Source organism: Candidatus Thermoplasmatota archaeon (assembly GCA_035540375.1).
In the GTDB taxonomy this organism is placed as follows: Archaea; Thermoplasmatota; SW-10-69-26; order JACQPN01; family JAJPHT01; genus DATLGO01.
Map to the genome: position 1 here is coordinate 1 of DATLGO010000049.1, position 56,451 is coordinate 56,451.

A 56,451-nucleotide genomic window follows, 5' to 3' on the forward strand; every position below is an offset into this window, starting at 1 on the left:
GGCGCATACGAGGTCGCGGGCGCGAAGCCCGCGGCCATCGCGTTCGAGGCGCCCGGGAGCACGGTCTCGAGCGCGTCCTTCACGGCCGTCGCGATGCGCCGCACCTCGTCGCCCTCCGTGTAGTGGCCGAGCGCGCGGACGACGCCGTCCGCGAGGTCGGGGGCGTACCCGAGGTCCTCGAGCGTCTTCGCGGAGGGCGCGCCGCCCGCGCGCTTCGCCTCGCGCACGGCGCCGATGCGGTGGAGCGTGTGCTTCGCCGTCTCGACGATCCACCGGTCGCGCTCGCCGACGTCCACCACCCGGATCGACTCGGGCCGGATGCTCGTGTAGACCACCCCTCCCTCGGGGCTGTACGTGCGGCTCTTGCCGACGACGGCGACGACCGCCGGGGGCTTGATCTCCGCGAGCGCGGCCGCGGCTTCGGGCTGGTACTGCCCCGCGTACACGTTGAACGTGCCCGTGGGGTCGTGGATCTGCGCCCGCCACATGTCGCCGCCCTGGCCCACGTTCTCCTTCGAGGTGAGGACGCCGACGACGAGGAGCCGGTTCACGCGCGCGCCGAGGGGGGTCACGACGTACGAGGGCGAGCGTTCGCCGCCCTCCTTGAATTCGAGCGTGCTCGGGCCGAACTCGGCCGCGAAGACGCGCTGCGCCACCTCGCGCGCGAGGCGGCGGTCGCCGTCCGCGCCGGCGGGGTCGTTCACGTCGGTCTCGACGCTCACGAGAGCACCTCCAGGACCTCGCCGAGGAGGCGTTCGGCGTCGGCCTTCACGTCGCCCGTTTCGGCGAATGCGCCCGCGGTCGCGATGAGGCTGAGGCCGAAGTCGTCGCTCAGGGCGTTGCCCGACACGACGAGGCGGCGGCCCGTGAGGCGCTGGACGAGCTCGTCGAGGACGACGTCCGTCGTCATCGCCTCGGAGGCGACCTTCTGCCACTCGGCGAGCGTGCGGCCCGAGAGCTTCTCGGTGCCTTCGCGGCCGAGGAAGAACGTGACCGCGCCCCAGCCGTCGTCGAGAACGGCCTTCACGCGCAGGTCCCAGGCGCCGTCGACCTTGCCGTGCACGCGGCATTCGCGCTTCTGGAGGACGCGGTTGCACTGGGTGCACCGCTGGATGAGGCCCGAGCCCTTCTTGACCTCGAGGACGACGCCCTCGAGGACGACGCCCTGGGCGCCGCCCGCGCGCTCGACCTCGCCGATCGTGAGCCTGCGGTCGCGCGCGAGCGCGTCGGCGGGCGCGAGCGCCGCGTCGTCGAGGAACTCGAGGGTCGCCGACTCGCCGAAGTTCAGGTTCGGGACGCCGCGCCACGACTTCACGTAGGCGTTGCGGATCTTCGCGACCGCGCCCGCGCGGATGGGCTCGGGCGACCAGGCCGTGAAGGGGACCTTCCCCGTCGCGTCCGCGACGATGCCTTCGATGACCTTGCGCTCGCCCTGCGCGCCGACGAGGATCTTCTCGCGGGCTTCGAGGAATCGCACCGTCACGGTCACGTTGTTCATGCCGTCGCGCAGCTCCCCGACGTGGCGGTCGGGCGCGACGCGCTCGGGGCCCGCCGCGTAGCCGTCCTTCACGGCGAGGTCGACCGCGGAGCGGGCGACCGTCGTGTAGTCGCCGAGGTTGACCTCGACGCCTTCGCGGAAGCCCTTCTTCACGTACACGTTCTTGATGTCGTAGACCGCGCCTCGCTCGAGGCCGAGGTCCTTCCACGCCGTGTAGGGGACCTTCGACGTCTCGTCCGCGAGGAAGCCGTAGAAGATGGTCTTCGCCTCGCCCTTCACGGTGATCTCCTTCGGGTTCACCGTGAGGACCTTCGCGAGGAGGTCGACGCCGCGGTCGCCCTCCGCGAGGTCCGCGAGGCGCTTCGCCCCGGCCTTGAGCGTGCCGCCGTGGTTGCGCACGATGTCGCGCTTGGCCTGCGCGAGGGGCACGCCGTATTCGAGATAACGCCGGAGTTCGTCCTCGACTTCGGCGCTCTCCACGCGGTTGTCGAGCGCCCGGGTGATTTCCTGGACATGGGGCGCGAGGTCCGTCTGCTGCATGGATGCGGTCTCCTTCGGACCGCCGCGGTGGACGGGCTCGCCCGGCAATGCCTGTCAGGGAGCCCGGGTTCCAGCGTGGGCTCGGTCCGGAACCCATGAACGCGCGCCTCGCCCATAAGCGCGCTCCAGGGTTCACCGAAAATGCGTCTGCGACCCCTGGGACCGGTGGATCCGGTCAATCCTCGTCGTCGTCCTTCCTCGCCTTGCGCGCGGCCCGGCGCCGGAGCGTGGGCCGGACCGAGAACCACGCCGCGCCGGCGACGACGGCCCCGAGGAGCGCGATGACCCACCAGAGGAGCCCGCCCCCGCCGGCGTCGACGGCGGCGAGCGCGCCGTAGCCGTGCACGAGGCCGGCGCCGGCCCGGCCCCCCTCCGTGTTCTCGACGTTCGGGACCTTGGTCGCGGTCGCCTTCAGGACCTCGGTGAGGCGCGTCGATTTCCAGCCGCGGTCCGGCTGCGCGCTCATCTCGGCGAGCTTCGGGTTCGCCTCCACCATGAGGGCGACGAGGCCGCCCACGACGGCCGCGGCGACGGAGGTGCCCGCGAGCGACTGGTAGCCGCCTCCGAGGGCCTCGGGCCACGCGGAGACGACGACGCTCGGAGCCACGACGTCGACGCTGCGCCCGTAGCTCGAGTAGTGCGCCATGTAGCCTTCGCGGTCCGTCGCGCCGACGCAGACCACGACGTCCAGGTGGCAGGGCGCCTGCACGAGGCCGCGCGCGCCGTTGCCGGAGGGGGCGACCACGATCGCGCCGCGCTTCGTGATCTCGTGGATGGTCGCCTCGGTCGCGGCCCCGACGACGCGCGACGGCAGCTCCGCGGGATCGCCGGGGACCTCGCGGCCGAGCGAGAACACGACGACGTGCGCCCCGTCGCGGGGATCCCCGTCGCCGTCCGGGTCCGCGGCCCATCGGAACGCGTCCGCGAGCGTCGCGTCGTCCGGAAGGAGATGCTGGCTCGCGACGCGCGCCACGATGAGCTTGGCCGCGGGCGCGAGCCCCACCTCGCCCGTGATCCAGTACTGCTTCAGCGGATTCCCCTGGAAGTGGCCGCGGCCCGCGATGATGCCCGCGATGTGCGTGCCGTGACCCACGTCGTCGTAGGGGTCCGTGTGGAAGCGTCCCTGGCGGTCGCCCGCGAAGTCCCGGAAGGCCGCGACCGTCCCCTGGAGGTCCGGATGCGTCGCGTCGATGCCCGTGTCGAGGATGGCGACGCGCACGTCGCGGCCCTCGACTTTCTCGTTCCAGAGGGGACGGCCGAAAAGCCAGGCCTTGTCGAGCGCGACGAGGCCCTTCACGCCCCAGGTCGTCTGCGCGACGTAGCCCGCCGCCCCCGCCTGGGCGAGGGGCGCCGTCGCAATGAGGAGGGCGACGGCTATCGCAGGCAGCGGGCGCATCAAGGGAGGTCGCACGGCCAAGCTATAAGGGGCTTTCGACCGGGCCCGGGGTCCTCGGTCCCGAGGGGTTCAAGCCCCGCGGCCCCGTCACCCCGGCCGTGGAGGTCCACCTCAACGCGGCCGTGAGCCTCGACGGGAAGCTCGCCCTCGCGGGGGGCCGCCCGCACCGCTTCTCGGGACCCGAGGACCTCGCGCGCGTTCACCGGCTGCGCGCCGACGCGGACGCCGTGCTCGTCGGCGTCGGCACCGTCGTCGCGGACGATCCGTCGCTCCTCGCGAAGGCCGAGCACCTCGGATCCGTTCCGGAGCGCCAGCCCGCGCGGGTGGTCCTCGACCCGCGCCTCCGGACGCCGCCCGCGGCGCGCGTGCTCGACGGGCGGACGAAGACCTATCTGTACGCCACGCGCGCAGGCGACGCTCCGAAGGGCGCCGAGATCGTCGCGGTGCCGGCCGGCCCGGGCGGGGTCGCGCTCGACGCCGTCGTCGCGGACCTCGCGAAGCGCGGGGTCCGGCGCCTCATGGTCGAGGGCGGCGGGCGGGTCCTGCGCGCCTTCCTCGACGCGGGCCTCGCGGACCGCTTCACGCTCTACGTCGCCCCCGTCGTGGTCGGCGAGGCGGGCGCCCCGGGGCTCGCCGCGGGCGCGGCCGCGGCGGACGCCTCCGGCGTCCTCGGGCTGCGCCTCGTCGCGGCCGAGCGGCTCGGGGCCGGCGTGCTCCTCGACCTCGCCCCGCGGCGGTGAGCCCCTGCGCTTCCTCGCGGACGAGATGCTCGGCACGCTCGCGCGGCGTCTGCGCCTCCTCGGCTACGACACCGCCTATGCCCGCGACGTCGAGGACCATTCGCTCCTCGTCCGCGCCCGCGCCGAGGGGCGCCGCCTCCTCACGCGCGACCGCGCCCTCGCCGCCCGCGCGGGCCCCGCGGCGACGCTCGTCGTCGCGACGGACCTCGACCGGCAGGTCGACGACCTCGTCCGGGCGCTCGGCCTCGCGCCCGATCCCGCGCGGTTCCTCTCGCGCTGCGCCGCGTGCAACGCGCCCGTGCGGCCCGCCCCCCGCGAGGAGGCCGCCGGCCGCGTCCCGCCCGCCGTTCTCGCCCGCCACGACGCGTTCTGGGCCTGCGACGCCTGCGGACGCCTGTATTGGCGAGGCACGCACGTCGAGCGGCTCGAGGCCTGGGCCCGCCGCGTCCTCGGCGCGTGATCCCGTCTGGTTTATCAAGGACGGCCACTTTCCCGGGCCTGATCATGGTTGATGTAGAGATCATCCCCGTCGGGGGATACAGCGACTTCGGTCGCAACATGACGGCCGTCCGCGTCGGTCGCGAAGCCGTCATCTTCGACATGGGCATCAAGCTCGACCGCGTGATGCTCGACGAGGACGCGGTCTTCGACGAGATGCAGCCCGCCGACCTGCAGAAGCTCGGCGCCATCCCGGACGACACCGTCCTCAAGAACCTGAACGCGAAGGTCGTCGCGATCGTCATCGGGCACGGCCACCTCGACCACGTCGGGGCGGTCGCGAAGCTCGCGCCGAAGTACCGCGACGCCCCCATCTACGCGGCGCCGTACACGATGCGGCTCATCGAGGACATGAGCCGCGGCTTCCGCGGCAAGGAGCGCCTCATCCCGAACAAGCTCGTCACGATCCGCGCGGGCGAGAAGCGCGACATCACGCAGCACCTCGGCCTCGAGTTCGTCCACATGACGCACTCGATCCCGCACACGGCCTTCCCGGTCCTCCACACGAACCGCGGCGCGATCGTCTACGGTCTCGACTTCAAGTTCGACAACATGCCCGTGATCGGGCCGAAGCCGGACTACAACCGGCTGAAGGAGCTCGCGATGGAGGGCGTCCTCGCCCTCGTCACGGAGTCGACGAACGCGGGCGACGAGACGAAGACGCCGAGCGAGACCATCGCGCGCGACATGCTGCGCGACTTCCTCTTCGGCATCGAGAACGAGCGCGACGGGCTCGTCGTCTCCACGTTCTCGTCCCACATCGCGCGCATCAAGTCCATCGCCGAGTTCGGCCACGAGCTGGGCCGCGAGGTCCTCCTCCTCGGCCGCAGCATGGAGAAGTATTCCTCCCACGCCGCGGAGCTCGACCTCGTCGACCTGCCCGCGACGACGCGCATGCACGGCTACGGCAAGAGCGTGCAGCAGGCGCTCAAGAAGGTGATGAAGAACAAGAGCAAGTACCTCGTCGTCGCGACCGGCCACCAGGGCGAGCCCGGCTCGCTCCTCGTGCGCATCGCGAACAAGGAGCTGCCGTACCGCGTCGAGAAGAACGACCAGGTGATCTTCAGCGCGAACGTCATCCCGACGCCGACGAACCGCGCCAACCGGCACCTCCTCGAGACGAAGCTCAACATGCAGGGCGCCCGCATCATCAAGGGCGCGCACGTGTCGGGCCACGGATCGCGCGAGGACCACCGCGAGCTCCTCACGATGCTCGAGCCGCGCCACATCTTCCCCGCGCACGGCGGAATCGACCTCCAGAGCCAGTACGTCGAGCTCGCCGAGCGCCTCGGCTACCGGATGAACGAGACGGTCCACGTGATGCGCAACGGCCAGCGCTACACGATCCCGCGGGAGCGAGGTCATTGAGCGTCCTCAAGGCGATCAAGGTCTACGCCGAGCACACGGACCGCGCGCTCCTCACCTGCCTCGACGACGTCACGCCCGAAACGCTCCGCGCCGCGTGTCTCCACTACCCGGCCGCGGGGGGCAAGCGCCTGCGCCCCGTCATGGCGCTTCTCGCCTGCGAGGCCGCGGGCGGCGAGCGCGCCCGGGCGACGCCGCTTGCCGTGGCGCTCGAGCTCATCCACAACTTCAGCCTCATCCACGACGACATCATGGACCGCGACGACCTGCGTCGCGGGATCCCCACGGTCCACAGGAAGTGGGACGAGGCGACCGCGATCCTCGCGGGCGACACCCTCTTCGCGAAGGCCTTCGAGCTCCTCGCCGCGGGCGGCGCGGACCCCGAGGTCACGCGGCGCGTCGTCCTCGACGTCGCCGTCATGGGCCGCGTCCTCTGCGAGGGCCAGGTCCTCGACATGGCCGGCGAGCGCGAGGACGTGACGAAGGACCGCTACCTCGACATGATCGACCGCAAGACCGCGCGCATCTTCGAGGTCGCGGCCCGTTCAGGCGGCCTTCTCGGCGGCGCGACGGCGTCGCAGGCCGACGCCCTCGGAACCTACGGGCGCGACTTCGGCCTCGCTTTCCAGATCCACGACGACGTGCTCGACCTCGTTTCGACCACGGAGGTCCTCGGCAAGCCCGCGGGTTCCGACATCCGCGCGGGCAAGAAGACCCTCGTCGCCGTCCTCGCGCACGCGCGCGCGGACGCGAAGCAGCGCGCGACCCTCGCGCAGGGGTTCGGGAAGATCGACGCGACGGAGGCCGAGGTCGCGGCCGTCCTCGACGTCTTCCGCGCGACGCGCGCGCTTGCGGACGCCGAGGCGGAGGTCGCGCGCCACACCGAGCGCGCGATCCGGGCGCTCGAGGCGCTGCCCCCGGGATCGAGCCGCGACCTGCTCGCGGACCTCGCCCGATGGGGCGCGACGCGCACGAGCTGATCACGCGGGCCGGCGCGAGGCCGCGAGGATCATGAGTCCCGCGATCGACGCGAGCCCGAAGAGCGCGGCCGCGACGCGGTTCCCGGCGTTGTAGGCGGTCGCCGCGAAGAAGGCCTGCCACACGACGACGGCCGCGACGACGAGCGCGAAGACCAAGCGCGCGAAGGACACCCGCCCGGGAGCGCGTCCGCGCCGCATAAGGGCCGCGCCCGAGGCAAGGGTCAAGAACGGGAACCCCCGTTGACGCCGCGTGAGCGACTGGAAGCCCCGGGCCGAGGCCCTCGCGCGCAAATACGCCCTCGAGAACGCCGTGAAGCACGGCGGCAAGGCCACCCCCGGCGCGGTCATCGGTAAGGTCCTCGCCGAGGACCCGGCGCTCCGCGCCCATGCGAAGGAGGTCCCCGCCGTCGCGGCGGCCGTCGTCGCGGACGTGAACGCGATGGACGCCGCAGCGCAGAAGGCCGCCTTCGACGCGACCGCGCACGAACGCGTGGACCTCGCGCGCAAGAAGGAGGACACGGGCCCCCTCCCCGCGCTTCCCGACGCCGCGGCCGGGAAGGTCGTCCTGCGCTTCGCGCCCAACCCGAGCGGGCCGCTCACGCTCGGCCACGCGCGCGGCGTCATCGTCTCCTTCGCCTACGGCGAGAAGTACGACGGCACGGTCATCCTGCGCTTCGACGACACGGACGCGACCGTGAAGCGTCCGATGCCGGAGGCGTACGCGTGGATCCCCGAGGACATCGCGTGGCTCGCGGGCCGCGCGGCCGACCGCACGTTCCGGGCCTCCGCGCGCATCCCCCTCTATTACGAATGGGCCGCCAAGCTCGTCGACGTCGGCGGCGCCTACGTGTGCGAATGCACGGGCGACGACTTCCGCGTTCTCAAGGAGCGCGGCGAGCCGTGCCCGCACCGCGGCCAGGACGTCGCGACGAACGCCGCGAAATGGAAGCGCATGACGGACGGCGGCTACAAGCCCGGCGAAGCCGTGCTCCGCGTGAAGACCGACATCCGGCACCGCGACCCCGCGCTGCGCGACTGGGTCGCCTTCCGCCTCGCGCGCGACCCGCACCCGCTCGAGGGCGACACGTACCCGGTCTGGCCGCTCCTCGACTTCCAGAGCGCGATCGACGACCACGTCGAGGGCGTCACGCACATCATCCGCGGGAAGGACCTGCGCGACTCCACCGAGAAGCAGGCCTTCCTCTACCGCCACCTCGGCTGGACGTACCCGCACACGCTCTACTGGGGCCGCGCGAGCGTCCACGAGTTCGGCAAGTTCTCGAAGTCGATCCTGAGCGAAGGCATCAAGTCCGGCGAGTACTCCGGATGGGACGACCCCCGTCTCCCCACGCTTCGCGCGCTGCGCCGCCGCGGCTTCGCCGCCGAGGCGATCCGCGCGTTCTGGCTCGCGTTCGGCCTCAGCGAGAAGGACGTCGCCGCGAGCATGAAGACCCTCGAGAGCGAGAACCGCAAGGTCGTCGAGCCCACGGCGCACCGGTTCTTCTTTGTCGACGATCCGCGCGAGATCCGGGTCACGGGCGCGCCCGCGCTCGCGGGCGAGGCGCCCCGCCACCCGGACCGTCCGCAGGACGGCATGCGACGCTTCTCGATCGCCGCGGCGCCGGACGGCGCGCGCGTGCTCCTCGCCGGGACCGATCACGACGAGGTCGCGAAGCCGGGCCGGAAGGTCCGCCTCAAGGACCTCGCGAACCTGCGCTTCGTCGCCGACGGCGTCGCGGAGCACGCGGGGAACGACCTCGCGTTCCTCAAGGAGGCCGACCGCATCGTCCACTGGGCGCCCGTCGACGGCGTTCCCGTCGAGGTCCTCATGGACGACGGCTCGACGAAGCGCGGCCTCGCGGAGCGCGGCCTCGCCGACGAGAAGGCGGGCGCGATCGTCCAGTTCGAGCGCTTCGGGTTCGTGCGCCTCGAGGCCGTCTCGAGCGCGGGCGTGAAAGCGGTCTTCACCCACAAGTAGCCCACAACGTCTTTGAGGCGGGCGGGCGCTCGCGCCGCGTGCGCATCGTCTCCCTCGTGCCGAGCCTCACGGAGACCCTGTTCCACCTGGGCCTCGACCGGGAGGTCGTGGGCGTCACGAATTTCTGCGTGCATCCCAAGGGCGCGGTCGCGCGCAAGCGGCGCGTGGGCGGCACGAAGAATCCGGACGTGAAGGCCATCCTCGCGCTCGAGCCGACGCTCGTCGTCGTGAACACGGAGGAGAACCGGCGCGAGGACGTCGACGCCATCGCGAAGGGCGGCGCGCCGGTGCACGTCACGGACATCCGCACCGTCGCGCGGGCGGTCGACGCCGTGCGCGGGCTCGGCGAGGCGACCGGCGCCATCGGCCCCGCGAAGGCGCTCGCGAAGCGGCTCGAGGAGGCGGCCCGCGAGGCCGCCGCGCGACGCGGGCCCCCGGTCAAGGTCTACTGCCCGATCTGGCGGGACCCCTGGATGACGATGAACGGCGACACGTACGCCCACGACGCGCTCGCGCACGCGGGCGCCGCGAACGTGTTCGCGGACGCCTCCGCGCGATGGTGCGACGGAACGCCCGCCGAGGCCCTCGCGCGCGGCGCCGAGGCCGCCCTCCTCCCGTCCGAGCCGTACCCCTTCTCCGGCAAGCACGTCGACGACCTCGTCGCGGCCGGGTTCCCGCGCGCCCGCGTGGGCCTCGTGGACGGCGAGGCGCTCACGTGGTACGGGGTCCGGACCGCGCGGGGGCTCCACGCGCTCGTCGACGCCGTCGACCGCGTGCGCCTCCCCGGGCCCCGCGGCCTATAAATACCCCCTCGACCTTGTCCGCCGTACCTCACAGCCCATGACGCCCTTTGCGGCGGAGGCGCGGCGCGTGACGCTCCCGTGAGCGTCCGGCGAAGACGTCCCCGGACGTCGTCGCGTCTCCTTCTCTCGGCGTCCTCGGGCCCAGGAGGGTCCACCATGGCGATGTACGTCCGTTTCGAAGTTCCCAAGGAGATCCAGGACAAGACCTACGAGGCCATCGAGGGCGCGCGCGACTCCGGCGCCGTCAAGAAGGGCACGAACGAGGTCACGAAGCTCATCGAGCGCGGCCAGGCCAAGCTCGTCGTCATGGCCGGCGACATCACGCCCGAGGAGGTCCTCGCGCACATCCCGCTCCTCTGCGAGGAGAAGGGCGTCCCGTACACGTACGTCTCCTCGAAGCAGGAGCTCGGCACGTCGGCGGGCCTCGAGGTCGCGACCGCGAGCGTCGCGATCACGGACGCCGGCCGCGCGAAGCCCCTCGTCGACGAGATCGCCGCGCAGGTCGCCGCGCTCAAGCGCTGAACGAGGTGACGTGAATGGCCGAAGAGGAAGACGTTGGTATCCCCGCCGAGGTCGTCGAGATCATCGGCCGGACCGGCATGACCGGCGAAGCGACGCAGGTCAAGGTCCGCGTCCTCGACGGACGCGACAAGGGCCGCATCATCACCCGCAACGCCTTCGGGCCCGTGCAGATGGGCGACATCCTGCTCCTGCGCGAGACCGCCCGCGAGGCGAAGAAGCTCAACATGAGGTAATGTCATGGTCGACAAGCGCGACTGCTCGTTCTGCGGCAAGCCCATCGAGCCGGGCACGGGCAAGCTCTACATCAAGAAGGACGGCACGAAGTACTGGTTCGACTCCAGCAAGTGCCAGGCCAACCTCGTGGAACTCAAGCGCGTCTCGCGCAAGGTCAAGTGGACCACGCACTACGTGAAGGGCGTTGCCGGCGCGTCCGGCGCGGCCGCCACGTCGAGCGCGGAAAACGCGCCGAAGAAGGCCAAGAAGCAGGCCGCCGAGACGCCCGCCGCCCCCGCCCCGAGCGAGAGCTGAGCCCATGGCCGAGCGCGTCTTCGCCATGGTCAAGCCCGACGGGGTCCAGCGCGGCCTCGTGGGCGAGGTCGTCCGCCGATACGAGGCCCGCGGCCTCAAGGTCGTCGGCCTCAAGCTCATGCAGGTGCCGAAGAGCCTCGCCGAGGCGCACTACGCGGAGCACCAGGGCAAGAAGTTCTACGACGGCCTCGTGAAGTACATCACGAGCGGCCCCGTCGTGGCCCTCGTCGTCGAGGGGAAGGACGCGATCAAGGTCGTCCGCACCGTGAACGGCGCGACGAACCCCGTGGACGCGGTCCCGGGCACGATCCGCGGCGACTACGCGCTCGACATCGGGCGCAACGTCGTGCACGGGTCGGACTCCCCCGAGTCGGCGGCCCGCGAGATCGGCCTCTACTTCACGAAGGACGAGCTCGTCCAGTACGAACTCGCCACGAAGTCCTGGGTCCAGGAATAGTCCCGCCGCGGGCTCGCCCGCGGCCTCCTTTTCTTTCCATATCAACTCCGGCGAGCGGAGCGGCCACCCCGCAGGGGGCAAACCTTCATGTCCCGGACCCGACAGAATGCCCGGCTCCAGGCTGATTCCCGTGAAGGCCCTCCCCACCCTTCTTGCCGTCTTCGCTCTCCTGGGCGCCGCCGTTTCGGTGGCGGCCGCGGAAGGCGAGCACGAATCCCGCGCCGACCGCGCGGGCCGGATCCTCGAAGGCGACTCCGCGCGCCTTGCGGCGAAGCTCGACGCTTGCGCCGCGCACGCGCGCGAGACGCGCTCGCGCGATGCCGCCCTCGACTGCTTCGCGTCCGCGCGCGCCGAGGCGCGCGCCGTCGCCGACCGTCTCGCGGCCGCCCGCGAGCGTCTCGCGGCCGCGAAGGCCGACCACGAGACCCGCGCGGCCGCCCTGCGCGCGCTCGACGCCGCCGCCGCCGAGGCCGCGGGTTCCGAACGCTTCATGCGCGCCTGCGCGGAGCGCCTCGGCGGCCTCGACCGCCGCGCGACCGACGGCGCCTCGGAGGCCGTCAAGGAATGTCTCGCGAAGGCCCGCGCGCACGCGGCGAACCTCGCGCGCGCCGCGGGACGGAACGCGACCGCGTCTGCCGACCACGAAGCGCGCATCGCCGCCGCGCAGTCCTTCCGCGCGGCCGCGGAGCGGTTCCACGCGGAGCAGCGCGCCGAGATGGAACGCCTGCGCGAGGCCTTCGAGGCGAAGCACGCGGGTCTGCGGGAGCGCCATCAGGCGGCAATTGAGGCCGAGCGCGCGAACTGGACCGCGGCGAAGGCCGCGGCGCGCGAGGCGTGCGCGGCCGAGAACGGCACCGCCCGCGCGGCGTGCATGCGCGCCGCGCTCGCGGACGACCTCAAGGCGATCAACGAGCGCCTGAAGGCCCTGCGCGCGGAGCTTCGCCTCGAGCACCAGGAGGCGGTCCGGGAAGCGAAGGCCCTCGTGAAGAAGTTCCACCAGGAATCCATGGCCAAGTTCCGCGCCGCGATGCGGGCCCACGGCGCCGACGTTCCGGAGACGCCGTTCGCGGAGGTGAGCGAGAAGCGTCACGACGAAGCGCCGGAGGACGCCGCCCTGGAGCTCCTCGCCGCGGCCCTCGAGGGCGGCCCGGAAGCCCCGAACGAGGAAGCAGCCGAGGCCCACGCCTCGAACGCGACCCATGCCGACACGGGGGCGAGCGCCTGAAGTCCGCGCTTCCCGCCCTCGCCGCCGCGCTTCTCGCCCTCGCCGTCGTCCCCTCCGCGCTCGCGAACGACCCCGGGGGCGACGAGGCCCACCACGGAAGCTCGAACGAGTCGGACCTCGACGAGCCCGACTTCGCGGAGGATCCCTTCGCGAACGAGACGGGCTTCGACGACGCGATGGCCGACGCGGAGGCCGAGGCGAACGCGACCTCGAAGGGGGACCCGGGCGACCCGGCGGCGGGCGCGAACGACACGCGCCGCGACCTCGACCGGGCCCCGCCCGCCGGGGGTTCGAAGCCCGCCGCGACGCCGCTTCCGGCCGTCGCCGCGCTCGCCGGCTTCGCGCTTGCGGCCCTCGCGCGGCGGCGCTGAGCAAACGTGAAGCCGCGCCGCGCGCTTTGCGGCGCATGACCTCCACGGTCGTGCGCCGCGCGACGCGGTCGGACGCCGACGCCTTCCTCCGGCTCGTGGACGCGCTCGCGCGCTACGAGAAGCTCGACCCGCCCGGCCCCGAGGCCCGCGCGCGGCTCGTCGAGGACGCCTTCGGGCCGCGCCCGCGCTTCGCGCTCCTTGTCGCCGAGCGCGCAGGCGCGATCATCGGCTACGCGATCCTGGTCGAAACGTACTCGAGCTTCCTTGCGCGCCCCACCCTCTATCTCGAGGACGTGTTCGTCGCCCCGGAGGCCCGCAACAAGGGCGCGGGCCGCGCGCTCGTCGCCGCGTGCGCGAAGGAGGCGCTCGCGCGCGGCTGTCACCGCCTCGAAGGCGTCGTGCTCGACTGGAACGAGCCTGCGCGCGGCTTCTACGCGGCGACGGGCGGGGCCGTGCTCGACGACTGGCGGCTCCTCCGCTACGATCGCGCGGCGCTCGAGCGTCTTGCGGGTTGACCCGCCTTTCGCGAGCCGGGTCTTTTTTATACCTCCATGGGATAGTCGGCCACCTCAGGGGGATCCCATGGTCACGCGCCAACCCATCGTCTCCGTCCTCGGCCACGTCGACCACGGCAAGACGAGCCTCCTCGACCGGATCCGCGGGTCCTCCGTCGCGAAGCGCGAGGCGGGCGCGATCACGCAGCACATCGGCGCCTCCGAGATGCCGCTCGACGCGATCCGCGAGGTGTGCGGCCCGCTCATGAAGGGTCGCGACTTCCGCGTGCCCGGCCTCCTCTTCATCGACACGCCCGGTCACCACGCGTTCTCCACGCTCCGCGCCCGCGGCGGCGCCCTCGCCGACCTCGCGATCCTCGTGGTCGACATCACGGAGGGCTTCAAGCCGCAGACGAAGGAGGCGCTCTCGATCCTCCGGAAGAACCGGACGCCCTTCGTCGTCGCGGCGAACAAGATCGACAAGATCCACGGATGGGATTCGAAGCCGGGCCAACCCTTCATGCTGAGCGTCAAGGAGCAGTCCGAGAGCGTCCAGGGCCGTCTCGACGAGCGCGTCTGGGAGGTCATCGGCGCGCTCACCTCCAACGGCGTCCCGAGCGCGGACCGCATCGACCGCATCACGGACTTCACGAAGGCGATCGCGGTCGTGCCGCTCTCCGCCCACACCGGCGAAGGCATTCCCGACCTTCTCCTCACGCTCGTCGGTCTCGCGCAGCGCTTCCTCGAGGAGCAGCTCGCGACGAGCCTCGAAGGACCCGGCCGGGGCACCGTTCTCGAGGTGAAGGAGGAGCGCGGCCTCGGTCTCACGCTGGACGTCATCCTCTACGACGGGCACATCCGCGCGGGCGACACGATCGTCCTCGGCGCGCTGGGGTCTCCGAAGGTCACGAAGGTGAAGGGGCTCCTGAAGCCGAAGCCCAAGGACGAGATGCGCGACCACCGCGAGCCGTTCTCCTCCCTCAAGGAGGTGTACGCGGCAAGCGGCCTCAAGATCAGCGCGCAGGACCTCGAGGGCGTCCTTGCGGGCGCGCCGCTCGTGGTCGCGCGCGGCGACGACCTCGCCGCCATCCGCGAGGAGGTCTCGAAGGAGGTCGCGATCGACATCGAGACGGCCGACACGGGCGTCTTCGTGAAGGCCGACACGCTCGGTTCGCTCGAGGCCCTCGCAAGCGAGTGCCGCGACCGCAAGATCCCGATCAAGCGCGCGGAGGTCGGCGACATCTCGCGCCGCGACCTCATCGACGCGGAGAGCATCCAGGACCCCCTTCGCAAGGCCATCCTCGCCTTCAACGTGAAGCTCCTGCCGGACGCGAAGGACTTCCTCGCGCACCCCGACAACAAGGTCGCCTCGTTCCAGAGCGACATCATCTACCACCTCCTCGACGAATACGAGGCGTGGATCAAGACCAAGACCGCGGACCTCGAGCGCGACCGCCGCGCCACGATGACCTTCCCGGGCAAGGTCTCGATCATGCCGGACCACATCTTCCGCATCTCGAAGCCCGCGATCGTGGGCGTGCGCATCCTCTCCGGTCGCCTGCGCGTGGACCAGAAGTTCCTGCGCGACGACGGCCGCACCGTCGGCGTCGTGAAGAGCATCCGCCGCGGCGAGGAGTCCGTGAAGGAGGCGCTCCCGGGCGAGGAGGTCGCGGTCGCGATCGACGACGTGACGATCGGGCGCCAGATCAGCGCCGGCGACGTCCTTTACGTCGACGTTCCCGAAGGCGACGCGAAAACGCTCCTCAAGTCGACGAACCTTCTGAACTTCGACGAGATGGAGATCATGAAGGAGGTCGCGTCGATCCGCCGCAAGGAAGACAAGTTCTGGGGCATGTGAGGAGGGCCGGTCGCGCCCCTCGGGGGGCGCGACGGGTTCGGGGCCTTACAGCGGCACTCCGTGGCACGAGCCTGCGGGCTCGTGCCACTTCGTGCCAGAGAAGGGGGCTATCCGCCCCCTCCTCTGGACTTCTCCCGTGGACCCGGGGGCTGCCGCCCCCTGGACCCCCGACCCAAACCCGCGTTCCTTGTCGTACGGGGCTCGGGTTTCACGGCTCCCTTTCGCGTGCGCGTGCGAGGGCGCGCGTGAGGCGCCTCTTGCGACGGTCAACCTTCTGAACCCGGGCGCGAACACCGGCTGCGGTCCCGGTCCCAGTCCCGGTCCCGGACCCGGTCCCGGCGCCCGGACCCGGTCCCGAAGTCCGGTCCCGAAGCCCGAGCCCCGACACCGAGACGCGACGCCCGGTCCCGCGGCGCGTGCCCGCGCGCAACGCCGCGCGCGGGTTCTCGAGGACACGGGTCGTGCGAGACCCTTATGGAATCCTCCGTCGATGGGCGTGTGGAACCATGCTCGCGCGATGGCTGAAGAAGTCGAAGCTGAAGCGCATCGAACGCAAGCTCAAGCGTCTGCACACGGAGCAGAAGGACGTGCGGCACGCGCTTCACGACCTCGACGAGGCGCGGCGCAAGGGTAAGGTCACGGGACCCGATCACGCCGCGAAGCACGCGAAGCTCGAGGCGCGCAAGAAGGCGCTCACGGACGAGGTCAACACGCTCATGACCGAGGAGCACGCGCTCAAGGCGGAACTGGCGAAGCCCGCGGGCTGACCTCGCGCTCCGTCGCGACCCATGCGGCGCCCGCGGCGGCCGCCACGAGGAGGACGGCGAGGGCGGGGGGCGCGAGCCCGTAGAGCGCGCCCGCGACGACGCCGCCCGCGAACGTGCCGAGGCTCATCGCGGTCGAGAGCGCGCCCTGAGGCGCGGCGCGGCCGGGTCCCGCGCGGCGCGCGAGGAGGCTCGGCAGGAGCGCGGAGAGCGTGCTCTGGCCCGCGAAGAAGACGAAGGCGCCGAGGGCGACCGCGGGGAGGCCGCCCACCGGCGAGGCGACGAGCGCCGCCCCGAGGCCGAGCGCGGCCGTCGCGGCCGCGAGGACGACGCCCGCGCGGCCGCGGTCCGCAAGCCGCGCGCCCGCGAACATCGCGAAGCCGCCCGCGACGACGGCGACGGCGAGGAGGCGGCTCGCCTCGGCTGGTGGGAGGTGACGCGCCGCTTCGAGGGGGAAGACGAGGAGGACGGCGGCGAGCGACGCGTTCACGACGAACCCCGCGCCGTAGAGGCCGCGCGACCCGACCGCCGGGTCCTCCGCCGATTCCATCGGCGCGGGCGCGGGAACGGCGGAGACGGCGACGGCCGCGAGGGCGAAAATCGCGAGGGCCCCCTGCGCGAGGAAGAGGCCGGGAACGCCCACGGCGGGGGCAAGGAGCGGGCCGAGGACGAGGCCGAGCGTGAACGTCCCGCCGATCGCGGCCCCCATGAGGGCCATGCGGCGCGTGCGGCGCGTCGGCTCGCCCGACTCCGCGGCAAGCGCCATCGCGATGCCGTTCACGGCGCCCGCGCCCGAGACGAAGCGCGCGATCGCGAGGACGACGACGTGGTCCGCGTAGGCCGCGACGACGCTTCCCGCGGCCGTGAGCCCGAGCCCGAGAAGAATGGCGCCCTTGCGGTTCCAGCGGTCCGCGAGGAGGCCGAACGGGACCTGGAGGAGCGCGGCCGCAAGGGCGTACGCGCCGAAGGCCACCCCGACGAGGAGGAGCCGACCGTTCGCGTCCGCCGCGAAGGGCGCCGCGTCGAGCGCGAGCGCGTACGGCGTGAAGACGGAGAGGACGAGCGAGAGCGCGAGGATGCGCAGGCTCACGACCGCGAGGGCGAGGGGGAGGCCGCTTCGTCGCTCCACGTCCGCGCGAGGGGCGCGATACTATACAAGCGCGTCGGAGGCGTCATCCGATGACCATGGCGTCGGGCTCGATCGGGATGGGCTTCGAGAAGCGGTCGAGCAGGTAGGGTTCGAGGTCGTAGGCGGGCTTGCGGCCGAGGACGAGGTCGGCCGTGATGCGCGTCGTGACGGGCGAAATCATGAATCCGTGGCCCGAGGCGCCGTTCAGCTGGAGGAAGTTGTCGAGACCGGGCGAGGGTCCGAGGACGGGCTTGTTGTCGGGGGTGACGTCGTACGTGCCGGCCCATTGCCGGAAGGCCTTGACGTCGGCGAGCGTCGGCACGAGGTCGACGATCGCGCGCGCGATGTCGCGCATGAACCGGAAGCTCGACCCGAAGTTGATGCCCGGCCGCTCGCCCTTGTGGCCGATCCCCGCGATGACCTCGCCGCGCATGTCCTGGTTGAGGTAGAGACCGTTCCTCAGATCCACGACCATGGGGTCGAGGAACGGCTTCAGCGCCTCCATGACCACGATCTCGTGCCGGACCGGGACGTTCGGCAGCGCGACGCCGGCCATCGCGGCGACGTCGCGCGACCACGACCCGGCCGCGTTGATGACCCAGTCGGCGCGGATGGGTCCGCGCGAGGTCTCCACCTCGACCACGCGGCCGCCCTTCGCGACGAGGCCCGTGACCTCCGTGAACGTCTCGACGTCCACGCCCATCTTCCGACACGCCTTCCAGTAGCCCTGGACGACGCTCCAGGGGAAGATGATGCCGTCGCTCGGGGAGAACGTGCCGCCGACGACGCCATCGAGGTTCACGACGGGGGCGAGGACGTGCGCATCCTCGGGCGTCACGAGCCGGCTCCTGACGCCGTGCGCGTTCTGCACGGCGACGTTGCGCTTGAGCGTCTCGACCGTGCGCTCGTCGTACGCGAGAAACAGGTAGCCGCCCTGGCGGAACCAGACGTTGAAGCCTAGCTCGGGCGCGAGGGCCTTGAACGCGCGGATGCTGTCGCGCGCGAGGACGAGATTGTCCGGCGTCCCCCATTGGGCGCGCACGCCGCCGCCGTTGCGGCCGCTTGCGCCGTAGAGGACGTACTTCCGCTCGAGGACGACGACGTCCGTGACGCCCGCCTTCGCGAGATGGTACGCGACGCCGAGCCCGTTCACGCCGCCGCCGATGACGACGACGCTCGCCCCGCGCTTCACGCGTCGTCCTCCTCGGCCGCAAGGAAGCGGAGCGGGATCGGCCGCGTGGGTGGACGGTACGTGATCGCGCCGAGCGCGGCCTCGTCCTCGCCCGTCATCTCGGCGAGGATGCGGCGCGCGAGCACGACGCAGCTTTTTCCCTGGCAGGGGCCCGTCGCGAAGCCCGTGTAGCGCTTGAGCGACTCGAGGTCCGCGAAGCCGTCGAGGACGGCGTCGCGCAGCTCGTCCTCGGTGACGTCCTCGCAGGCGCACACGATGCGCTTCGGGGTCGTCATCGCGTGGCCTCCATCGCGCGCCGCGCGGCCGCGGCGCCCGCCCGCGCGCCCTCGGCAAGCGACGTCTCGACGTTGCGGGACCCGGCCGCGGCGCCCGCGGCGTGGAAGGCGCCGACCCCCGTCCAGCCGGTCCCGTCCACAACCGCGTGAAAGCCGCCTTTCGCGGCGTCGAACGCGACGGGCGCGCCCGTCTGCTGCAATAGCTCGGGCCTGGGCGTCGCATCGTGGGCCGCGAGGAGGGCGTCCGCGTCGAGGCGCTCGACAACGCCCGCGCGCTCGACCTCGACGGCCTCCACCTGCGTCGCGCCGAGGACCGCCGCGACGCGCCGGCCTTCGAGGCGGACGACGCGGGCCGGCGGATCCCACGCAGGCTTCACGCCTTCGTCGACGAGCGTCACGTCCGCGCCCGCGGCAACGAGCGCTTCGCAGGCGACGAGCCCGTCGGGCGTCGCGCCCGCGACGACGACGCGCTTGCCGGGGAGAACGCCGTGGTCGGCGAGGAGCGCGATGGCGCCGCGCGCGCCGAAGACGCCGGGGAGGTCGTTCGAGGGAACGAGGGGCGGATTCTCGTAGGAGCCGGTGGCGAGGACGATCGCGCCCGCGCGCCAGGCCGCGAGGCCCTCCGCGTCCATCGAGACGAGCCGGGACTCCTCCGCGTACCAGGCGACGGCCTCGGTCGAGGTCCTGATCTCGACACGGTGGCGACCGGCGCGGTCAAGGAGGTCCGCGAGCGCGGCGGGGCCGTCGGGCGCGCCCGCGACGGCGCGGGTCCAGGTCCGGAGCCGGCCGCCCGCGCGGGGCGAGGATTCGAGGAGGACCGTCCGAGCGCCCGCGGCCGCGGCGGCGACGGCGGCCGCGAGGCCCGCCGGTCCGGCGCCGACGACGAGGACGTCGGCCGTCCCCTCGCGGACGGGCACGGCCGGCGTCGCCTCGGCGGGGATCGAGGGCAGCTCGCCGCGGCCGGCCATGCGCCGGACGACGATCTTCTGCACGTCGCGCGCGACGGGAAACCGGGCGAACTGCGTGTGGTAGTCGAGGTAACGGGGATAGGCGCGGTCGAGGAGGCCGAAGACGTCGGTTGCGGCCGAAGGCCAGGCGTTCTGGGATTCGACGACGGCGCCCGCGCGGGCGGGCTCCAGGCATGCGCGCACGCTCGGCCGGCCGTCGACGCGAACGACGCAGTTTGCGCACGCGCCCGCGTTGCAGAAGAGGCCGCGCGGACGGTGGTATCGGAGGCTTCGCGAAAGGACCTTCACGCGCGCGGCGTGCAGGGCGGCCGCGAGGGTCTCGCCCTCGTGCGCCTCGATCGCCCGTCCGTCGAACGTGAAGCGGATGGGCTTTCCGCGGGTGCGCTCGATGCGCTCGACCACGGCCTCACGCCCCCCGGGCGCGGGCGGCGCGTTCGGTCACGGTCAAGGTCGCTCGCTCCACGCTCGCAAACCGGCTTCGCGCCAAGAATGTTTGCCCGCCCCGAACGTTTCATGCGTCGTCGCCGCCCATGGCGGGTCGTGACGGCCGCCTTCCGAGAGGCCTGGATCGTGTCGAACGGGTCGGGGACCATCACCCTCGCGGGGGGCGCGACGCAGGCGCTCGTCGGGTGGGAGAGCGCCGCGCTCGTCGGCCGCCCGCTCCACGAGACGCTCCACCCCGGGCCCGCGGAGGATTGCCCGGTGTGCGAGGCCCGGCCGGGGTCCGCCGTCTTCCGCACGGCCGACGGCGGCGAGGTCACGCTCCCGGCGACGCGGGTCTACCTCGAGGGGGACGCCGGGGCGACCCTCACGGTCCTGGGAAGCGCCGCCGGGGAGAACCAGGCCCTCCGTCGCGACTTCGAGGCGTTCGCGTACGCGGTGAGCCACGACCTCCTCGAGCCGCTCCGCACGGTGAGCGGCTTCGTGACGCTCCTCGAGAAGCGCTACCGCGGCAAGCTCGACCGCGACGCGGACGAGTTCATCGAGTTCGCGGTGAGCGGCGCGCGCCGCATGCAGGCGCTGCTCGACGCCCTCCTCGCGTTCTCGCGCGTCGCGACGCGCGGCAAGCCGCCGGCCCCCGTTCCCGCGCGCGACGCGCTCGACGAAGGCCTCGAGCCGCTGCGCAAGGACCTCGACGCGGCGGGAGCCGTCCTCGACGTCGGGGACCTTCCGACCGTTCGCGCCGACACGCCGCAACTTGCCGAGCTGTTCCGCATTTTGGTCGACAATGCCTTGAAGTTCCGAGGGGACGCGCCGCCGAAGATCGCGATCCGCGCGCGACGGACGGGAGCCTTCTGGACGTTCACGGTCGACGACGAGGGGATCGGAATCCCCGCCGGGAGCGCGGAGGAGGTCTTCCGCATCTTCCGGCAGCTGCATCCCCGCGGGCGCTACGAAGGCGTGGGAGCGGGCCTCGCGATCGCGCGGCGCATCGTGGAGCGCCACGGCGGCGCGATCCGCGTCGAGCCGCGCGAGCGCGGAACCCGCATCGTCTTCACGTGGCCCTCATGATTCACGGAAGACCACGAGCGACCGCCCGACGCCGATGACATCGCCGCTTTCGAGCGGCGCCGAACCGCCGACGGGAAGCCGGTTCCAGTTGAGGTACGTCCCGTTGCGCGCGGTCCGCAGGTCGAGGAGCCGGAAGCCCTCCGCCGTCTTCACGATCTCGCTGTTTTCGGTCGAGACGAAAGGATCGTATTCGAGGGGCACGTGCGCGTCGGCGGCGCGCCCGATGATCCAACCGCGCGGCGCCTTCGCGGCGCTCGCCTTCAGCGGGAAGGCGCGGCCTTCGCGCACGCCGTGGACGATCACCACCTTGGGCCCGTCCTCCCACGCGAGAGGGCGGCCTTCGCCGAGCGATTCCGTCGCGAAGGGATCGACCGCGGCGGTGGATTCGAGCCGCGACAGCTTGCGCATCTCCTCGAGGACGGCGAAAAGGCGCGCGTGATCGAGCGCGTATTCCTGGACGGCCCGCTTCCCCTTGCGCTCCGTGGACGCGACGCGCACGAGGCCGACGTCGATGAGCCGGTCGAGGTGGCCCTGGACGGCCTGGCGCGAGATCGCGCGGTCCGGGCTCCCGGCGGCCTGCGATGCCGCGGGGGTGAGCCGGATCTCGTCGAGGGTCTTCGGTCGGCGCAGGAGCGAGAGGAGCTCGAGCCGGTTCGTCGTCGCGAGCACCTTGAGGAAGGCTTCGAGGCGCTCGAAATCGATCTCGTCGGCGAGGCCGGCGCCGGGCATGGCGGCGCGATGGAGGCCGCCGCCCTTGAACGTGACGCTAGGATTCCGATGGGCTGGGCTCGGGCTCGACGACGTCCGCGAGCCTGCGCACGAGGAACGAGAGGTCGCCCGCGCTCGTCTCGAGCGCCTGGACGACGGCCCCCCGCTCGCCTTCGACGGCGAGGAGGGCGAGCTGGAGTCGTATGCGGCTTGCCTGCTCGGCGAGGCCGATCGCCACGGCCCGGAGGGCGCGCTCGCGATCCGTGAGGATCGTCACGCGGGGTCCCCGACCCGCATCGGCTCCCGCGCGGCTTCGCCGAACCGGTCGTTCGTCGCGAAGTAGGCGTCGAGCGCCTCCGTCACCGCGTCGCGCATCTGCTTGCCCGTGATGACCTTGAGCGCGTGGAGCTTCACGTGGTACCCGACCGGGATCTTGACCTTGAGCTCCTTCACCACTTCCCGGTCCTTCGAGGGAGACCGGATGGACATGCGTTCGTGGCTTTTCGCCGCGGATTCGACCATCGTCATCGGGACCTCATGGGACCCGCGAGGGGATGAGGAAGACGAAGGGGCGGGTTGCGGAGGCAAGCGGCCCCTTGCGGGTCCCCCCGTTCGGCGCGCGAAGAAGAGGAGGCCGCGGGTCGCCGAGGAGGGGGAGGCGTTGGGGGCGACCCGCGGTTGTCCGAACCCTTCCGGGGGATCGTGGAGGCGCCGAAGCGCTTCCGGTGGCCCGATCGCAACCGCGGTCCTTGAACTGGACCAGCCGGGCGATTGCGGAGGCAACCGCCGGGTTGCGTCAGGCCTCCACGACGAACGACAGGGCGCTTGCGAGCGAGCGCGCCCCGAGATGGGCCGCGACCGCGACCGCGTGGTGGCCGGGGCCGTGCGCCCTCGCGAGGCCCGTCTCGACGAGCGACCCGGGTAGGCGGATGGTCGCGGTCCCGTCGGCGCCCGTGGCTTGCGAGAACGGGAGGCTTCTTGCGGGCAATCCTTCCCACCGGACGGAGCCCGCGACCTGCACGTTTTTCGCGATCGAGCCGTCGGCCCACCGCGCGACCGCGCGCAGATGGACGTCGTCGAGGGGGCGGACGCGTTCCGAATCCAGGAAGAACGAGACGGTGAGCGGGGTGTCGATCGCGATCGTGAGCACGGCGACGGTCACGCCGTTCTCGCTCAGGGCGACGACGCGCGGGTTCGCGCTCGCCGCGAGGAGCGGATTCGAGGGCGGCGCGATCGTTGCCTGGAGCTGCCAGGATCCTCCCGCTTCGAGTCCGACCTGGGTCGACGAGAGGACCCCGGTCCATCCCGAGGGCAAGCCCACGAGCGCGAGGGTGACGTTGTCGCCGGTTTCGCCCGTCGCGGTCACGACGACCGGGACGCTCGTCGCGACGCCCGGGGTCGCGGCGAGGCGCCCGGGCCCGGACAGGACGGGACTCTCGAGGGCGAGACCGTGGCGGGGCGTCACCGTCACGACGGCGGCGTCCGTGGCGGTCCTTCCCGAGGCGTCCGCGATCGTGAGGGTCACGGTGTAGACGCCGGGCGCGGCGAAGGCGTGCTTCGCGAGACGGGTCGTCGAGCCCGCCGTGCCGTCGCCCCAGTCCCAGGCGTAGGTCGAGATCGACGTGTGGATCGCGCGGCTTGCCGCCGCGTCGAACGTGACGAGGTGCCCTGCGTCCACCCGGCGGTCGGGACCGGCCGAGGGGACGAGGGACGGTTCGGGAACGACCTCGATGACGACGGCGTCGAGCGCGAGCGCGCCGGCGTCGTCCGCGACCTCGAGCTCGACCGCGTGGGTTCCCAGCGGGAGCGAGAGGACCGCGACGGGTCCGGAGGCGACGACGGACCCGCCGAGCCTCCAGGTGTGGCGCACGACGACCCCGTCGGGATCGAACGAGGCCGAGCCGTCGAGCGTGACGGTTTCGCGTCCGTCGCCGTCCGCCTCCGCGACGACGCGGTCGGGCCCCGCGAGGGCGACGGGAGGCAGGTTCGTGTCGGGCACGGCCTCCACGACGAGGTCGTCGACGTGCCATCCGAGGTGGCGGTTGTAGCTTCCTTCGACGCTGTCGAAGTGCAGCCGCAGCAGCACACGCCTTCCGGCGAAGGCGTCGAGCGGGACGGATTCATCGCGCCAGGCTGGAGCGTTCGCGTCTCGGCTGTCCCACGCTCGCAGGGTCTGCCACGTGGCCCCGTTGTCAAGGCTCGCCTGCACGAGGCGTCGATCGAACGAGCCTCCGCTCGTGCGCTCCGTCTCCCACCGGTGGGCGAAGCGGAGGGCGGCGACCGAGCCGCTCGGAACGTCCACGGCGAACGTGGCCGACCCCGCGGTGCGCGCGCCCGTGTCGTAGTCGCACGCCGCGGCGCGGTGGTAGCCGAGGTAGGAGGGGGCCGAGCGCGAGGCGCCGCAAGCGTCGGCGACGCGCCAGAGGCCGTCGAGGACGAAGCCCTGCGCGAGACCGTCGTCGAAGTCCTCGTCCACGAGACGATGCTTCGCGACCCTCACGGTCCGCGCGTGGCGGGACTCGGCGCCGCCGTCGTCCGTGACGACGAGCGCCACCTCGTGCTCTCCTTCGGAAAGCGCGTGGGCGACGACGAACCCCTCGAGCGTCGCGCCGTCGGAGAAGGTCCACGCGGCGCGGACGATCGCGCCGTCGGGGTCGCTCGAAGCGCCCGCGTCGAAGACGCATCCGTCGAGGCCGCAGTCGCTCGCGAAGCGGGCCTGCGGCGGCTCGTTCGCGCGCACGGTCAGGACGGCGACGTCCTCGGCGGAGGCCCCCCCGGCATCGATGACGCGGAGGACGATCTCGTGGACGCCGACCGGAAGGACGACCGTGGCCGTGGCGCCGGTCGCGAGGATCGAGCCCGCACGTCGCCATTCGTGGAGCGCGAGCGCCCCGTCGGGATCGACGGATTCGCGTCCGTCGAGCGCGAAGGTCGCGAGGCCGTCGCCGTCGGGATCGCGGGCGACGCGGTCGGGCCCCGCGTACGCGACGGGCGGACGGTTTGGAAGCACGACGGCGCGGACGGTGTCCGTCGCGGCGGCGCCCTTGTCGTCGACGACGCGCAAGGTCACGACGTGGGACCCGAGGGCGAGCACCGGCGACGCGCGGACGCCGGTGGCGATCCGCGTTCCCGCGGCGTCGAGCCATTCGTGATGAACGAGGCTCCCGTCGCGGTCGCGGCTTGCGGAGGCGTCGAGGTGAACCGGCTCCCCGCCCGTTCCGTCGACGTCCCGGACGATGACGTCGGGACCGGCGTCGGCGACGGGCGGCACGTTGTCGGGCGCGATCACGCGGACGTTGTCCACGTACCATCCGCGGCCGAGGTTGTTCTCCTGGTTCACGCTGTCGAAGCGGAAGCGGAGCTTCACGACCTTGCCCGCAAACGCGTCGAGGACGAGGTGCACCCCCTGCCAGCCCGCGGGGTTCGGCGCGCGGGAGTCCCATGATTGGATCGTCGTCCAGGATCCGGCGACGTTCGCCTGGACCATCATCTGGTCGAAGGCGACGAGCGTGGGCGTGGTCTCCGTCTCCCACCAGTGCTCGAACGCGAGCGCGGCGGCGACCGCGCTCGTGAGGTCCACCGTGAACTCGGCGTCGCCGAAACTGCGCTGGTTCAGCACGTCGTAGTCGCACGCGGTGGCGCGGTGGTAGCCGAGGTAGTTCGGCAAAGACGGCGGCGTCGCGCAGGCGTCGTCCACCCGCCAGAGGCCGGTGAGCGTCCATCCGTCGGCGACGCCGTCGTCGAAGTCTTCCGCCGACACGACGCGATGGGGAGGCGGGATGACGGCGGCGTCGAGGAGCCGTTTCACGTCGAGGAGACCGTATCCGAACTGGACATCGCGGCCCGCGGTGCCGAGGTCGGAGGCGGTGGCCCGGAGGAGGTCCTTGAGTCCCGCGTTCGTGAGCGCGGGCAGCGCGCTCCACACGAGGGCCGCCGCGCCCGAAACGTGCGGCGCGCTCATGCTCGTTCCCGAGAGGGACTGATAGGCGTCGTCGGCGACGTGCCACGCGCTCAGGACGGAATCGCCGGGCGCCGCGATCCACGCTTCCGCCCCGGAGGACGAGAAGTCGCAACGCGCGAGAGTACGCGTCGTGCACGTGACGGCGATCGCATTCGCGTATCGGGCCGGGTATCCGATGCAGTTCGAGCAGGGGCCGTCGTTGCCCGCGGAGGCGACGACGAGCGAGCCCTGGTGCCAAGCGTAGTCGACCGCCATCTGCATCGGGAGGAACGCCGTCGGACCCCCAAGGCTCAGGCTCACGACGTGCCCGTCGTTGTCGGCGCACCAGGTGATGCCGCTTGCGATGTCGCTCGCCCAGCCCTGGCCCGTGGCGTCGAGGACCTTGGCCGCGAGAACCCCCACCTGCGCGACGCCCGCGATGCCCTTGCCGTTCCCCGTCGTCGCGGCCGCGATGCCGGCGACGTGCGTGCCGTGGCCGTTGTCGTCGCGGGGATCGTCGTCGAGGTTCACGAAGTCGCGACCGCCGAGGTAACGCGCGCCCGCGAGATCCTCGTGGGTCGCGCGCATTCCGGTGTCCACGATGCAGACGTTGCGCGTCGTCGACCCGACGGTCGCGTCCCAGGCCTCGGGGGCGCGGATCTGCTGGGGCCCGTACTGCTCGGCGTAGCGCGGGTCGTTCGGGATCGCTTCGATCCAGCGGGCGTGGACGTCCTCGACCACGAAGCGCACGCGAAGGTCGCGACCCGCGAAGGCGAGGACGCGGGTCGGATCGTCCGTCTCGACCGCGAGGAAACGGAGGGCGTCGTTGCGGGCGACCACGCGGGCTCCCGCGTATTCGTCTCCCCGCTCGAGGTCGGGCAGCGCGTCGAAGCCGACGACGAGGCGGGCGAACCCGCGCTCCCCGGCCGCTTCCCCGGGCCACGCCGCCGGGAGGACGAGGAACGCGAGGAGGACGGCGACGGCGGCGCGCCTCAGGCGACCACCCCCACGTCGTAGACGAGCGAACGCACACCGACGCGGGCCGCGAGGGAGGCCGTCAGCGACACGTCGTGACGGCCGGGACCGTGGAGGGGCCCGAGGTCCGGCGGAAGGACGAGGATGGCGGTTCCGTCCGGTCCGGTGGAGGACGTGGCGCTGCGCGTCGCGGGGCTCTTGCGGCCGGGCGTGACGCCCTCGAGGCCGGGTTCCCACGAGACGACGGCCTGGGCCTGGACGCCCGCGACGGGCCGTCCGTCGGCCCACGTCGCCTGCACGCGGAGATGGATGGCTTCCGCCATGCCGTAGCGCGGCTTCGCGAGGGTCGCGGTCACGACGAGGGGCACCTCGACGCGTACGGCGACCGAGGCCGCGGTGGCCCCGTTCTCGCTCGTCGCGCGGACGATGGCCACGACGCTCGCGGGACCGCTTGCGCTCGAGGAGGCCTTGAGCGAGACGTTTACGACGCGGGACTGGCCCCGTTCGATGGCGATCGGCGGGCTCGCGTCGAGGCTCGCGCTCCACCCCGAGGGAAGGCCGAGCACGTGGAGCGAGACGTTGTCGTCGCGCTCCCCGGTCGCGGTGACCGTGACGGGGATGCGGAGCGTCTCGCCCGGGCTCGCGACGATCGCGGATCCCGGCGGGAGGGTCGGTGTCTCGACGCGGAGGCCGTACGGCGGGACGACCGTGACCTCGATCGTGTCCGACGACGTCCGGCCCGCCGCGTCCCGGACGGTGAGGGTCGTGCGGTAGACGCCCAGGTCGGCGAAGGCGTGCGTCACGACCCGGCCCTTCGCGACGGGCGTCCCGTCGCCGAAGTCCCAGAGATAGTCCTTGATCGCGGTGTTGACGCCGCGGCTTTGGGACGCGTCGAAGACGGCGGCGCGGCCGCGGTCCACCGTCCGGTCGGGGCCGGCGTTCGCGACGAGGCTGCCGACGGCGACCTTCGCTTCGTAGGTCCACGCTCCGACGTCCGCTTCGGTGACGGTCAGGTTCACGCGGTAGAGGCCTGGCGCGGCGTAGGCGTGCGTCGGGTTGCGCTCGGCGCTCGTCGACCCGTCGCCGAACTCCCACGCGAAGGAGAGCGCGGCGCCCTCGAGGGCGACGGAGCGGTCCGCGAAGGCGACTAGCTCGCCCACGCCCGCGGTCGCGGGCGACCACGTGAAGCTGGGGATGACGCCGTGGACCGCGACCTGCACCGTCTCGACCGTTTCCCGACCGAGGTTGTCGACGACCGCGACCGTGAGGGCGTGGCGGCCCGGCGTCGGGAACGTGAGCACGGGCCGCGACGGGGTCGCGCCGTCGACGCGCTCGAGGGCGGCGACGGCGTCGACGAGGCCCCATCCGAAGGCGGCGTTCGGCGTGGGTCCCGGGTCCGACGGGAGCTTGCGGGCCGTCGCAAGGAGCGCGTCCTTCACGCCGGCGGGATCGAGCGAGGGGTCCTTCTCGAGGAGCAGGGCCGCGATCCCGGCGACCTGGGCGGCCGCGAACGAGGTGCCCGTGAAGGCCGACGCGCTGTGGCGCCCGGCGAACGACACGGGCGCCGTCACGGCGACCCCGGGCGCGACGAGATCGGGCTTCCCGCGGGAAAGCCCGCCGCCGCGGGAGGAGAACGACGCGAGCGTGTCGTCCCTCCAATCGGGGGTGCCGTGGTCCTCGACGGCCCCGACGGTGATCCCGAGGCGGGCGTTGCCGGGAGGCGTGATGCGGTTGCGCGCGTCGAAGGCGAGCGGGTCGTCGGGCGCGATGTCCGGGCGGCCCCAGAGCCCGCGGTTCCCGGCGGGGAGGACGACGACGAGGCCCCGCTCGACGAGCGCGTCGGCGAAGTCGCCGAAGGCGTCGATCGGCTGCCGGTTCGCGCGGTGGTCGGGGAAGCACATGTCGAACTGGCACGAGCGGACGAGGCCGACGTAGACCACGCGGATCCCGAGGCGTTCGTGGTTCTCGGCGATCCAGTCGAGGCCATCGAGCGTCGGCACGTACGCGTCGCGGGCGATCGGGTCCCGGTCGATGACCTTCACGTCGACGAGCTTCGCGCCGGGGGCGACGCCCGCGTGGGCCCCGTTCGAGAGGCGGCCGAGCCCCGCGATCGCGCCCCCGACGCCGGTACCGTGCTTGAGCTCGTCGTCCGCGTTCGGGCACGGCGGCGCGGTGTCGCAGTTCCAGCTCCAGTCGACCCCTTCGAGGACCTGGCCTTCGAGGTCGGGGTGCGCGTCCGTGATGCCGGAGTCGACCACCGCGACCGCGACGCCGCGGCCGAGGAAGCCGAGGTCGGCGGCTTCGCGCACGCGCGTCTCGCGGTGGGCCGCGAGGGCGGCGAGCTCCATGGGCTCGTCGCGGACGACCGCGCGGACCCAGTCCTGCGCTTCGAGGCGCGCGACGGCGTCCTCCGGGAGGACGGCCGAGAACCCGTCGACGAGCGTCCAGACGCGTCGGACCGCGCCGCCGAGCGCGGCGATCTCGTCGACGCGGTCCGCGGCGGGGCCCTCAGTGAAGACGGCGACGCGCGCGAGGGGCCCGGAGAGGACGGGCGCCCGCAGGGGCGTTACCTCGCGGGCGGCGGGCGACGGGGCGGGCGCCGGCGCCGTGGCCGTCGACACGGCGCCGTCCGGGAACGTCCAACGGATCGAGGCGGTGTACCCGGCGTCCACGGCCGAGACGCGGGCGTCGAGGACGGCGGGTCGGCCGGCGACGGCGAGGCCCAGGACGGAGGGGTGGACCGAGGGGGGAGGGTTCGCCACGCCGACCGCGAGCGAAGCCAGGCCGTGGGCGCCGGGGGCCGCGGCCGCCGCGACGACGCGACGGTCGCCCGCCGTGGCGAACGTGTGCGCGACCGCGGCGGGAAGACCCTCGTAGGCGCGCGGGAGCCGGCCCTCGCCCGTGGCGAGGAGCGCGCGCTCGACGGCGGAAGCTGCGGCGACCCCGAAGGTCGCGGGCAGGCCCGCGGTCGCGGAGGAAGGCCCCGAGAGCGTGAGGCCGAGGTCCGCGACGCCGCGGGCGGGCGGCGCCTCGAGCCAGGGGTCGTACGCGACGGTGCCGGCGACGGTCCCGCCCGCCGCGTCGCCGTCGCCCGCCGGGTTCGCGGGATGGGTCGGGCCGCGCGCGCTGCCCCACCAGTTCCGCTTCGCGTCGAGCGACCACGACGAGGTCGACAGCTGCTCGAGATAGATGCCCCACATATTGCCGCGCACGTGGTTGTCCGCGACGACGTACGCCTTCGCGGGGATCGCGACGTCGCCCTTCGTGCACCAGAGGTACAGGCCCACGGCGCTCCATTCGACGCGGTTCGCGCGCGCGATGAAGCTCGGCGTCGCGGTCCAGCATTCGGGCCTCACGTCGACGAGGCCGAACCCTTGCGCCACGTGCGCCGTGTTGTTCTCGACGCGGATGACCTCGCCGTAGGTCGTGTGGTCGATGTAGATCCCGACGCCGGTGAAGACGGTCGGATGGTCGGCCACGACGAGGTTGCGGTGGACTTCCCCGGAGGCCGAGGCCAGGTTGAGGTAGGCGCCCAGATAGACGCCGATCTCCCCGAAGGAGACGACGTTGTCCCGGATCGTCACGCGGTAGCCGTCCGAGGCGATGCCGTACTTCGCGTCCAGGACGACGTTGTTTTCGACAACGTCCCGGATGCCCCCCGCGTCGACGATGCCCATGTGGGCGCGCTCGATGAGGTTTCCGCGCACGAGACCGTAGGCCGAGCCGATGCTCTTGATGGCGGTCCCCGCGCCGCGGAAGACGTTGTCCTCGACGACGGGCGCGCGAGCGACGCGGAGGTTCGCCCCGACGTGGCGGTTCTCGAAGAGATTGTTGCGGATCGTCGGGGCGTCGGCCCCGATGATCTCGAGCGCCGCGTGCCCGAGGTCCCGCCCCTCCGTCCTCGTGGGATACCAGCCCGGCGCGTCGCGCGAGGTGAACAGGTTGTCCTCGATGACCGCGCGCGCGATCGTGCGGACGGGCCACCAGTCGGCGAAGAAGCTCACGCCGTTCTGCGCGTCGTCCTCGAACGTGTTGGATCGCACGGTGAGGTTGGAGTTCGTCGCGACGACGCTGTTCCAGTTGCCGCCGAAGACGTTGCGCTCGACGACCGCGTCCTTGACGCGGTAAAGGAAGACGCGGTCGCCGCCGTCGCGCATCACCTGGTTGCGCACAGCGACGCGGTCGGCGCGCAGGACGATGACGGCGTGGTACTGCGTGAGGTTGCCGTTCACGTCGACCTCCGAGGCGCGCGTCACGAAGAGGAGGGGTCGTCCGTTGACGACGTTGCTCCCGTCGATGTCGTGGTCGATGTTGCGGTCGGTGTAGAACGGGTAGAACCGGATGCCGTAGCGGACGTCCGCGGCGACGTTGTCGCGAAGCGTCAGGCGCGCGACGCCGAGGAAGAGATAGCCCCAGGTGGAGTTCTCGAAGCGGTTTCGCACGACGAGGTTGTCGTGGACGGTCTCGAAGCGGCCGGCCTCGAACTCGGGCGCGACGACGGCGAGCGCCACGCGGTCGAAGCCCGTGACGAGGTTGTCGGCGAGGACGTGATGCCCGACGACGGGACGGAAGCGGCCGTGTCCATCCCACCCAAGGAGGCGGATGCCGTACCAGTTCGCGCCGAGGAGGGGGTCCCCGACGAGGGTGTTGTTCTCGACGTGACCGCGGTAGCTGAAGTAGAGGAGGACGCCGTCGTCGGCGACGGTCGTCACCGCGTTCGCGGCGATGCGGACGCGCTCGGCGCCGAAGACCCAGACGCCGAGGCCGTCGATGTCGTTGTCGAGGACCTCGACGTCCGTCGCCCAGACGACGTGGACGCCTCCCGCGCGCTCGAGGACGTTCGCTTCGACGAGGGCGCGGCGGACGAGGGAAGCGTACCGGTCGCTTCCGACGAACACGCCGTCCGCCGAGCGCAGCAGGTTCGCGCGGATGGTCGCGTCGTTCCCCACGACGGCGATGCCGCCGTGGTAATCGCGAGCGTCCGGGTAGACCCCGATGTCCCAGTCGAACCGCGTGATGTGGCCGTCCGAAAGGCTCCGTCCCGACCGCGCCCACGTGTGCTCCAGGGTGTTGTTCTCGACGAGGTTGCCGTTCCCGCTGAGCCAGATGCCCCCGGCCCGATGGAAGAGATTGTCGCGGACGTGGGCGCCGTGGACGTTCGATCCGTAGAGCGCCGCGTCGCGCGTCGGCGCGTCGACGAAGGCGTTACCCGCGATGACGAGCCCGCGCCCGGCGACCTCCACGCCCGTGCACCATTCGCCGCCCTGCCAGATGTCCCAGATGCACCCGCGGAGGTTCGTGAGGTCGCTCGACGGGCTCGCGAACATGTCGCGGACGAGGTTGCCCTCGAAACGGACGTTCGCGGGAACGACGTCCCCGCGGGCGAACACGCGGCCGGCGTGGCTCGTGTGGAGCACGATGTTGCCCTCGAAGGCGAGGTTCGCCACGTCGGCGAGGTCGAAGCCGAAGAAGGCCGACGTGGGCCGATCGTGGACGCTGCGGATGAGGAGGTCCCGGATGATCACGTGCGCCGTGGTGTTGCGCACCACGATCGCGGTCGTGTTCTCGCCGCCCACGATCTCCCACCCTTCGATGACGTAGGGGTCGACGGCGGTGCCGCGTCCCCGCACGACGCCCGAGGAGGGGGACGCGAACCCCGCGTTGTCCGCGATGACGATGGGCGGATGGAGGCGCCGCGGGGTGGTGGAGGCGGTAACTGGCGGCAGGCGTTCGGGGTCGACCGGTTCCGGCTCGACGGGATCCGCCCGCTTCGCGGGCCGGGCCGGGGCGATCGAGGCGACTTCGTCGCCGAAGGGGGCCTTCTGACCCGTGTGGGAGACGTTCTCCCCCAGGAAGAGACCCTCGCGGAGGCTGCCGAGCCTCGACGCGTGAGGACCGAGCGTGACCGATTCGGCCTCCAGCGCGATCGCGGGAAGCCCGCCGGCCGCGAACGACGAGCTCACGGAAGGGGAGGCCGCGAGCACGGCGAGAACGATCGGGATCAGGACCTTCTGCGGGACGTTGGCTCGTGCGCGCAATGATAGCCCCCCTGGAGAGAGCCGGACCGCGCGCTTGCGTCTTGATCCTTTCCCGGGCCCGTCGTCAGAGGCGGCCTTCGGCGTGGAAGAGCTCCGCGTTCAGGATGCTGCACCCCGCGGCGCCGCGGATCGTGTTCGCGCTCGTCAGGAAGAATTTCACGCTCGCGAGCGGATCGGCACGGACGCGCCCCACGCTCACGGCCATGCCGTTGCCTTCAAGGATGTCCCGCCGGGGCTGCGGACGGTTCGCCTCGAAGCGCACGACGAGCGGCGATCTCGGCGCGCTGGGGAGCTTCAGCTCCTGGGGTCGGCCTCGCCAGGCGGCCATCAGGGCGGCGACGTCCTCGCTCTTCGCCTTCTTCTTGAGCTGCACATGGGCCGCGAGGGAGTGACCCTCCTCGACCGGAACCCGGACGCACGTCGCGCTGATCGCGATGGGGGCCGGGACGACGCCGCGCGACCCGAGCTTGCCAAGCATCTTGAGCGGCTCGGTCTCGACCTTCTCCTCCTCGTTGCCGATGTACGGGATGACGTTGCCGAGGATGTCGAGGCTCGGGACCCCGGGATAGCCGGCGCCCGAGACGGCCTGGAAGCTCACGACGTTCACGCGCTCGACGCCCCACTTGTCGTGGAGGGGCTTCAGCGCCATCGTGAGCGGGATGCCGACGCAGTTCCCGTTCGTGACGATGAAACCGTCCGTGCGCTGGCGCTCGACGAGCGCCGCGTGCTCCGGATTGACCTCGGGGATGATGAGGGGGACATCCGCGTCCATGCGGTGGTCCTTGGCGTTCGAGAAGACCTTGTAGCCGCGCGCGGCGAGATCGGTCTCGACCTTGCCCGCGATCCCGGACGGGATGGCGCTGAAGCACACGTCCGCGTCGAGGTCGTCCGTCGCAAGCCGCACCTCGCGGTCGCGCGCGGCCTTGGGCATCGGGGACGCGAGGATCCAGTTCGCGGCCTCCCCGTACGTCTTGGACGCCGAGCGCTCGCTCGCGACGAGCTCCGACACCTGGAAGACCGGGTGGTTCTCGAGGAGCTCGATGAATCTCTGGCCCACGGCGCCCGTCGCGCCGAGCACGGCGACCTTCACGCGCTTTGTCATGGCTTGCTCGCTCCTTTCCTGCGGGGCTCCTTCTTCAAGAACGTGTCGTGGATGGCGACGAGGCATCGCTCCGCGTCGCGCGACCGGATCACGAAGTTGAGCGCGATGTCGGAGGCGCCGACGCCGATCATCTCGATGTTGACGCCCGCGTTCCCGACGGCCGTGAAAACGCGACCGGCCGTGCCGTGCGTCGACCCGATGCCGCGGCCGACGACGCAGACGAGGGTCATGTCGCGGATGCCCTCGACCGACTGGATGATGCCCTCGTGCATGGCCTCGAGCGCCTTGACGCCGCGGTCGAGGTCCTCCTCGTTCACGAGGAGCGCGAAGCTCGCCTGGCTCGCGGCCATGTTGTAGACGTTGACCTTCGCGTCGCCGAGCGCCGCGAAGACCTTCTTGCCGATGCCGGGCGTGTACGCCATGCCGGGGCCGTAGAGGCGGATGATCGCGAGCTTGCCCTTCGTCGCGCAGCTGCGGAGGGACAGGGCCGTCGCGGGCGTGTCGGAGGTGATGAGCGTGCCTTCGCCCGCGGGATCGAACGTGGCGCGCACGTAGATGGGGATGCCGCGCTCCTTGACGGGCTCGACCGTCCGCGGGTGCAGCACCTTCGCGCCGACGTAGGCGAGCTCCGCCGCCTCGTCGTACGTCATGACGTCGATCGGCGCGGCTTCCTTGATCACGCGCGGGTCCGCCGTGAGGAAGCCGTCGACGTCCTTCCAGACCTCGAGCCGCTCGGCGCGGAGCGCGGCGGCGACGATGCTCGCCGTGTAGTCCGACCCGCCGCGGCCGAAGGTCGTCACGTGACCGAGGGGGTCGGCCCCGAAGAAGCCGGTGACGACCGGCGCGACGCCCCGCTCGACGAGCGGCGTCACGGTCCTCGCGAGGTTGCGCTCGACCTCCGGCATGATGGGGCTCGCGTTGCCGAAGACGCCGTCCGTGACGACGCCCGCGGCGTCCGCGTCGAGCGCCTCCGCCGGGGTCCCGCGGGATCGAAGGGTCGCGGCGAGGGCGCGCACCGCGAGGCGCTCGCCGAAGGAGACGGCGAGATCGCGCGACTTGCCCGTGAGCTCCTCCGTGTAGGCGATGCCGTAGAGGAGGCGTTCGAGTTTCTGGACGAGCTCGTCGATCTCGCGTCGCGCGCGGTCCGCCTCGACGTCGGAGACGCCCGCGTCCTCGATCGCCTTGAGATGGCGGTCGCGCAGCGAGGCCAGGAAGGGATCGATCGCGCTCTCGTCCCGGCGGACCTTGTCGAGCGCCGCGAGGATGGCGTCGGTGACGCCGCTCATCGCGCTGATGACGACGACGCGGCCCCCGGGGGACGCGGCGACGATGTCCGACACGCGGACGAGCATCTCGCCGGATCCGACGCTCGTGCCGCCGAACTTCATGACCCTCACGGCGTCACCCCCGCGTGGAAGCGTCGCGCATCCTCCATGATCGCGCGGAAGGCGGCCTCGTCATCGAGGCTCGCCTCGAGGCGCGCGAGGGCTTCGCGAAGGGCCGCGTAGACGTCGGGCGTGCGGGCGTTCAGCTTCTGGATCTGCCGGTAGAGCTCCGCGTTCTCGTGCGCGACCTCGGCCGCGACGCGCGTCTGCTTCGTAAAGGTCGGGCCCCCGAGCGGGGCGAGCGCCGCGAGGGGGTACGGGCTCGATCGGGCGGCTTCGCTGAAGACGATGTTGAGCGCGTGGGGCAGGCCGAGCGTGTACGCCATGTAGGTGTCGTGCTCCTCGAGCGGGACGTCGACGAGGTTCGCCGCGGTGTCCTCGAAGAGGGCGCGGGCCGCGCGCGTCGCGTCGGACGCGCCGCAGTCGCAGAGGACGAGGTTGCGCGAGGCGAGGAGGTCCGTCGAAGGTCCCCACATCGGGTGCACGCTCGTCACGTTCATGCCCTTTGCTGCGAGCCGTCGGAGCGCGCCGGCGAGGGGCGACTTGAGGCTCGCGATGTCGAACACGAGCCCTTCGGTCGCGCCCTCGAGCCTGTCAAGGACGTTCGCGGCGGCGGCCGGGGGAACCGCGACGACGACGACGTCGAACGAGCCCGCGGCGTCGCGGTAGTCGCCGACCGCGGCGTAGTTCGCGTGCGCGCCGCGCGGGTCGCTCACGGCGACGCTCATGCCCTTCGAATCGAGGAACTCGCAGAACCAGGAGCCCATCGCGCCGCGGCCGCCGACGACGAGGGCCCGCGAGCCGGTCGCCGACGCCTTCGAGGCGCTCCGGCGGTCCCGCTCCTGGGCGCGGAGGGCCTCCGCGATGAGGAGCTTCATGGTCTCCTCGGCGAGGCCCGGGTCGAGGCCGAGCGACGTCGCCTGGGCGCGCGCGTCGGCGATGACCTCCGCCTCGACCGCGTAGTTGCGGATCGGGAGACCCATCGCGCGCTTCGCCTCGCCGATGGAGCGGGCGAGCGCCACGCGGCCGGCCGCGAGGCGGACGATGTCCGCGTCGAGGCGCTTGATCTCCTCGCGCATCTTCGCGAGGTCGCCGGGCGCGGTCACGCGACGCCCTCCGACGCGCGGCGCCGCAGGACGAGGTCGGCGAGGACGCACCTCGCGACGGCCTCGACGACCGGCACGGCGCGCGGGACGATGCAGGGGTCGTGGCGGCCCTTCACCTTGAGGGTCGCGGGCTCGCCGGTCGCGAGGTCGACGGTGGCCTGCTCGCGCGGGATCGACGAGGTCGGCTTGAAGGCGACGCGGAAACGCAGCGGCATGCCGGTCGTGAGGCCGCCGAGCGCGCCGCCGTTGTGGTTCGCGCGCGTGCGGACGGCGCCCGCTTTGTCGACGACGTATTCGTCGCGGACCTCGCTTCCCCTCCGCGCCGAGATCGCGAAGCCGTCCCCGAACTCGACGCCCTTCACGGCGGGGACGGCGAAGAGGGCGTGGGCGAGGAGTCCTTCGACCGAATCGGCGACGGGCTCGCCGAGGCCCACCGGGAGACCTTCGACGACGCATTCCACGACGCCGCCCACGGAATCCAGGTCGTCGCGCGCGGCGAGGACCTCCGCGACCATGCGCTCGGCGACGGCCGGGACGGCGCAGCGCGCGGGGGTCTTCTCCACGTTCTCGCGGATCTCGCCCACGCCGAGGGCCGCGTCCGTCGCGACGGCGCCGATGCGCACGGCATGCGCCGCGGCCTCGATGCCCGAAGGCTCGAGGACGCGCCGCGCGAGCGCGCCCGCCATGACGGCGCAGGCGGTGAGCCGGCCGGAGAACATGCCGCCCCCGCGCGGATCGTTGAACCCCTTGAACCGGACGCGCGCCGGGTAGTCGGAATGGCCGGGTCGCGGCGTGTCGCGCGCCCGTTCGTACGCGGCGGACTCCTTGTCCTCGTTCGCGAGGGTCATGAGGACGGGCGCGCCCGTCGTTCGGCCGTCATGCACGCCGCTCAGGATCTGGACCTGGTCCGTTTCGCGGCGCTGGGTCGTGAGGAGGGATTGGCCCGGACGGCGCCGGTCGAGGTCGGGCTGCACGTCGGCCTCGCCGAACGGGAGTCCCGGCGGGACGCCGTCGACGAGCACGCCCACGATGCGGCCGTGGCTCTCGCCGACGATGGACCACCGGAAGAGGCCGCCGAGCGTGTTCACGACACCACCTCAAGGCGCGCGCCGAGACGCGCGAACTCCTCGAGGAAGCGAGGGTAGGAGACGGCGTGGCTCTCGTGGTCGTCGACCACCGTCGCGCCCTCGGCCGCGAGACCCGCGACGACGAGCGCCATCTCGATGCGGTGGTCGCCGAGGCTCGTCACCTTGGCGCCCGAAAGCTTCCGGCCGCCGCGGATCACGGCGCCGTCGGGACGCTCGTCCGCGTCGACCCCCATGAGGCGCAACTCGCTCACCATGGCCGCGATGCGGTCGGATTCCTTGTAGCGGAGGTGCGCCGCCCCCGAAAGGACCGTCTCGCCGCGCGCGTGCGCGGCGACGGCCGCGAGCGCCGGAAACATGTCGGGCGTGTCGGAGAGATCCCAACGGATGCCCCGGAGGTCCCCGCCCCTCACGGTCGCGATGCCGTCGCCGGCCTTCACGTTGCAACCGAAGGCCTCGAGCGCGCCGAGGATCGCGCGGTCGCCTTGGCTCGAAGCCATGTCGAGGTTGGTGACCGTGACCTCGCCGCCCGTCACGGCGGCCGCGCACCATGGGAAGGCCGCGGACGACCAGTCGCCGGGGACGCGGTAGACCGCGCCGGCAAGGGCCTGTCCGCCGGGAACCGAGAAGCCGTCCGGCGTGGCCGCGGCGGCGCCCCCGAAGCGCGCGATCATGTCGAGCGTGATGTCGACGTACGGCCGGCTCTTCAGGGGCGTCGTCAGGATGAGGTCCGTCGCGTGCTCGGCGCGGGTGGCCGCGAGAAGGATCGCGGACACGAACTGGCTCGAGACGTCCCCCGCGATCGTCGTTTCGCCGCCTTCGAGCGTGCCGCGGACGACGACGGGCGCGCACCCGTTGCCGCGCGTCGAGTACGCTTCGACGCCGAGCGGGCGGAGCGCGTCGAAGAGCGGCTGCATGGGCCGCCGGCGCAGGCTCGCGTCGCCCGTGAGCACCGAGGTCCCGGGCGCAAGAGCCGAGACGGCGGTGAGGATGCGGAGCGTCGTGCCCGAGTTCTTCGCATCGAGCACGTCCGCGGGGGTCGCAACGGCGCCGCCTTCGAGGCGCACGCGGTCCTCGAAGCGTTCGACCTTCGCCCCGAGGCGCTCGACGCACGCGAGCGTCGCGAGCGGGTCCTCGCTGAGGAGGGGCTCCACGACCTCGGAGCGCTCCGAGAGGAGGCCGAGGACGAGCGCGCGGTGCGTGTAGGATTTCGACGGCGGCGCCGCCGTCGTTCCCGAAACCGTGCTCGGGGCGACCTTCAGCACGATATCACCTCGGCCTTGGAGGAGACGAGCGGGACGGTGACGACGCGCGCGTCGCCGCCCGCAAGCGCGCGCGCGACGGCGTCGGCCTTGCCCTCGGGCGCGATCGCGGCGATCGCGGGACCGGTGCCGGAGACGCTCGCGCCGCGAGCGCCCGCGGCGAGCGCCGCGAGCGCCGGGGCCGGGTCGATCCCGTAAAGCGCGCCGTATGCGAGGCCGTTCAATGTCATCGCCTCGGCCCACTCGTTCGAGCGCGCGAGCGCGTGCGCGCGGCGCGCGACGGGGGCGATGGCGTCGTACGCGAGGTCGCGCACGGCGAGGGTCCTCACCTTGCGGTCGGGCACGCGCACGACCGCGACGTGGCCCGCGGGCGGAGCGTGCCGGGCGTAGACCTTGCGCGCGCGATTGTCCGTGACCGAGAGGCCGCCGTGGAGGCTCGCGGTCGCGTCGTCGAACGCGCCCGTGATCGTGACCTTCGCGGCGAGGGCCGCGTCGATCGCGCAATCGAGCAGGTCGCGCTCGGGGAGTCCCCGTCCTTCGAGGATCTTGAGCGCCTCGTTCGTTGCAAGCGCGACCGCGTTCGCCGCGGCGGAGGAGGACTTGAGGCCGCGCGACACGGGGATGTCGCTTTCCGTCGCGACGCGCGCGCCGTGCGCGACGCCCGCGCGGACGCACACGCGGCGCACGACCTCGCGCGCGAGCGTGGGATCCTCCCCAGGGTCGCCGCCGATCGAGACCTCGATCGCGTCCGTCTCCTCGATGAGCTCCACCGTCGCCGTCGTGGAAAGGCCGACGGCCATCGAGGCGCCCTCGCCGGTCGCGATCCCGTTCACGACGGAGACCGCGCCCCAGGCGCGCGCCCTTCCGACGCTCATGCCTCGACTCCCTGCGCAAGGAGCGCGCGGCGCATGACGTGGAGCGGCGCGGGGAGGTCCGTCCAGAGCGAGAACGCCCGCGCGCCCTGGTAGAGCAGCATGCTTTCGCCGCGCACGACCTTGGCCCCGGCCTTCTGGGCCCGGCGGACGAGATCCGTGCCGCCCGTGCGGTAGGGCGCGTCGAGGAGCGCGAGGCTCTTCGGGATCGGGATGCCCGCGAGCGGATCCTCGCCGGGTTCGAGGCCGAGAGGCGTCGCATTCACCACGAGGTCCGCCTCCGCGACGAGCGTCTCGAGGTTGCGCCAGGACGCGGTCGCGACGCCGAGGACCTGGGCGGCCTCCTCCGCGCGACGGGGCGACCGGTTCGTAAGCGCGACGCGCGCGCCCGCGTCGGCGAAGGCGCGCCCGACGCCGCGCGCCGTGCCCCCGGCTCCGAGGATGAGGACGCGCGCCCCCTCCACGCCGATGCCGGCCGCCGCAAGCGCGTCGAGCGCGCCCGCGCCGTCCGTGTTGTGCCCGACGAGGTGGCCGTCCGTCGGGACGAGCGTGTTCACGGCGCCCGCCGCGCGCGCGGAGGCGTCGAGACGGTCGAGGAGGGGCAGGATCGCGGTCTTGTGCGGCACGGTCACGTTCGCGCCGAGGAGCGACCGCTTCGCCGCGAGCCCCTGGATGGCCCGCGGGAGGTCCGCGGGCGCGACGTGCCAAGGAACGTACATCGCGTCGATGCCGGCGGCCTTGAACGCCGCCGTCTGGAACGCGGGCGAGAGCGAGTGGTCGACGGGGTCGCCGAGGATGAACGCGGTCTTCGTCGAGCCGCGCACGCGCGTGAGCGCGGCGTGGACGCTCGCGATCTCGTCCGCGGGAAGCTGGCCGGGCGCCGCGAGGGGCTCGCCCGGGATCGCGGCGTAGACGAGCCTCAATCCGAGCGTCGGCGCGAGGAGGCGGAGGGCGGCCTCGTTCACGGCCATGACCGCGGCCGGGTAGCCGCGGCGCCGCGCCTCGAGGCTCGCGTGCACGAGGGCCGCGAGATCGCGCGGCGACTTCGCTTCGATCGCGACCTTGCCGCACCACGCCCCGCGGTCCTTGCACTCCTTGAGGAAGGCGAGGATCGCGTCCGCGTCCGGCGCGGGCCCGTCGAGGACGTGCCGGGAGAGGATGACGTGCGCGCCGCGCCGGTGGGCCTGCGCGATGAGCCCGTCCGCGAAGGACGCGTCCGCCTCGACGTCGAGGTATTCGAACCCGATCTCGAGGCCGTGGATGAGGAGGTCGCGGCGCTCGGTCTCGCTGCCCTTGAAGGAGCCGCCTTCGCGCTTCGGCCGGATCGTGAGAAGCGCGGGTCGACGCACGTCGCGCGCGAGGAGCTCAAGCACTTTCCCGTCGAGCTTGTCGAGCCGATCCGCGCGGACCTCGAGAAGATCGGCCGCGTCGCCCGCGCGGCGCGCGGCGGCGATCATGGCTTCGGGCGTGGCTTGGGCGAGCGAGACGACGACCAGGGTCATGGTTTTCAGCGCTCCTCGATGGTTTCGGCGATCGCGGTACCGAAGTGGCGTCCGCCCTCCTCGAGCCGCACGAGGACGCGGTCGCCGGGTTTGAGGTCGACGACGCTCACGCCGTCGCCTCCGGGGCGGACGAGCCGGATGGTTTCGGCGTTCTGGAGAAGGGTCGTGAAGCGGCGGCCGTACGCCTCCGCGGCCACGAGGACGAGCGGTCGGGTCTCCATCTTCACGCGGCCGAGCACGACGCGACGCGCGCGACCGTCGGACGCGACGACGAGCGTCTCGTCGCCCGCGCGCATCTCGGAGAGGTACCGCGTCTTCCCGCCCGGCAGGAGGGCGTACGCGTGCACGGGTCCGGCGTTCACGCGGAAGGGGCGCGCGTTCACGTAGCCGGAGTCGAGCGTCTCGGCGTGGACGAGAAAGAGCGCGGAGGAGGAGCTGCCGACGAGGATGCCTTCGCCCGGTCTGAGCACGCTCGCGGTGTCGAGGCAGACGCGGTCCCCGGAACCCACGGGCCTGATCTCGGTCACGGTCGCCTCGACGAGGTCGACCGCGTCGCCCGCGCGGGCGGCGAGCGCGTTCGCGAGCGCCACGACGTCGCCGGCGTCGCGCGGCGCGAGGACGACGGCGTCGACGCCGACCTCGAGGGCGTCGAGCGCGAGGGTCGCCTCCTCCACGGTCGCGGCCTCGACGAGGAGGCGCGTTCCGCGGCTTCGACAGGCGGCGATCAGGTTTTCGTACGGGATGATCTTCCAGTCGCGGGCGGCAACCAGCAGGCCGGGCTCGCGGCCGACGAGCGCGAGGGCGCGCGTCTGGTCTTCGGGCGTCGCGATCTCGACGCGCGCGGCCACCTTGCGGCCGTCCTCGAGGAGGGCGTCCTTCGCGAGGGTGAGGAGCCGGAGGTGGCCGAGCGACCTGAAGTCGGCTTCGCGACCGTGGTCGACGACGAAGGTCGAGAAGCCGCGCTCGAGCGCGGTCGTGAGGAGGCGCTTGGCGTCGGGTCCGGCGACGCGCACGAGGGCGCGCTCCCCCGCATCCGTCCGCGCGTTTGCCGACATGACACCCCACCTCACGCCTTGAGGGCCCTGAGGGCGTCGTCTACGCTCGCCCCTTTGAAAACGATTGCGGAGATGGCCCTCGTCATGGCCTCCGGGGAGGCGTGCTGCCACACGTTCCGTCCCACGGAGACGCCCGCGCCGCCCGCCGCGCGCGCGTCGGCGACCATGCGCAGGAAGGCCTCGGGAGACTCGCTGCGCGGTCCCCCTGAGATGACGACCGGCATGGGGCACCCGCGGACGACCTCGCGGAAGGTCTCGACGGAGCCGGTGTAGGGCGCCTTCACGATGTCCGCGCCGAGCTCGGCGGCGAGGCGCGTCACGTGCTTCACGTTCTCGACCGCGTGCGGGTCGCGGATGTCCTTCCCCCGCGGATACATCATGGCGAGGAGCGGCATGCCGAGACGCTCGCAGTCGGCCGAGACGCGGCCGAAGTCCTCGAGCATGTCGCTTTCGCGCTCGTCGCCCACGTTGACGTGGATGGAAACGGCGTCGGCCCCGAGGGCGACGCACTCCTCGACGGTGCCGACGAGACGCTTGTCGTTCGGGCGCGGATTGAGCGCGGTGGAGGCCGAGAGGTGGACGAGGAGCGGGGTCGCCCCGAGCGCGCCGTCGATCGTCCGCACGAGGCCCTTGTGGACGATGACGCCCGTCGCGCCGCCGCGGGCGACGGCAGCGACGGCCGCGCGCGGGTCGACGAGGCCGTCGACGGGACCGTTCGAGACGCCGTGGTCCATCGGGATGAGGACGGCCCGGCCCGCGGCGTCGACGAGACGTCGCAGCCGACGAGCCTTGCCAATATGTGTCATGGGGTGATCCCGGCTTGAGAGTGAAAGCTCCCAAATTTAAGCTTTCCTTTCAAACGCCTGGAAGCGTGGATCGCTCCCCACATATGTACAATGCGCTGTCCCGAAGTGCACCTTCCTGCGCAATCTCCATGGTCCCTTGCACGAATCTGGGCATCATGTGGGACCTCCTGACGCGCCACTTCGCCCGTTTTCCCGCCCAAAGCCGCGTCGCCCAGGCGCTCCTCGCCCACGGTTTCGCGGTTCGCGCGGACGGCATCTTTGCGGGCCGCGTCGCGGTCTCGGACATGGCGCTCGCGCGCGCCGTCGGCGTGGACCGGCGCATCATCGGCGCGACGATCGAGACGATCCGCCGCACGCCGGACCTCGCGCGCGTGTACGAGCGCCTCCTGCCGACTTGCCACCTCAAGGACGCGGCGCCCGCCCTCGGCTGGGGCGCGATCGAGATCGTCCCGAGCGACGCGCGAAAGCCGGGCATCCTCGCGGACGTCGCGCGCGTCCTCGCCGAGCACGGCCTCTCGATCCGCCAGGCGATCGTGGACGATCCCGACCTCGTCGAGGAGCCCCGCCTGCACGTCGTGACGGAATCCGCCGTCCCGCTCGACGCGATCGCGGAGATCCGCCAGGCCGTCGGCGTGAAGTCCGTCGTGATCCACTGAGCGCAACGCTTTCAAAGCGCGAGGCCCTCCCGCGCTCGTGCCCGCCCGACCCCGCGCGCCGCGCGCCCGGTTCACGCTCGCAACGCTCCACGTCCGACGCTTCGCGGAATGCCGCGCCTTCTACAAGGACGTCATCGGCCTCCCCGAGCGCCGCGCCCTGCCCCGCGCGAAGTGGGCCGAGTTCGGTCCCGCCCGCGGCGTCGCGATCGCGATCCACGAGCGGCAGGAGGGCGAAGGCGGCCGCAGGGTCGGCGGCCCGAGCGGCCTCTTCCTCGACGTCGCGGACGCGGAGAAGGCCCACGCGGCGTACGTCGCGCGCGGCGCGCAGACGTCCTATCCGCCGGCGCGCGCGCCCTGGGGCGGCGTCGTCTTCGGCCTGCTCGACCCCGACGGCAACGAGATCAACTTCACGGGACCCTAACGCAGGGACGCGGCGAAGCGGGCGAGGTCCGCCGGCGCGACGCGCTCGGCGACCCGCGAGACGAAGGCGCTCCCGACGATGACGCCGTCCGCCCCCGCTTGCGCGAGCGTCTTCACGTGCTCGGCCTTCGAGACGCCGAATCCCACCGCGACCGGCGTCTTGCCGGCGGCGCGCTTCGCCGTCCGCACGAGGTCGGAGACGCGCGGGTCGAGGTCGCCCCGCGCGCCCGTGACGCCGTAGCCGCTCACGAGGTAGAGGAAGCCGCGCGTCGCCTCGGCGAGCTTCGCCATGCGCGCCGGGGGCGTCGCGGGCGAGGCGAGCTGCACGAGGTCGAGGTCCGCCGCGTCGAAAGCCCTCCGCGCGGGCCCCGACTCCTCGAACGGGAGGTCGGGCACGATGACGCCGTCGAGGCCCGCCGCGCGCGCGTCGGCCGCGAAGCGGTCGAGGCCCGCGCGCAGGATCGGATTGTAGTACGTCATCGCGACCATGGGCTTCGACGAGGCCTTGCGCAATCGCGCCGCGAGGGCGAGCGCGTCCGCGGGCTTCGCGCCCTTCGCGAGGGCGCGGGCGGCCGCGGCCTGGATGGTCGGCCCGTCGGCGATCGGGTCGCTGAACGGGACCCCGATCTCGAGCACGTCGACGACGTCGAGAAGCGCGCGCATGTATGCCTCGCTCGCCGCGAGGTCGGGATCGCCCGCGACGAGATAGCCCGCAAGGAGCGGGCGGCCGCCGCGGTCCGCGAAGGCCTTCGCGAGCGCGCTCACGCGCGGCCCTCCAGCTCCCTCATGAGGGTGTGCACGTCCTTGTCGCCGCGGCCGGAGAGGGTGACGACGACGTGCGCGTCGCGCGGAAGGGTCGCGGCGAGCTTCATCGCGTGCGCGACCGCGTGCGCGCTCTCGAGGGCGGGGAGGATGCCTTCGAGGCGCGCAAGCGCGAGCGTCGCGTCGAGCGCCTCGCGGTCGGTCGCGCTCACGTATTCGGCGCGGCCGGTCTCCTTGTAGAGCGCGTGCTCGGGGCCGACGCCCGGATAGTCGAGGCCCGCGGAGATGCTGTGCGTCTCCGCGACCTGTCCCGCGTCGTCCTGGATCATGTACGAATAGGCGCCGTGGAGGACGCCGCGCGAACCCGCGCCGAGCGTCGCCGCGTGGCGGCCCGTGGGCACGCCGTCGCCGCCCGCCTCGACCCCGACGAGCCGCGTCGCCAACTCGTGGCGGAAGGGGTAGAAGGTGCCGAGCGCGTTCGACCCGCCCCCGACGCACGCGACGAGCGCGTCGGGGAAGCGGCCGAAGCTTTCGACGGACTGCCGCCGGATCTCCTCGCCGATCACCTTCTGGAAGTCGCGCACGATCTTCGGGTAGGGGTGCGGGCCCACGACGGATCCGATGCAGTAGTAGGTCGACTCCACGTTCGTGACCCAATCGCGCAGGGCCTCGTTCACGGCGTCCTTGAGCGTCCTCGCGCCGGACTCCACCGGGTGGACCTTCGCGCCCATGAGGCGCATGCGGAAGACGTTGAGCGCCTGGCGCTCGACGTCCTTCGCGCCCATGTACACCTCGCACGGGAGGCCGAGCACCGCGGCGGCCATCGCGCTTGCGACGCCGTGCTGGCCCGCGCCCGTCTCGGCGATGAGGCGCGTCTTCCCCATCTCGGCCGCAAGAAGCGCCTGGCCCATGACGTTGTTGAACTTGTGGGCGCCGCCGTGCACGAGATCCTCGCGCTTGAGCCAGATCGCGGCGCCGCCCGCCTTCCCGGTGAGGCGGCGCGCGGGGTAAAGCGGCGTTGGCCGTCCGCCGTAGCGCGCGTTGAAGTCGGCAAGGCGCGCGCGGAAGGCGTCCGACGAGGCGATGCGCCCGTACGCCTCCTCGAGCTCAAGGAGCGCGGGCATGAGCGTCTCGGGGACGAAGCGGCCGCCGAACGGCCCGAACTTGCCGTCGGCGTCCGGCTCGTCGGGGAGAGGCTTCACGCGCCGGCCCCCCTCGCTGCGGCGATGAAGGCGCGCACGCGCGCCGCGTCCTTGCGCCCCGGCGCGCTCTCGACGCCGGAGGCAACGTCGACCGCGTAGGCGCCCGTCGTCTGCACGGCCGCCGCCACGTTCTCGGGCGTGAGACCGCCAGCGACGATGACGGGCGTCGGCGCGAGGCGCTCGACAATGCGCGCGGCGCGCGCGAGGTCGAGCGGGCGGCCCGTGCCGCCGTAGCCGCCTTCGGCGCGCGCGTCGAGGTGGAGCGCGTGGAAGCCCTCGGGGACGCCCGCCTCGTGCTCGACGCCGCGCGAGAGGACGAATCGGAGCGCGGGGTTGCGCCTGCGCAAGCCCTCGACGACGCGCGGCTCGACGCGGCCGTGGAGCTGCAGCGCCTGCGGACGCACGGTCTCGACGATGGTCTCGAGCACCTTCGGATCCTCTGTCACGGTGACCGCGTAGGTGACCTGGAAGGGGGTCGCGAGGTCCGCGAGCGTGCGCGCGCGCTCGAGGCCGACCTCGCGCGGGCTCTCGGGGCTCGCGACGACGAAGCCGACCGCGTCCGCCGCGCGCGCGGCGTGGACGTCCTCGGCGCGCGTGAGGCCGCAGATCTTCACGCGCGTCATCGCGCGCCCTCCACGAGGCTCCGCGCGAGCGCCGCCGGGTCCGGCGCGCGCATGAGCGCGGTCCCGACGAGAACGCCGTCCGCGCCGGCCGCGCGGGCGCGGGCGACGTCGGCGGCGGTCTCGATCGCGGAGAGCGCGAGCACGGGGCGGTCCTTGCGCTCAGCCGCGAGCACACGCGCCGCGCGGCCTGGATCCACCGCGAGCGTCGCGAGGTCGCGGTTGTTGATGCCGATGACGTCGGCCTTCGTCGCGCGGGCGCGGCGGAAGCCCGCCTCGTCGGCGACCTCGAGGAGCACCTCGAGGCCCCGGCTGTGCGCGTAGGCGACGGCCTGCGCGGGGGCTTCCCACGCGGTGAGGCCGCGCTCGAAGAGCGGCATGAGGAGGAGCACGGCGGAGGCGCCCGCGCGCGCCGCAGCGTCCACCTGCGCGGGGTCCACCACGAAGTCCTTCATGAGCACAGGCAGGTCGACCTTCGCGGCGACGTCGGCAAGCGACGCGAGCGAGCCGCCAAACTCGACGGGCTCCGTCAGCACGGAGACGCCCGCGGCGCCCGCGGACGCGAAGCCCGACGCGAGCGCGGCCGGGTCCGCGACGTCGCGAAGCTTCCCCGCCGAAGGCGAGGCGGGCTTGATCTCCGCGACGAGCCCCGGCGGGCGCTTGAAGATGGAGGCCTTGAGGCCGACGGAGGCGCGCCGCGCGGCGCGCGGGCCCGCCGCGTAGAGGCCGCGCTCGACGGCCTCCCGGGCGCGTGCCGCGAAGCGCGCGAGATGGTCGGCCACGCGATCAGCCCGCGAACTTCCCGCCGGTCGCCTCGATGAAGCTGCGGAGCTTCCCGAGCGCCTTCCCGGATTCGATGCTCTCACGGGCGACGGCGATGCCTTCCTTCATCGTCGAGGCGCGCCCGCCCACGACGGCCGCCGCGGCCGCGTTCATGAGGACCGTGTCGAGGCGCGGGCCGGGCTTCGCGGAGAGGACCTCGACGAAGACCCGCGCGCTCCCTTCCTTGTCGAGGCCGCCGACATCGTCGGGGGTCACGCGCTTGAAGCCGAACTCCTCGGGGTTCACGGTGTAGAAGCTGACCTTGCCGTCGATGACGCTTCCGATGCGCGTGGGGCCGAGCGGCGAGACTTCGTCGAGGCCGCCTTCGCCGTGCACGACGAGCGCGCGCTCCGCGCCGAGGTTCGCGAGCACCTGCGTCATCTTGGAGACGAGCGCGGGATGGTAGACGCCGACGACCTGGCTCTTCGCGCCCGCGGGGTTCGTAAGCGGACCGAGGACGTTGAACACCGTGCGGATGCCGAGCTCGCGGCGAGGGCCTGCCGCGTGCTTCATCGACGGGTGGAAATTGGGAGCGAAGAGGAAGCCGACCCCGACGTTCTCGATGACGCGCTGGACGCGCGCGGGCTCGAGGCTCAGGTTCGCGCCGAGCGCCTCGAGGACGTCCGCGGACCCGCAGCGGCTCGTGACCGCGCGGTTGCCGTGCTTCGCGACGGGGATGCCGGCGCCCGCCGCGACGAAGGCCGAGAGCGTCGAGACGTTGAACGTCTTGAGCGGCGCGCCGCCCGTGCCGCAGGTGTCGATGAGGTGGCCCTTCACGTTCGGCGAAACGAGCGCGCACTTCTCGCGCATGACGCGCGCGAAACCCGTGAGCTCCTCGACCGTCTCGCCCTTCATCGCAAGCGCGGTGAGGAGCGACGCGATTTGCGCGCTCGTGGCCTCGCCTGACATGATCGTCTCCATCGCGGACGCCGCCTCGTCCGCCGTGAGGCCGCGGCCGTCCACGACCTTCGCGATCGCCTCCTTGATTCCGCTCATCGCCGACACGTCTCCAGGAAATTGCGCATCATCGTCTTGCCGTGGTCCGTAAGGATGGACTCCGGGTGGAACTGGACGCCTTCGATCGGGAACGCGCGGTGGCGCGCGCCCATGATGACGCCGTCGGCGGTCCGCGCGCTCACCTCGAGCGCCGCGGGGACCGTCGCGGGATCGATCGCGAGGCTGTGGTAACGTCCGACCGAAAGGGGCGAGGGGACGCCCGCGAAGACGCCCTTGCCGTCGTGCTCGACGAGGCTCGTCTTGCCGTGCATCACGCGCGGCGCGCGGACGACCTGGCCGCCGAACACGTGCCCCATGCCCTGGAGGCCGAGGCAGATGCCGAGCGTGGGGGTCGTCTTCGAGAGGCCGAGGAGCAGGTCCGCCGAGACGCCGAAGTACCTCGGGTCCGCGGGGTGGCCGGGTCCGGGCGAGATGAGGATGCCGTCGGGCGCGAGGGCCTCGGCCTCCTTCGCGGTGATGGCGTCGTTGCGCTTCACGACCGGGTCCGCCCCGAGCTCGCCGAGGTACTGGACGAGGTTGTAGGTGAAGCTGTCGTAGTTGTCGACGACCAGGACCCTCGTCACGGCGACCCCTTACCCCCTCCACGGCTTGAAGGCTCCGGACCCGCCCGGAAGCGCTCCATGACCTTGACGAGCGCGCGGGCCTTGGCTTCCGTCTCCTCCCACTCCTTCATCGGGTCGGAATCGTGCACGATGCCCGCGCCCGCCATGACGGTCGCGCGGCCGTTCTCGCCGACGAGCGTGCGGATCGCGATCGCGGAGTCCGCGTTGCCGTTGAAGCTGAAGTAGCCGACCGCGCCCGCGTAGGCGCCGCGCGCCGCGGGCTCGAGCTCCCGGATGATCTTCATCGCCTCGACCTTGGGCGCGCCCGAGACGGTGCCCGCCGGGAAGAGCGCGTGGAGGGCGTCGAACGCGCTCATGCCCGGTCGAAGCCTTCCCTCGACCTTGCTCACGAGGTGCTGCACGTGCGAGTAGCGCTCGACCCTGCGCAGCTCGGCGACGCGAACGGTCCCGAACTCGGCGACGCGGCCCACGTCGTTGCGGGCGAGGTCGACGAGCATCGCGTGCTCGGCGGCCTCCTTCTCGTCCGCGAGGAGCTCCTTCGCGAGGGCATCGGTCTCCTCCGGGGTCGCGCCCATGCGACGCGTGCCCGCGATGGGGAAGGTCTCCACGCGACCGCCGTCGAGCCGCACGAGCATCTCGGGCGAGGCGCCGACGATCTCGCGTCCGCGGGCAAAGCGCACGTAATACATGTAGGGGCTCGGATTCAGCCGCTTCAACTCCTCGTAATACGCGAGGAGGCTGCCCTCGTAGTCGGCCTCGATCTTGCGCGCGAGGACCACCTGGAAGATGTCGCCGCGCCCGACGCGCTCCTTCGCCTCGACAACCATCTTCTCGAACCCGGCGCGGTCGAGGTTCGAGCGCGGCTCTCCGATCGCAAGCGAGGGCGCGGGCGTCTCGGCCCGCATGGCGGCCTCGAAGCGCGCGCCGCGGTCCTCGCCGTGGCTGAAGTAGAGCGTGCGGCGCGTGAGCCGGTCGAACACGACGCCGTCGAGGTAGAGGCCGAACTCGAACGCGGGTCCCGCCTCGCCGCGCCCGCGCGCGGGGACGGAGGGCTCGAGCGTCGCCGCATACTCGTAGCCGATCGCGCCCACGAGGCCGCCGAGGTACCGGTAGCCCTGGTCGAGGACCGCGCGCGAGTCGATGAGCCGCTTGAGGTACTGCGTCGGCTTCTCCCCGGCCTTCGGGTCGGGCGCGTCGCCCTCGACCTCGAGGCGGCCTTCCGCGAGGCGAACCTCCGCCACGGGGTCGACCCCAAGGATGCTGTAGCGCGCAAGACGCTCCGGTCCTTCCGCGGATTCGAGGAGGAATCCCGCGGGACGGTTCGCGAGGAGCCGCGCGAAGTCCTTCGCGGGGTCGAACGGGACGTCGAGCGCGCGGAGGATCATGGCCCATCTCCAGTATTCGCTGTCTTATTTATGCCCTTGGTGTACATTTGTGGGCATCACGTCGGGGGTTCGATCGCGAGGACCGTGACCTCGAAGAGCCGCTCGTGGCCATCCTGGAAAGCGCGTTCGGGCGCGAGGCGTACGGTCGCCGTTTCCCCGACCTTGAGGCCGAGCGTGGCGTCGCGGAAGCCGGGGATGACGTTGATGTAGCCGGCGGGCGGCGCGCCGTCCCCGAGCCACACGGCAAGCGGCTCGAACTGGGGCCGGTTCTTCGACGGGAAGACGCGCACGCTCTTCGGAAGCGGCACGTTCGAGTCGAAGACGGCGCCGTTGCCGTAGAGGCCGACGTAGGCCACCTTGACGCGGCCGTTCGCGCCCGCGTCCGCCGCCGCGCCCGAGACCTCCGCCACGCGGTACGTGACGACGTGGCGCGCGACGAGGGCGCCGGCCTTCGCCTCCACCGTGACGTTCGCGACGCCGGCCGTCGCGTTCTCGGCCGCGAGGCGAAGGATCACGGGGAGCCACTCGCGCGGGGCGACCCGGACCGTCGCGCGCTCGAAGGCCGCGACGATCGCCGGATCGCTCGGCGTCGCGGAGAGCGTCACGTTCTCCGTCGCATTTCCGAGGTTCTTCACGAGGATCGCGAGCGAGAGACGACCGTCGGGGTCGATCTTGTAGCCCTCGTGGAGCGAGGCGACCTCGAGGTTGCGCTGAGGCGCGACCGGCGGATGGACCGTCGCGCGCCGGAGGGTGACGGTCTCCGCGGGCACGTTCGCGTGCGGCTCGCGCGCGACGGTGGGGAGCCCCTGGATGCGCTTCACGACGTCAAGGCCTTCGACGACGCGGCCGAAGATCGCATAGCCCGGGGCCCGGTCGAGGCAGGTCGAATCCTGGGCGTTGATGAAGAACTGCGTCGTCGCGGTGTTCTCCTCCTCGAGCCGCGCCATCGCCACGGTGCCTTCGACGTGGCTCACGTTGCGCGGCCGCTCGAGCGGGATCGGGCCGAGGTTCACGCCCTTCGGCTTGAGGTCCTTCGTGTACCCTCCGCCCTGGACGATCCCGATGCAGCTCTCGTTCGAGCGCACGACGGCGCGGTGGAAGATCGTGTTCTCGTAGAACCCGTTCTCGGCGTACTGGACGAAGTTCGCGACCGTCACAGGGGATTTGTCGAGAAGCATCTCGATCGCGATCTCGCCGTGGCTCGTGTCGAGCACGACGGTCAGGTTCGCGAAGCGAACCTCGAGCGGAATCTCGATGTCGTCCTCGCCGTCGCGGGCCCCGGGCGCGGGCCCGGACCCGAGGCACCCGGCAAGGAGGATGGCGGCGGCAAGCGCGAGCGCGAGGGGCGCGGACGGGCGCATCGGCCGGGGATGGTCCCGGTCGCCACTAAAGCGCTTCGGTTCCTCCGACCGGGCGCCGGGGGGCCCCGCGCCGGTCCGCGAGGCGCCGGAGCACGTCGCGGGGCGTCACGCCCTCGGCCTGCGCGGCGACGAGCGTGTGGTAGAGGACGTCGGCGGCCTCGTCGGCAAGGCGGGCCCGGTCGCGGTCCTTCGCGGCCATGATGAGCTCCCCCGCCTCCTCGGCGACCTTCTTGAGACGCAGGTTGGGATCCGAAAGCAGGCGCGTCGTGTGGCTCCCCTCGACGGGCTCCGCGAGGCGCTCGGCGACCACGCGTTCGAGCTCGGCGAGGCCCGCCTCGCCCTCGCCCGCGAGCGCGCGCTCGAAGCAGGTGGGCGTTCCCTCGTGGCACGCGGGGCCCGTCTGGCGCACGCGCGCAAGGAGCGTGTCGCCGTCGCAGTCGAGAAGGAGCGCGACGAGCTTCTGGACGTGGCCGGATTCCTCGCCCTTGCGCCAAAGCCGCCCGCGGCTCCTCGAGCGATAATGCATCTCGCCCGTCGCGAGGGTCGCGTCGTAGGCTTCGCGGTCCATGTAGGCGAGCATGAGCACGTCGGCCGTCGCTGCGTCCTGCACGACCACGGGCACGAGGCCGCCGCCCTTCGCGAAGTCCGGGACCGCCGTCATCGACGGGAGAGGGCGCGCTCCGCCCTATGGGGTTTTCGGGGTCGGCCGCGGGGCGGGGGTCGCCATGAACCTCTTATAGCGGCAAGCCGTCGCGTCATCGAGGCGACCCCGTCATGCAGACCAAGCCCGCCCTCCTCGCGCTCGTCCTTCTCGCCGCCGGCGCCCTCGCCGGATGCATCCAGGCCGGAAACGGTCCCCTGGACGCGGCTTCGAACGCCCCCGCCTTCGACCCCGCGACCGCGCCGCGCCTCCTCGCGCACGAGGGCGTGAACCGCACGATCGACCCGGCCGTTCTGTTCGACCCGCTCCTTGCGCCGGGAGCGAACGGGAGCGCGCTCTTCGACGTCGCCCCGAGCCTCCTCCACGTGAGCGTCGGCGTGCCCGGCGCGGAGCCTTCGATCGGCGTCACGTCGAACGGCATGATCTTCTTCCAGGGGATCGGCGGCGAGGGCCCGACCGGCATGCAGCCCGCGACGATGCGGAGCGTCGACGGCGGACGAACGTGGAAGAACGTGATCCAGCTTCCCGCCACGATGCCGATCTCGCTCGACCCGCTCCTGTGGGTCGACCCCGACACGGACCGCGTGTTCGTGAACCATCTCTACGTCGGCTGCTCGTGGCTGAGCTGGAGCGACGACTTCGGAGGCTCCTGGACGACGAACCCCCTCGCGTGCGGCAACACGCTGAACGACCACCAGAAGATCGCGACGGGGAAGTTCAAGACCCTCCCGAACCCGGGCGTGTACAAGAACGTCGTTTACTACGGCTACAACCAGATCGGCGGCAACCCCGCGACCGGCGCGAGCCGCGTCTCGGCGAGCCTCGACGGCGGCCTCACGTGGCCGATCAACAGCAAGGCCGTCGAGCACGGCACCTGCTCCGGCGGCCTCCACGGACGCCTCCGCACCGACTCCGAAGGCAACGTGTACCTGCCGAAGCGCGACTGCGGCGGCGTCGTCCTCGCCGTGAGCAAGGACAATGCGCTCACGTGGACGCAGACCAAGCTCGGCGAGGACGTCGGGAGCGCCCGGTTCCGCAAGAACCCGGACCTCGCGATCGACCGCGAGAACAACCTCTACATGGTCTGGCCCGGCGACGACAACCGCCTCTACCTGAGCGTCAGCCGCGACCGCGGCGCGACGTGGAGCAACGAGTCGCTCCTCGCCTCCCCGCCCTCGGTCACGACCACGACGATGCCCGCCATCGTCGCGGGCGACGCGGGCCGCATCGCCTTCGCGTACTACGGCGTCGAGAACGGGAACGGCAAGTCGCCCGAATGCGTAGGCGACGAGACGACCTGGAACGTGTACGTCTCGTGGAGCCTCGACGCGCTTTCGGAGAACCCGCGGTTCGTCACGACCACCGCGAACGATCCCGCGGACCCCGTCCAGGTGGGCGGGATCAGCACGAACTCGGGCACGCCCGAGGGCGGCTGCAAGTACCGCCGCAACCTCCTCGACTTCATCGACATGACGATGGACAAGGAGGGCCGCGTGTACGTCGCGACCGCGGACGGCTGCGTGAACTGCACCGGCCAATCCGACAGCAACAACCGGCTCGGCATGGCCTCGACGCAGCTCACGGGCCCGAGCCTTCTTTTCGGGACGCCCGCGTTCCGCGAAGGGCCGACCGGGAAGGCCGCAGCCGCGCCCGCGCGCCCCGGCGCGGGCCCGCTCGGGCTCCTCGGCTAGAGGCGCACCGGGACGCCGCGCGCGTGGATCGCGCGCTTCGTCTCCGCGACCGAGACCTCGCGGTCGTGGAAGATGCTCGCGGCGAGCGCCGCGTCCGCGCCGGAGGCGAGCGCCTCCGCGAGATGCTCCGCGCGGCCGGCCCCGCCGGACGCGATGACCGGGATGCGGACGGCTTCCGCGACCCCGCGCACGAGGTCGATGTCGTACCCGTCGCGCGTCCCGTCGCGGTCCATGCTCGTGAGGAGGATCTCGCCCGCGCCGAGCTTCGCGCCGCGAGAGGCCCACTCGATGACGTCGACGTCCGTCGCGCGCGTGCCGCCGTGCGTGTGCACGAGCCAGCGCTCTCCCACGCGCTTCGCGTCGATCGCAAGGACGATGCACTGCGCGCCGAAGCGCTCGCTTGCCGTCGAAAGGAGGGACGGATCCGCGATCGCCGCGGAGTTGATGCTCACCTTGTCGGCGCCGGCATTGAGCGCGTCCTGCACGTCGTCGGCCGTGCGGATGCCGCCGCCGACCGTGAGGGGAATGAAGAGGTTCTCCGCCGTGCGGCGGACGGCGTCGAGCGTCGTCGCCCGCGCCTCGCGCGTCGCCGCGATGTCCAGGAAGACGATCTCGTCGGCGCCCTCCGCTTCGTAGCGCTCCGCGAGCGCGGCGGGGTCGCCCGCGTCGCGGAGGTTCTCGAACTTGACGCCTTTCACGACGCGCCCGCCCTTGACGTCGAGGCAGGGGACGACGCGCTTCTTGAGCATCAGGCGCCCTCCCGCCGGAGGGCGACCGCGCCCTTCGTCGAGAGCCGCTCCGCGCGCGGCTTGGTCGCCTCGCGGATCGCGACCGCGGTCGCCTTCACGGCGGCCTCGACGACGTGGTGCGGGTTGCGGCCGCGCACGACGACGAGGTGGAGCGTCATGCCGCCCTCGGTCGCGAAGGAGCGCATGAAGTGGTCCATCATCGGGTCCGGCAGGTCCCCTTCGTAGAACGGCCGCTCCACAAGGTCGACGGCGGCGAGGACGAGCGCCTCGTCCATCGGGACGTAGGCGTGGCCCACCCGGGCGATCGCGCCGGGATCGATCGCCGCCCGGAAGGCGCGGCCGAGCGTGATCGCGACGTCCTCGACAAGGTGGTGCTCGAGCCCGTCCTTCGAGCGGGCGTGGACCTTGACGTCGTAGCCGCTCCACTTGGCGAGCGTCTCAACCATATGGCGCGCGAACGCCGCGGAGGCGCCCGCGGCGCGGCCCGGCTCGCTGCCCGCGAGGGCGCCCTCGAGCTTCACGTCCGCGACGCCCGCGCCGAAAGCGACGGTGACGACGATCGAGGTCTCCTTCGTCTCGCGCTCGAGCGTCGCCATCAGCGTTTTCCTCCCTCGCCCGCGAGCGCCGCGCGCATGTCGACGGCGCCCGTGTACGCGGCCATGCCGACGACCGCGCCCCAGGCGCCCGTCCCGCGGAGCGCGTCGAGGTCGGCGCGGTCGCGGACGCCGCCCGAGGCGACGACGGGCGTCGAGACCGCGGCCGCGAGGCGCCGCACGCCCTCGACGTTCGCGCCGCTCATGCGGCCCTCGCGGTCCACGTCCGTGTAGAGGATGCCGCCGACGCCGAGCCCGTCGACCTCGCGCGCGAACTCGAGGACGTCGCGGCCGGTCGATTCGGTCCAGCCCTTCGCGACGACGTGACCGCCCTTCGCGTCGAGTGCGATCACGACGCGGCGCCCGTACCGCTTCGCGATCTCGTGAAGGAAGACGGGGTCGGTGACGGCCCGCGTGCCGATGACGACGCGCGCGGCGCCCGCGTTGAGGAGCGTGTCGATGTCCTCGACGAAACGGACGCCGCCGCCCACCTGGACCATCATGCCCGGGAGCGCTTCGAGGATGCGCGTGACGACGCGGAGGTTCGATCCCGTGCCGAACGCGCGGTCGAGGTCGACGACGTGGAGCCACGCGGCCCCCATGTCGCGGAAGGCCTGCGCCTGCGCGACGGGGTCCGGGACATTCACGCGTTCCTCGCGCGGGTCGCCGCCCACGAGCTGCACGCACGCGCCGTTCCTCAGATCGACCGCAGGAATCACCCTCATCGCCACGCCTCCGCATATCGCACGAAGTTATCGATCATCTTGAGCCCCGCCGCGCCGGACTTCTCGGGATGGAACTGCGTCCCCCACGCGTTGCGCTTGCGCACGACGGCCGTGAACGTGCTTCCGTAGGTGGTCGTCGCGACCGTCACGGGCTCCTCGGGGGCGGGCGCGAAGGAGTTCACGTAGTACACGTGCGTGCCCTCCGAGAGTCCCGCGAAAAGGTCGTCCTCGCGGAAGGCGAGCACGTTCCATCCGATGTGCGGAAGCTTGTCGTGGGCGAGTCGCTTCACCTTCC

At 72.3% G+C, this 56,451-nt stretch carries 54 protein-coding genes and 1 pseudogene (1 of these 55 only partly in view); 20 read left to right on the top strand and 35 right to left on the bottom strand.

What is annotated here, in order from left to right; genetic code table 11:
- The 3 genes from VM889_05610 to VM889_05620 all read right to left on the bottom strand — a co-directional run.
- On the bottom strand, positions 1 to 722 hold a 722-nt coding region (locus tag VM889_05610), incomplete at its 3' end, for a hypothetical protein (GenBank protein HVL48013.1).
- The gene (locus tag VM889_05615; protein HVL48014.1) at positions 719 to 2,038 is read right to left on the bottom strand and encodes a replication factor A; all 1,320 of its coding nucleotides are present in this window, start codon (positions 2,036 to 2,038) and stop codon (positions 719 to 721) included. The genes VM889_05610 and VM889_05615, both read right to left, overlap by 4 nt.
- 175 nt (positions 2,039 to 2,213) lie before the next feature.
- Positions 2,214 to 3,434 (bottom strand): S8 family serine peptidase, encoded by a 1,221-nt coding sequence (locus tag VM889_05620; GenBank protein HVL48015.1) that lies wholly within the window; start codon positions 3,432 to 3,434, stop codon positions 2,214 to 2,216.
- Between the two features lie 98 nt (positions 3,435 to 3,532).
- Between VM889_05620 and VM889_05625 the strand changes: the two genes are divergently transcribed.
- From VM889_05625 to VM889_05640, 4 genes are read left to right on the top strand one after another with little or no spacing between them, the layout of a single operon-like run.
- Positions 3,533 to 4,174 carry a dihydrofolate reductase family protein gene (locus VM889_05625; GenBank protein ID HVL48016.1) on the top strand — a complete coding sequence of 214 codons (642 nt, stop codon included), beginning with the start codon at positions 3,533 to 3,535 and terminating at the stop codon, positions 4,172 to 4,174.
- Positions 4,175 to 4,178: 4 nt separating this feature from the next.
- The gene (locus VM889_05630; GenBank protein ID HVL48017.1) at positions 4,179 to 4,634 is read left to right on the top strand and encodes a Mut7-C RNAse domain-containing protein; all 456 of its coding nucleotides are present in this window, start codon (positions 4,179 to 4,181) and stop codon (positions 4,632 to 4,634) included.
- Between the two features lie 44 nt (positions 4,635 to 4,678).
- Positions 4,679 to 6,040, top strand: a complete 1,362-nt coding sequence (locus tag VM889_05635; protein ID HVL48018.1) for an RNase J family beta-CASP ribonuclease — start codon at positions 4,679 to 4,681, stop codon at positions 6,038 to 6,040.
- A complete protein-coding gene (locus tag VM889_05640; GenBank protein HVL48019.1) occupies positions 6,037 to 7,017 on the top strand; it encodes a polyprenyl synthetase family protein in 981 nt (326 codons plus the stop codon). Before VM889_05635 ends, VM889_05640 begins: the two co-directional genes overlap by 4 nt.
- Here VM889_05640 and VM889_05645 read toward each other — a convergent pair whose 3' ends face one another.
- On the bottom strand, positions 7,018 to 7,188 hold the full coding sequence (locus VM889_05645) for a hypothetical protein (GenBank protein ID HVL48020.1): 171 nt from the start codon (positions 7,186 to 7,188) through the stop codon (positions 7,018 to 7,020).
- A gap of 79 nt (positions 7,189 to 7,267) precedes the next feature.
- On the opposite strand from VM889_05645, the gene VM889_05650 reads away from it, so the two are divergent.
- The 11 genes and pseudogenes from VM889_05650 to VM889_05700 all read left to right on the top strand — a co-directional run bounded on the left by VM889_05650 (position 7,268) and on the right by VM889_05700 (position 16,020).
- Entirely contained in the window at positions 7,268 to 8,995 is a 1,728-nt protein-coding gene (locus VM889_05650; GenBank protein ID HVL48021.1) for a glutamate--tRNA ligase, read from the top strand.
- A gap of 38 nt (positions 8,996 to 9,033) precedes the next feature.
- Positions 9,034 to 9,798: a helical backbone metal receptor gene (locus tag VM889_05655; protein HVL48022.1), complete on the top strand. Its 765-nt coding sequence runs from the start codon at positions 9,034 to 9,036 to the stop codon at positions 9,796 to 9,798.
- A 156-nt stretch (positions 9,799 to 9,954) separates the two neighbouring features.
- The gene (gene rpl7ae / locus VM889_05660; protein ID HVL48023.1) at positions 9,955 to 10,320 is read left to right on the top strand and encodes a 50S ribosomal protein L7Ae; all 366 of its coding nucleotides are present in this window, start codon (positions 9,955 to 9,957) and stop codon (positions 10,318 to 10,320) included.
- Positions 10,321 to 10,334: 14 nt separating this feature from the next.
- Complete coding sequence (locus VM889_05665) at positions 10,335 to 10,553, top strand: 30S ribosomal protein S28e (protein ID HVL48024.1); 219 nt, start codon at positions 10,335 to 10,337, stop codon at positions 10,551 to 10,553.
- 4 nt (positions 10,554 to 10,557) lie between these two features.
- Positions 10,558 to 10,716 (top strand): annotated as a pseudogene (locus VM889_05670) (50S ribosomal protein L24e).
- Between the two features lie 136 nt (positions 10,717 to 10,852).
- Positions 10,853 to 11,305 carry a nucleoside-diphosphate kinase gene (ndk, locus tag VM889_05675; GenBank protein ID HVL48025.1) on the top strand — a complete coding sequence of 151 codons (453 nt, stop codon included), beginning with the start codon at positions 10,853 to 10,855 and terminating at the stop codon, positions 11,303 to 11,305.
- 106 nt (positions 11,306 to 11,411) lie between these two features.
- Positions 11,412 to 12,530 (top strand): hypothetical protein, encoded by a 1,119-nt coding sequence (locus VM889_05680; GenBank protein ID HVL48026.1) that lies wholly within the window; start codon positions 11,412 to 11,414, stop codon positions 12,528 to 12,530.
- Between the two features lie 176 nt (positions 12,531 to 12,706).
- On the top strand, positions 12,707 to 12,901 hold the full coding sequence (locus VM889_05685; protein HVL48027.1) for a hypothetical protein: 195 nt from the start codon (positions 12,707 to 12,709) through the stop codon (positions 12,899 to 12,901).
- 35 nt (positions 12,902 to 12,936) lie between these two features.
- Positions 12,937 to 13,416, top strand: coding sequence for a GNAT family N-acetyltransferase (locus tag VM889_05690; protein ID HVL48028.1), 480 nt, complete (start codon positions 12,937 to 12,939; stop codon positions 13,414 to 13,416).
- Between the two features lie 67 nt (positions 13,417 to 13,483).
- The gene (infB, locus tag VM889_05695; GenBank protein HVL48029.1) at positions 13,484 to 15,253 is read left to right on the top strand and encodes a translation initiation factor IF-2; all 1,770 of its coding nucleotides are present in this window, start codon (positions 13,484 to 13,486) and stop codon (positions 15,251 to 15,253) included.
- Between the two features lie 506 nt (positions 15,254 to 15,759).
- The gene (locus VM889_05700) at positions 15,760 to 16,020 is read left to right on the top strand and encodes a hypothetical protein (protein HVL48030.1); all 261 of its coding nucleotides are present in this window, start codon (positions 15,760 to 15,762) and stop codon (positions 16,018 to 16,020) included.
- On the opposite strand, the gene VM889_05705 is transcribed toward VM889_05700, so the two are convergent.
- From VM889_05705 to VM889_05720, 4 genes are read right to left on the bottom strand one after another with little or no spacing between them, the layout of a single operon-like run.
- Positions 15,989 to 17,146, bottom strand: a complete 1,158-nt coding sequence (locus VM889_05705) for an MFS transporter (GenBank protein HVL48031.1) — start codon at positions 17,144 to 17,146, stop codon at positions 15,989 to 15,991. The two genes, VM889_05700 and VM889_05705, sit on opposite strands and share 32 nt — an antisense overlap.
- Positions 17,147 to 17,189: 43 nt before the next feature.
- Positions 17,190 to 18,338 (bottom strand): FAD-binding oxidoreductase, encoded by a 1,149-nt coding sequence (locus tag VM889_05710; protein ID HVL48032.1) that lies wholly within the window; start codon positions 18,336 to 18,338, stop codon positions 17,190 to 17,192.
- The gene (locus VM889_05715) at positions 18,335 to 18,613 is read right to left on the bottom strand and encodes a (2Fe-2S)-binding protein (GenBank protein ID HVL48033.1); all 279 of its coding nucleotides are present in this window, start codon (positions 18,611 to 18,613) and stop codon (positions 18,335 to 18,337) included. Before VM889_05715 ends, VM889_05710 begins: the two co-directional genes overlap by 4 nt.
- On the bottom strand, positions 18,610 to 19,983 hold the full coding sequence (locus VM889_05720) for a 2Fe-2S iron-sulfur cluster-binding protein (protein ID HVL48034.1): 1,374 nt from the start codon (positions 19,981 to 19,983) through the stop codon (positions 18,610 to 18,612). The genes VM889_05715 and VM889_05720 overlap by 4 nt, the downstream gene beginning before the upstream one ends.
- A gap of 138 nt (positions 19,984 to 20,121) precedes the next feature.
- On the opposite strand from VM889_05720, the gene VM889_05725 reads away from it, so the two are divergent.
- Positions 20,122 to 21,093, top strand: coding sequence for an ATP-binding protein (locus VM889_05725; GenBank protein HVL48035.1), 972 nt, complete (start codon positions 20,122 to 20,124; stop codon positions 21,091 to 21,093).
- On the opposite strand, the gene VM889_05730 is transcribed toward VM889_05725, so the two are convergent.
- From VM889_05730 to VM889_05745, 4 genes are all read right to left on the bottom strand, one after another.
- Positions 21,088 to 21,822, bottom strand: a complete 735-nt coding sequence (locus VM889_05730) for an FHA domain-containing protein (protein ID HVL48036.1) — start codon at positions 21,820 to 21,822, stop codon at positions 21,088 to 21,090. The two genes, VM889_05725 and VM889_05730, sit on opposite strands and share 6 nt — an antisense overlap.
- 37 nt (positions 21,823 to 21,859) lie before the next feature.
- The gene (locus tag VM889_05735; protein ID HVL48037.1) at positions 21,860 to 22,078 is read right to left on the bottom strand and encodes a hypothetical protein; all 219 of its coding nucleotides are present in this window, start codon (positions 22,076 to 22,078) and stop codon (positions 21,860 to 21,862) included.
- Positions 22,075 to 22,329 carry a hypothetical protein gene (locus VM889_05740; protein ID HVL48038.1) on the bottom strand — a complete coding sequence of 85 codons (255 nt, stop codon included), beginning with the start codon at positions 22,327 to 22,329 and terminating at the stop codon, positions 22,075 to 22,077. The genes VM889_05735 and VM889_05740 overlap by 4 nt, the downstream gene beginning before the upstream one ends.
- A 268-nt stretch (positions 22,330 to 22,597) precedes the next feature.
- A complete protein-coding gene (locus VM889_05745) occupies positions 22,598 to 26,491 on the bottom strand; it encodes a S8 family serine peptidase (protein HVL48039.1) in 3,894 nt (1,297 codons plus the stop codon).
- Between VM889_05745 and VM889_05750 the strand changes: the two genes are divergently transcribed.
- Positions 26,465 to 26,758 (top strand): hypothetical protein, encoded by a 294-nt coding sequence (locus VM889_05750; protein HVL48040.1) that lies wholly within the window; start codon positions 26,465 to 26,467, stop codon positions 26,756 to 26,758. The two genes, VM889_05745 and VM889_05750, sit on opposite strands and share 27 nt — an antisense overlap.
- Here VM889_05750 and VM889_05755 read toward each other — a convergent pair.
- From VM889_05755 to VM889_05800, 10 genes are all read right to left on the bottom strand, one after another.
- Positions 26,734 to 32,754 (bottom strand): PKD domain-containing protein, encoded by a 6,021-nt coding sequence (locus VM889_05755; protein ID HVL48041.1) that lies wholly within the window; start codon positions 32,752 to 32,754, stop codon positions 26,734 to 26,736. The genes VM889_05750 and VM889_05755 overlap by 25 nt on opposite strands.
- Before the next feature lie 64 nt (positions 32,755 to 32,818).
- Positions 32,819 to 33,856: an aspartate-semialdehyde dehydrogenase gene (asd, locus tag VM889_05760; GenBank protein HVL48042.1), complete on the bottom strand. Its 1,038-nt coding sequence runs from the start codon at positions 33,854 to 33,856 to the stop codon at positions 32,819 to 32,821.
- Positions 33,853 to 35,244 carry an aspartate kinase gene (locus VM889_05765; GenBank protein HVL48043.1) on the bottom strand — a complete coding sequence of 464 codons (1,392 nt, stop codon included), beginning with the start codon at positions 35,242 to 35,244 and terminating at the stop codon, positions 33,853 to 33,855. The genes asd and VM889_05765 overlap by 4 nt, the downstream gene beginning before the upstream one ends.
- A 5-nt stretch (positions 35,245 to 35,249) precedes the next feature.
- Entirely contained in the window at positions 35,250 to 36,347 is a 1,098-nt protein-coding gene (locus tag VM889_05770) for a prephenate dehydrogenase/arogenate dehydrogenase family protein (protein HVL48044.1), read from the bottom strand.
- Positions 36,344 to 37,435 (bottom strand): chorismate synthase, encoded by a 1,092-nt coding sequence (aroC, locus tag VM889_05775; protein HVL48045.1) that lies wholly within the window; start codon positions 37,433 to 37,435, stop codon positions 36,344 to 36,346. Before aroC ends, VM889_05770 begins: the two co-directional genes overlap by 4 nt.
- On the bottom strand, positions 37,432 to 38,697 hold the full coding sequence (aroA, locus tag VM889_05780; GenBank protein ID HVL48046.1) for a 3-phosphoshikimate 1-carboxyvinyltransferase: 1,266 nt from the start codon (positions 38,695 to 38,697) through the stop codon (positions 37,432 to 37,434). The genes aroC and aroA overlap by 4 nt, the downstream gene beginning before the upstream one ends.
- Positions 38,691 to 39,569 carry a shikimate kinase gene (locus VM889_05785; GenBank protein HVL48047.1) on the bottom strand — a complete coding sequence of 293 codons (879 nt, stop codon included), beginning with the start codon at positions 39,567 to 39,569 and terminating at the stop codon, positions 38,691 to 38,693. Before VM889_05785 ends, aroA begins: the two co-directional genes overlap by 7 nt.
- On the bottom strand, positions 39,566 to 41,068 hold the full coding sequence (gene aroE, locus VM889_05790) for a shikimate dehydrogenase (protein ID HVL48048.1): 1,503 nt from the start codon (positions 41,066 to 41,068) through the stop codon (positions 39,566 to 39,568). Before aroE ends, VM889_05785 begins: the two co-directional genes overlap by 4 nt.
- A 5-nt stretch (positions 41,069 to 41,073) precedes the next feature.
- Positions 41,074 to 42,123 (bottom strand): 3-dehydroquinate synthase II, encoded by a 1,050-nt coding sequence (locus VM889_05795; GenBank protein HVL48049.1) that lies wholly within the window; start codon positions 42,121 to 42,123, stop codon positions 41,074 to 41,076.
- An 11-nt stretch (positions 42,124 to 42,134) separates the two neighbouring features.
- On the bottom strand, positions 42,135 to 42,929 hold the full coding sequence (locus VM889_05800; protein HVL48050.1) for a 2-amino-3,7-dideoxy-D-threo-hept-6-ulosonate synthase: 795 nt from the start codon (positions 42,927 to 42,929) through the stop codon (positions 42,135 to 42,137).
- Between the two features lie 155 nt (positions 42,930 to 43,084).
- Here VM889_05800 and VM889_05805 point away from each other — a divergent pair, with 155 nt between their 5' ends.
- Both VM889_05805 and VM889_05810 read left to right on the top strand, forming a co-directional pair.
- Positions 43,085 to 43,585: an ACT domain-containing protein gene (locus VM889_05805; GenBank protein HVL48051.1), complete on the top strand. Its 501-nt coding sequence runs from the start codon at positions 43,085 to 43,087 to the stop codon at positions 43,583 to 43,585.
- A gap of 37 nt (positions 43,586 to 43,622) precedes the next feature.
- Complete coding sequence (locus VM889_05810) at positions 43,623 to 44,006, top strand: VOC family protein (GenBank protein ID HVL48052.1); 384 nt, start codon at positions 43,623 to 43,625, stop codon at positions 44,004 to 44,006.
- Here VM889_05810 and trpA read toward each other — a convergent pair.
- Genes trpA through hisIE form a run of 9 tightly spaced genes read right to left on the bottom strand, consistent with a single transcriptional unit; the run spans position 44,003 to position 52,398 of the window.
- A complete protein-coding gene (gene trpA, locus VM889_05815) occupies positions 44,003 to 44,770 on the bottom strand; it encodes a tryptophan synthase subunit alpha (protein ID HVL48053.1) in 768 nt (255 codons plus the stop codon). The two genes, VM889_05810 and trpA, sit on opposite strands and share 4 nt — an antisense overlap.
- Complete coding sequence (gene trpB / locus VM889_05820) at positions 44,767 to 45,969, bottom strand: tryptophan synthase subunit beta (GenBank protein ID HVL48054.1); 1,203 nt, start codon at positions 45,967 to 45,969, stop codon at positions 44,767 to 44,769. The genes trpA and trpB overlap by 4 nt, the downstream gene beginning before the upstream one ends.
- Complete coding sequence (locus tag VM889_05825) at positions 45,966 to 46,592, bottom strand: phosphoribosylanthranilate isomerase (GenBank protein HVL48055.1); 627 nt, start codon at positions 46,590 to 46,592, stop codon at positions 45,966 to 45,968. Before VM889_05825 ends, trpB begins: the two co-directional genes overlap by 4 nt.
- Positions 46,589 to 47,371, bottom strand: a complete 783-nt coding sequence (locus VM889_05830) for an indole-3-glycerol-phosphate synthase (protein HVL48056.1) — start codon at positions 47,369 to 47,371, stop codon at positions 46,589 to 46,591. Before VM889_05830 ends, VM889_05825 begins: the two co-directional genes overlap by 4 nt.
- Positions 47,372 to 47,375: 4 nt before the next feature.
- A complete protein-coding gene (gene trpD / locus VM889_05835) occupies positions 47,376 to 48,407 on the bottom strand; it encodes an anthranilate phosphoribosyltransferase (GenBank protein HVL48057.1) in 1,032 nt (343 codons plus the stop codon).
- Entirely contained in the window at positions 48,404 to 48,991 is a 588-nt protein-coding gene (locus VM889_05840) for an aminodeoxychorismate/anthranilate synthase component II (GenBank protein HVL48058.1), read from the bottom strand. The genes trpD and VM889_05840 overlap by 4 nt, the downstream gene beginning before the upstream one ends.
- Complete coding sequence (locus VM889_05845; GenBank protein HVL48059.1) at positions 48,988 to 50,376, bottom strand: anthranilate synthase component I family protein; 1,389 nt, start codon at positions 50,374 to 50,376, stop codon at positions 48,988 to 48,990. Before VM889_05845 ends, VM889_05840 begins: the two co-directional genes overlap by 4 nt.
- Positions 50,377 to 50,432: 56 nt before the next feature.
- Positions 50,433 to 51,737: a peptidylprolyl isomerase gene (locus tag VM889_05850; GenBank protein HVL48060.1), complete on the bottom strand. Its 1,305-nt coding sequence runs from the start codon at positions 51,735 to 51,737 to the stop codon at positions 50,433 to 50,435.
- 25 nt (positions 51,738 to 51,762) lie between these two features.
- The gene (gene hisIE, locus VM889_05855; GenBank protein HVL48061.1) at positions 51,763 to 52,398 is read right to left on the bottom strand and encodes a bifunctional phosphoribosyl-AMP cyclohydrolase/phosphoribosyl-ATP diphosphatase HisIE; all 636 of its coding nucleotides are present in this window, start codon (positions 52,396 to 52,398) and stop codon (positions 51,763 to 51,765) included.
- Positions 52,399 to 52,511: 113 nt separating this feature from the next.
- Between hisIE and VM889_05860 the strand changes: the two genes are divergently transcribed.
- Entirely contained in the window at positions 52,512 to 54,089 is a 1,578-nt protein-coding gene (locus VM889_05860; protein ID HVL48062.1) for a sialidase family protein, read from the top strand.
- Here the strand turns inward: VM889_05860 and hisF are convergent.
- The 4 genes in view from hisF to hisH are tightly spaced (each overlapping or abutting the next) and all read right to left on the bottom strand, a layout consistent with a single transcriptional unit that may run on beyond the window.
- Positions 54,086 to 54,838 carry an imidazole glycerol phosphate synthase subunit HisF gene (gene hisF, locus VM889_05865; GenBank protein HVL48063.1) on the bottom strand — a complete coding sequence of 251 codons (753 nt, stop codon included), beginning with the start codon at positions 54,836 to 54,838 and terminating at the stop codon, positions 54,086 to 54,088. The genes VM889_05860 and hisF overlap by 4 nt on opposite strands.
- Positions 54,838 to 55,434 (bottom strand): imidazoleglycerol-phosphate dehydratase, encoded by a 597-nt coding sequence (locus tag VM889_05870; protein ID HVL48064.1) that lies wholly within the window; start codon positions 55,432 to 55,434, stop codon positions 54,838 to 54,840. Before VM889_05870 ends, hisF begins: the two co-directional genes overlap by 1 nt.
- Positions 55,434 to 56,156: a 1-(5-phosphoribosyl)-5-[(5-phosphoribosylamino)methylideneamino]imidazole-4-carboxamide isomerase gene (gene hisA, locus VM889_05875; GenBank protein HVL48065.1), complete on the bottom strand. Its 723-nt coding sequence runs from the start codon at positions 56,154 to 56,156 to the stop codon at positions 55,434 to 55,436. Before hisA ends, VM889_05870 begins: the two co-directional genes overlap by 1 nt.
- Positions 56,153 to 56,451 carry the 3' portion of an imidazole glycerol phosphate synthase subunit HisH gene (hisH, locus tag VM889_05880; GenBank protein HVL48066.1) on the bottom strand. Its footprint extends 304 nt past the window's final position, so only the last 299 of its 603 coding nucleotides appear in the window; the start codon falls outside the window, past its right edge — the gene reads right to left on this strand; its stop codon occupies positions 56,153 to 56,155. Before hisH ends, hisA begins: the two co-directional genes overlap by 4 nt.

What these genes read in the sequence shown, in the direction of transcription:
- VM889_05615 (HVL48014.1), bottom strand. Translation starts at nt 2,038, where the DNA reads ATGCAGCAGACGGACCTCGCGCCCCATGTCCAGGAAATCACCCGGGCG.
- rpl7ae (HVL48023.1), top strand. Translation starts at nt 9,955, where the DNA reads ATGGCGATGTACGTCCGTTTCGAAGTTCCCAAGGAGATCCAGGACAAG.
- VM889_05730 (HVL48036.1), bottom strand. Translation starts at nt 21,822, where the DNA reads ATGCCCGGCGCCGGCCTCGCCGACGAGATCGATTTCGAGCGCCTCGAA.
- VM889_05700 (HVL48030.1), top strand. Translation starts at nt 15,760, where the DNA reads ATGCTCGCGCGATGGCTGAAGAAGTCGAAGCTGAAGCGCATCGAACGC.
- trpD (HVL48057.1), bottom strand. Translation starts at nt 48,407, where the DNA reads ATGAGCGGAATCAAGGAGGCGATCGCGAAGGTCGTGGACGGCCGCGGC.
- aroE (HVL48048.1), bottom strand. Translation starts at nt 41,068, where the DNA reads ATGACCCTGGTCGTCGTCTCGCTCGCCCAAGCCACGCCCGAAGCCATG.
- VM889_05665 (HVL48024.1), top strand. Translation starts at nt 10,335, where the DNA reads ATGGCCGAAGAGGAAGACGTTGGTATCCCCGCCGAGGTCGTCGAGATC.
- VM889_05620 (HVL48015.1), bottom strand. Translation starts at nt 3,434, where the DNA reads ATGCGCCCGCTGCCTGCGATAGCCGTCGCCCTCCTCATTGCGACGGCG.
- VM889_05740 (HVL48038.1), bottom strand. Translation starts at nt 22,329, where the DNA reads ATGACGATGGTCGAATCCGCGGCGAAAAGCCACGAACGCATGTCCATC.
- VM889_05850 (HVL48060.1), bottom strand. Translation starts at nt 51,737, where the DNA reads ATGCGCCCGTCCGCGCCCCTCGCGCTCGCGCTTGCCGCCGCCATCCTC.
- hisA (HVL48065.1), bottom strand. Translation starts at nt 56,156, where the DNA reads ATGAGGGTGATTCCTGCGGTCGATCTGAGGAACGGCGCGTGCGTGCAG.
- VM889_05715 (HVL48033.1), bottom strand. Translation starts at nt 18,613, where the DNA reads ATGACGACCCCGAAGCGCATCGTGTGCGCCTGCGAGGACGTCACCGAG.
- asd (HVL48042.1), bottom strand. Translation starts at nt 33,856, where the DNA reads ATGACAAAGCGCGTGAAGGTCGCCGTGCTCGGCGCGACGGGCGCCGTG.
- hisIE (HVL48061.1), bottom strand. Translation starts at nt 52,398, where the DNA reads ATGACGGCGGTCCCGGACTTCGCGAAGGGCGGCGGCCTCGTGCCCGTG.
- VM889_05635 (HVL48018.1), top strand. Translation starts at nt 4,679, where the DNA reads ATGGTTGATGTAGAGATCATCCCCGTCGGGGGATACAGCGACTTCGGT.
- VM889_05845 (HVL48059.1), bottom strand. Translation starts at nt 50,376, where the DNA reads ATGATCCTCCGCGCGCTCGACGTCCCGTTCGACCCCGCGAAGGACTTC.
- VM889_05680 (HVL48026.1), top strand. Translation starts at nt 11,412, where the DNA reads ATGCCCGGCTCCAGGCTGATTCCCGTGAAGGCCCTCCCCACCCTTCTT.
- VM889_05795 (HVL48049.1), bottom strand. Translation starts at nt 42,123, where the DNA reads ATGTCGGCAAACGCGCGGACGGATGCGGGGGAGCGCGCCCTCGTGCGC.
- ndk (HVL48025.1), top strand. Translation starts at nt 10,853, where the DNA reads ATGGCCGAGCGCGTCTTCGCCATGGTCAAGCCCGACGGGGTCCAGCGC.
- VM889_05785 (HVL48047.1), bottom strand. Translation starts at nt 39,569, where the DNA reads ATGAGCGTCGGAAGGGCGCGCGCCTGGGGCGCGGTCTCCGTCGTGAAC.
- VM889_05765 (HVL48043.1), bottom strand. Translation starts at nt 35,244, where the DNA reads ATGAAGTTCGGCGGCACGAGCGTCGGATCCGGCGAGATGCTCGTCCGC.
- VM889_05690 (HVL48028.1), top strand. Translation starts at nt 12,937, where the DNA reads ATGACCTCCACGGTCGTGCGCCGCGCGACGCGGTCGGACGCCGACGCC.
- VM889_05860 (HVL48062.1), top strand. Translation starts at nt 52,512, where the DNA reads ATGCAGACCAAGCCCGCCCTCCTCGCGCTCGTCCTTCTCGCCGCCGGC.
- VM889_05805 (HVL48051.1), top strand. Translation starts at nt 43,085, where the DNA reads ATGTGGGACCTCCTGACGCGCCACTTCGCCCGTTTTCCCGCCCAAAGC.
- infB (HVL48029.1), top strand. Translation starts at nt 13,484, where the DNA reads ATGGTCACGCGCCAACCCATCGTCTCCGTCCTCGGCCACGTCGACCAC.
- hisF (HVL48063.1), bottom strand. Translation starts at nt 54,838, where the DNA reads ATGCTCAAGAAGCGCGTCGTCCCCTGCCTCGACGTCAAGGGCGGGCGC.
- VM889_05870 (HVL48064.1), bottom strand. Translation starts at nt 55,434, where the DNA reads ATGGCGACGCTCGAGCGCGAGACGAAGGAGACCTCGATCGTCGTCACC.
- VM889_05800 (HVL48050.1), bottom strand. Translation starts at nt 42,929, where the DNA reads ATGACACATATTGGCAAGGCTCGTCGGCTGCGACGTCTCGTCGACGCC.
- VM889_05825 (HVL48055.1), bottom strand. Translation starts at nt 46,592, where the DNA reads ATGACGCGCGTGAAGATCTGCGGCCTCACGCGCGCCGAGGACGTCCAC.
- VM889_05685 (HVL48027.1), top strand. Translation starts at nt 12,707, where the DNA reads ATGGCCGACGCGGAGGCCGAGGCGAACGCGACCTCGAAGGGGGACCCG.